The sequence below is a fragment of the Streptomyces sp. SID3343 genome, assembly GCF_009865215.1.
In the GTDB taxonomy this organism is placed as follows: Bacteria; Actinomycetota; Actinomycetes; order Streptomycetales; family Streptomycetaceae; genus Embleya.
This window is the reverse complement of the sequence record NZ_WWJX01000161.1, coordinates 57,672-115,342: the sequence shown is the minus strand read 5'-3', so window position 1 is coordinate 115,342 and position 57,671 is coordinate 57,672. Positions and strand designations below refer to the sequence as shown.

The 57,671-nt window shown below is 68.1% G+C and carries 43 protein-coding genes and 1 pseudogene (2 of these 44 cut by a window edge); 20 read left to right on the top strand and 24 right to left on the bottom strand.

Translation table 11 applies throughout. The features are described from left to right. The 4 genes and pseudogenes from GT354_RS05940 to GT354_RS05925 all read left to right on the top strand — a co-directional run. Nucleotides 1-342: pseudogene (locus GT354_RS05940) on the top strand (hypothetical protein) (its annotated part extends 273 nt beyond the left edge of the window); the annotation flags it as partial. A gap of 556 nt (nt 343-898) precedes the next feature. Next, nucleotides 899-1,789, top strand: coding sequence for a NaeI family type II restriction endonuclease (locus GT354_RS05935; RefSeq protein ID WP_161355114.1), 891 nt, complete (start codon nt 899-901; stop codon nt 1,787-1,789). Nucleotides 1,790-1,860: 71 nt separating this feature from the next. Continuing rightward, the gene (locus GT354_RS05930; RefSeq protein WP_161355113.1) at nt 1,861-2,637 is read left to right on the top strand and encodes a hypothetical protein; all 777 of its coding nucleotides are present in this window, start codon (nt 1,861-1,863) and stop codon (nt 2,635-2,637) included. Nucleotides 2,638-3,398: 761 nt separating this feature from the next. Then, nucleotides 3,399-5,360, top strand: coding sequence for an Lsr2 family protein (locus GT354_RS05925; protein ID WP_161355112.1), 1,962 nt, complete (start codon nt 3,399-3,401; stop codon nt 5,358-5,360). A 177-nt stretch (nt 5,361-5,537) separates the two neighbouring features. Here GT354_RS05925 and GT354_RS05920 read toward each other — a convergent pair whose 3' ends face one another. Beyond that, nucleotides 5,538-7,886, bottom strand: coding sequence for a tetratricopeptide repeat protein (locus tag GT354_RS05920; protein ID WP_161355111.1), 2,349 nt, complete (start codon nt 7,884-7,886; stop codon nt 5,538-5,540). 1,236 nt (nt 7,887-9,122) lie between these two features. Here GT354_RS05920 and GT354_RS05915 point away from each other — a divergent pair. Further along, entirely contained in the window at nt 9,123-10,106 is a 984-nt protein-coding gene (locus GT354_RS05915; protein WP_161355110.1) for a hypothetical protein, read from the top strand. 701 nt (nt 10,107-10,807) lie between these two features. Here the strand turns inward: GT354_RS05915 and GT354_RS05910 are convergent. After that, on the bottom strand, nt 10,808-11,803 hold the full coding sequence (locus GT354_RS05910) for an AraC family transcriptional regulator (RefSeq protein WP_237534409.1): 996 nt from the start codon (nt 11,801-11,803) through the stop codon (nt 10,808-10,810). 229 nt (nt 11,804-12,032) lie between these two features. Between GT354_RS05910 and GT354_RS05905 the strand changes: the two genes are divergently transcribed. The 4 genes from GT354_RS05905 (at nt 12,033) to GT354_RS05890 (ending at nt 17,366) form a co-directional block, all read left to right on the top strand. After that, nucleotides 12,033-12,254: a hypothetical protein gene (locus GT354_RS05905; protein ID WP_161355108.1), complete on the top strand. Its 222-nt coding sequence runs from the start codon at nt 12,033-12,035 to the stop codon at nt 12,252-12,254. A 13-nt stretch (nt 12,255-12,267) separates the two neighbouring features. Then, nucleotides 12,268-14,313: a hydantoinase/oxoprolinase family protein gene (locus GT354_RS05900; protein WP_161355107.1), complete on the top strand. Its 2,046-nt coding sequence runs from the start codon at nt 12,268-12,270 to the stop codon at nt 14,311-14,313. Between the two features lie 5 nt (nt 14,314-14,318). Then, entirely contained in the window at nt 14,319-16,268 is a 1,950-nt protein-coding gene (locus GT354_RS05895; protein WP_346011879.1) for a hydantoinase B/oxoprolinase family protein, read from the top strand. Nucleotides 16,269-16,340: 72 nt separating this feature from the next. Next, nucleotides 16,341-17,366, top strand: a complete 1,026-nt coding sequence (locus tag GT354_RS05890) for a zinc-binding dehydrogenase (RefSeq protein WP_161355105.1) — start codon at nt 16,341-16,343, stop codon at nt 17,364-17,366. Between the two features lie 265 nt (nt 17,367-17,631). Here the strand turns inward: GT354_RS05890 and GT354_RS05885 are convergent, their stop codons facing one another. Together GT354_RS05885 and GT354_RS05880 are read right to left on the bottom strand one after the other, a co-directional pair. Next, a complete protein-coding gene (locus GT354_RS05885) occupies nt 17,632-18,537 on the bottom strand; it encodes an alpha/beta hydrolase (RefSeq protein WP_161355104.1) in 906 nt (301 codons plus the stop codon). An 804-nt stretch (nt 18,538-19,341) separates the two neighbouring features. Next, complete coding sequence (locus GT354_RS05880; RefSeq protein ID WP_161355103.1) at nt 19,342-21,378, bottom strand: SpoIIE family protein phosphatase; 2,037 nt, start codon at nt 21,376-21,378, stop codon at nt 19,342-19,344. Nucleotides 21,379-21,796: 418 nt separating this feature from the next. On the opposite strand from GT354_RS05880, the gene GT354_RS05875 reads away from it, so the two are divergent. From GT354_RS05875 to GT354_RS05860, 4 genes are all read left to right on the top strand, one after another. Beyond that, nucleotides 21,797-23,401: a helix-turn-helix domain-containing protein gene (locus tag GT354_RS05875; protein WP_161355102.1), complete on the top strand. Its 1,605-nt coding sequence runs from the start codon at nt 21,797-21,799 to the stop codon at nt 23,399-23,401. A 397-nt stretch (nt 23,402-23,798) separates the two neighbouring features. Then, entirely contained in the window at nt 23,799-25,277 is a 1,479-nt protein-coding gene (locus GT354_RS05870; protein ID WP_161355101.1) for a condensation domain-containing protein, read from the top strand. Further along, nucleotides 25,277-26,743 carry a condensation domain-containing protein gene (locus tag GT354_RS05865; protein WP_237534419.1) on the top strand — a complete coding sequence of 489 codons (1,467 nt, stop codon included), beginning with the start codon at nt 25,277-25,279 and terminating at the stop codon, nt 26,741-26,743. Before GT354_RS05870 ends, GT354_RS05865 begins: the two co-directional genes overlap by 1 nt. Before the next feature lie 563 nt (nt 26,744-27,306). Then, the gene (locus tag GT354_RS05860) at nt 27,307-27,993 is read left to right on the top strand and encodes a GntR family transcriptional regulator (protein ID WP_237534408.1); all 687 of its coding nucleotides are present in this window, start codon (nt 27,307-27,309) and stop codon (nt 27,991-27,993) included. A 35-nt stretch (nt 27,994-28,028) separates the two neighbouring features. On the opposite strand, the gene GT354_RS56375 is transcribed toward GT354_RS05860, so the two are convergent. Together GT354_RS56375 and GT354_RS05850 are read right to left on the bottom strand one after the other, a co-directional pair. Continuing rightward, nucleotides 28,029-29,633 (bottom strand): helix-turn-helix domain-containing protein, encoded by a 1,605-nt coding sequence (locus tag GT354_RS56375; RefSeq protein WP_161355099.1) that lies wholly within the window; start codon nt 29,631-29,633, stop codon nt 28,029-28,031. Between the two features lie 236 nt (nt 29,634-29,869). Then, nucleotides 29,870-30,742: a helix-turn-helix domain-containing protein gene (locus GT354_RS05850; RefSeq protein WP_161355098.1), complete on the bottom strand. Its 873-nt coding sequence runs from the start codon at nt 30,740-30,742 to the stop codon at nt 29,870-29,872. 222 nt (nt 30,743-30,964) lie between these two features. Between GT354_RS05850 and GT354_RS05845 the strand changes: the two genes are divergently transcribed. The 3 genes from GT354_RS05845 to GT354_RS05835 all read left to right on the top strand — a co-directional run bounded on the left by GT354_RS05845 (nt 30,965) and on the right by GT354_RS05835 (nt 35,327). Further along, nucleotides 30,965-31,879, top strand: coding sequence for an alpha/beta hydrolase (locus tag GT354_RS05845; RefSeq protein WP_161355097.1), 915 nt, complete (start codon nt 30,965-30,967; stop codon nt 31,877-31,879). 525 nt (nt 31,880-32,404) lie between these two features. Then, complete coding sequence (locus tag GT354_RS05840) at nt 32,405-33,694, top strand: PKD domain-containing protein (protein WP_161355096.1); 1,290 nt, start codon at nt 32,405-32,407, stop codon at nt 33,692-33,694. Between the two features lie 280 nt (nt 33,695-33,974). Continuing rightward, the gene (locus GT354_RS05835; protein ID WP_161355095.1) at nt 33,975-35,327 is read left to right on the top strand and encodes an AMP-binding protein; all 1,353 of its coding nucleotides are present in this window, start codon (nt 33,975-33,977) and stop codon (nt 35,325-35,327) included. A 78-nt stretch (nt 35,328-35,405) separates the two neighbouring features. On the opposite strand, the gene GT354_RS05830 is transcribed toward GT354_RS05835, so the two are convergent. The 9 genes from GT354_RS05830 to GT354_RS05790 form a co-directional block, all read right to left on the bottom strand. Then, nucleotides 35,406-36,347 (bottom strand): LysR family transcriptional regulator, encoded by a 942-nt coding sequence (locus tag GT354_RS05830; RefSeq protein WP_161355094.1) that lies wholly within the window; start codon nt 36,345-36,347, stop codon nt 35,406-35,408. Beyond that, on the bottom strand, nt 36,320-37,501 hold the full coding sequence (locus GT354_RS05825; protein ID WP_237534407.1) for a CoA transferase: 1,182 nt from the start codon (nt 37,499-37,501) through the stop codon (nt 36,320-36,322). The genes GT354_RS05830 and GT354_RS05825 overlap by 28 nt, the downstream gene beginning before the upstream one ends. Nucleotides 37,502-37,518: 17 nt before the next feature. After that, nucleotides 37,519-38,721 (bottom strand): CoA transferase, encoded by a 1,203-nt coding sequence (locus GT354_RS05820; protein ID WP_161355092.1) that lies wholly within the window; start codon nt 38,719-38,721, stop codon nt 37,519-37,521. A 1-nt stretch (nt 38,722) separates the two neighbouring features. Further along, nucleotides 38,723-39,154 (bottom strand): OB-fold domain-containing protein, encoded by a 432-nt coding sequence (locus tag GT354_RS05815; protein ID WP_161355091.1) that lies wholly within the window; start codon nt 39,152-39,154, stop codon nt 38,723-38,725. 20 nt (nt 39,155-39,174) lie between these two features. Further along, a complete protein-coding gene (locus GT354_RS05810) occupies nt 39,175-40,386 on the bottom strand; it encodes a thiolase family protein (protein ID WP_161355090.1) in 1,212 nt (403 codons plus the stop codon). 10 nt (nt 40,387-40,396) lie between these two features. Then, on the bottom strand, nt 40,397-40,906 hold the full coding sequence (locus GT354_RS05805) for a MaoC/PaaZ C-terminal domain-containing protein (RefSeq protein WP_161355089.1): 510 nt from the start codon (nt 40,904-40,906) through the stop codon (nt 40,397-40,399). A gap of 31 nt (nt 40,907-40,937) precedes the next feature. Further along, a complete protein-coding gene (locus GT354_RS05800) occupies nt 40,938-42,095 on the bottom strand; it encodes an acyl-CoA dehydrogenase family protein (protein ID WP_161355088.1) in 1,158 nt (385 codons plus the stop codon). A 169-nt stretch (nt 42,096-42,264) separates the two neighbouring features. Then, nucleotides 42,265-43,422 carry a CaiB/BaiF CoA-transferase family protein gene (locus GT354_RS05795; RefSeq protein ID WP_161355087.1) on the bottom strand — a complete coding sequence of 386 codons (1,158 nt, stop codon included), beginning with the start codon at nt 43,420-43,422 and terminating at the stop codon, nt 42,265-42,267. 206 nt (nt 43,423-43,628) lie between these two features. Further along, nucleotides 43,629-44,435, bottom strand: coding sequence for an SDR family oxidoreductase (locus GT354_RS05790; RefSeq protein ID WP_161355086.1), 807 nt, complete (start codon nt 44,433-44,435; stop codon nt 43,629-43,631). 263 nt (nt 44,436-44,698) lie between these two features. Between GT354_RS05790 and GT354_RS05785 the strand changes: the two genes are divergently transcribed. Then, nucleotides 44,699-45,040, top strand: a complete 342-nt coding sequence (locus tag GT354_RS05785; protein WP_202511543.1) for a DUF4286 family protein — start codon at nt 44,699-44,701, stop codon at nt 45,038-45,040. A 151-nt stretch (nt 45,041-45,191) separates the two neighbouring features. On the opposite strand, the gene GT354_RS05780 is transcribed toward GT354_RS05785, so the two are convergent. Beyond that, nucleotides 45,192-45,485 (bottom strand): antibiotic biosynthesis monooxygenase family protein, encoded by a 294-nt coding sequence (locus GT354_RS05780; RefSeq protein WP_161355085.1) that lies wholly within the window; start codon nt 45,483-45,485, stop codon nt 45,192-45,194. Nucleotides 45,486-45,775: 290 nt separating this feature from the next. Here GT354_RS05780 and GT354_RS05775 point away from each other — a divergent pair, with 290 nt between their 5' ends. Beyond that, nucleotides 45,776-46,699 (top strand): alpha/beta hydrolase, encoded by a 924-nt coding sequence (locus tag GT354_RS05775; protein ID WP_161355084.1) that lies wholly within the window; start codon nt 45,776-45,778, stop codon nt 46,697-46,699. Between the two features lie 106 nt (nt 46,700-46,805). Here GT354_RS05775 and GT354_RS05770 read toward each other — a convergent pair whose 3' ends face one another. Next, on the bottom strand, nt 46,806-47,792 hold the full coding sequence (locus GT354_RS05770) for a zinc-binding dehydrogenase (protein ID WP_161355083.1): 987 nt from the start codon (nt 47,790-47,792) through the stop codon (nt 46,806-46,808). A gap of 237 nt (nt 47,793-48,029) precedes the next feature. Here GT354_RS05770 and GT354_RS05765 point away from each other — a divergent pair, with 237 nt between their 5' ends. After that, complete coding sequence (locus GT354_RS05765) at nt 48,030-49,553, top strand: MFS transporter (protein WP_161355082.1); 1,524 nt, start codon at nt 48,030-48,032, stop codon at nt 49,551-49,553. Between the two features lie 29 nt (nt 49,554-49,582). Beyond that, a complete protein-coding gene (locus tag GT354_RS05760; RefSeq protein ID WP_161355081.1) occupies nt 49,583-50,224 on the top strand; it encodes a TetR/AcrR family transcriptional regulator in 642 nt (213 codons plus the stop codon). Nucleotides 50,225-50,352: 128 nt separating this feature from the next. Here GT354_RS05760 and GT354_RS05755 read toward each other — a convergent pair whose 3' ends face one another. The 7 genes from GT354_RS05755 to GT354_RS05725 all read right to left on the bottom strand — a co-directional run. Further along, the gene (locus GT354_RS05755) at nt 50,353-50,652 is read right to left on the bottom strand and encodes a DUF6342 family protein (protein ID WP_161355080.1); all 300 of its coding nucleotides are present in this window, start codon (nt 50,650-50,652) and stop codon (nt 50,353-50,355) included. Nucleotides 50,653-50,952: 300 nt separating this feature from the next. Then, complete coding sequence (locus GT354_RS05750; RefSeq protein ID WP_161355079.1) at nt 50,953-52,440, bottom strand: aldehyde dehydrogenase family protein; 1,488 nt, start codon at nt 52,438-52,440, stop codon at nt 50,953-50,955. Between the two features lie 74 nt (nt 52,441-52,514). Further along, nucleotides 52,515-53,912 carry an MmgE/PrpD family protein gene (locus tag GT354_RS55675; RefSeq protein ID WP_161355078.1) on the bottom strand — a complete coding sequence of 466 codons (1,398 nt, stop codon included), beginning with the start codon at nt 53,910-53,912 and terminating at the stop codon, nt 52,515-52,517. Nucleotides 53,913-54,352: 440 nt separating this feature from the next. Next, nucleotides 54,353-55,123, bottom strand: coding sequence for a 3-oxoacyl-ACP reductase FabG (gene fabG / locus GT354_RS05740; RefSeq protein WP_161355077.1), 771 nt, complete (start codon nt 55,121-55,123; stop codon nt 54,353-54,355). A gap of 60 nt (nt 55,124-55,183) precedes the next feature. Next, a complete protein-coding gene (locus GT354_RS05735; RefSeq protein WP_161355076.1) occupies nt 55,184-55,639 on the bottom strand; it encodes a MaoC family dehydratase in 456 nt (151 codons plus the stop codon). Between the two features lie 58 nt (nt 55,640-55,697). Further along, complete coding sequence (locus GT354_RS05730; RefSeq protein ID WP_161355075.1) at nt 55,698-56,894, bottom strand: acetyl-CoA C-acetyltransferase; 1,197 nt, start codon at nt 56,892-56,894, stop codon at nt 55,698-55,700. 85 nt (nt 56,895-56,979) lie between these two features. Further along, nucleotides 56,980-57,671: the 3' end of an aldehyde dehydrogenase gene (locus tag GT354_RS05725; RefSeq protein WP_161355074.1), read on the bottom strand. Its footprint extends 778 nt past the window's final position; 692 of the gene's 1,470 nt are visible here — the last part of the coding sequence; its start codon lies beyond the right edge, outside the window; its stop codon occupies nt 56,980-56,982.

Sequence of the window (57,671 nt, the reverse complement as noted above, 5' to 3'; positions counted from 1 at the left end):
CACCGTGTGCACGTCTACATCCCGCGCGTCGGATACGTGGGGGTCGGCGAAGTCGCGGGCGAGGTGGCCCCGTTCGTCGAAGCCAGGGTCGAGGTGGCCGGACACAGCGTGCGTCTGGCCGAGCAGCCGCTCGTCGGCACGTACCGCCATGCCGGCGACGAGACCGACCCCGATCTGGCGGAGTACGTCCTGCCCATCCGCTGGCTGAGCACCGTCGACCGCGCCCACGCGGTGCGCGAGCGGGGTATTTTCGCGAGCCAGCACCCGATGTGCAAGCTCTACAACACGGCCACACTCGAATTACTCCAGCGGGCGTTCCCGGCGGATAGAACCGCTGCCTGACCGCAGGCCCTCGTTGAGGGCCTGGCACGCCCGCCATCCTGCGGCTGTTCCTGAACCGGTTCCGGATCGCCGCCGCCCCCGAGGCCGCTCTCGTGGACTCTTTGGTGTCGTGCGTCTACCGATCCGAGCCTCCACAACGGCTTCAGGGTGGACTCGCGCGCCGAACCCGGCGCATGAGCTCCGCCACAGCGCGTCGTACGACTCTCCGACTCAGACTTCATCCGCGATGCCAAAGACGTCCTCGATCACCTGCTCCAGCCTCGTTGGGAGTGGCAACCGCATCACGCCGCATCCAGGATCACCGGCGACGTCGGCGAGCCTTCTGACGAAGTCCGCTGATTTCACCGCGTTCAAGACCTCGCACACGTCTCCGGACGACCACCCACCCGACCGAAGTGGCCCAAAACCATGTGTTCAGTGATGATCAGCCGAAGTCCTCTTCATACCGGCAAACCATGGCGCCCTCGGACAACGGCTCCTAGCGTTGGAACGTGTTCCCAGCGACGCGAACCATCGGCGAACCACCGTCCTCGGCCGACGAACACGCAGACACGTCATGACGCCCGCGGACCCGGCGGATCCGGTGCACGCGACGGCGGCCTGGTTTCGCCGACACGACCCGCGGCACATTCGATTCGGCCAAGCCCTACGCCGGTCCCTCGACGAGGTACTGGACGGCCAACGCACCGGCCGCTACGACGTGGCCACGCTGGACAAGGCCGAGAAGACCTACCTCGCCGCCAAGGTCGGCATCGTCTGCCGCGCCGCATACGGCTTCCCTGCGGGAACGACCCACTACGCCGTCGCCGAACGCCACGTCCACCCACGCTTCTCGTTCACCGGCGCCTGGACCCTTCCACGTGAAGCACTCGGCCACCTGGGCCTGTTGCTCACCGCAGACGACGAACACTCACGCTTCTCCGTCGGCCTTCTCCACATCACCGAGGACGCGGTCCTACCCGGGGCACCGGAGCGCAAGTACCGCTTGTCCCCGACCGGCCGCCGCGCGATCCACTGGCTCGTACGCTCCGGCGACCTACCGGAGAACTTCCTCCTGCATCTGCCACCCCACACCCGCGAACTGATCCTGGCCGATCGCGTCTCTGGCCAAAAACGCATCAACGAACTCTTCCGGCACGTCCGCGACCGCGTCGTCCCGCGCGAACCGATGGCCACCGTCGCCCACCAGACCGACCCGGCGAAACGCGTCCGCGACGCCCGCCGACACCTCCGCGAAGAAGGCATCATCATCCTGGGCCACCAACGCGAGCACCCGGGCATCGCCCGCGAACTCCAACTCCCCGTACCCACCAAAGGATCCTGGATCGCGACCCGCGTCGTACCGGCCCGCACCGACGACACACGCCCCGCCACCACCATCGCGGGCACCTCCTATGTGCGCGCCCGACCGACTGACACCCCACAACCCGGCCCGGTGGACTACTGACCCAGGCAACGCGGCTTTTCGCACCAATCTCGTGTTCACTCGGTTAGACTGCACACGAGGCTGGAGCCGATGTGACCGAGCCTTACGGAATCACCCCCGACTGGGCCTCGATCGGCCTCGACCCCGCCACGCTGCCCGACCACGTCGGATGGAAACTGACCCGGCCGTCGGGACGTGGATTCAGTGACGACCCACACGACTACTACGCAGCCTGGCGACGTGGAACTCTGCTCCCGGTTCTCGCGGACGAAGAGCCCGTGGCGCGACGCAAGCCCTACTGGGCGGGAAACCACGTGTGGGCCCACGACAAGCCCGCAAAGGTCGCCCCCGAGGTCCCTTACTCCTTCTGGCTGTTCTCGGCGGAGGGAACCCCCGCCAACGACCGTGCGGGCAACCATGTCTGGAACTACCGCGTACTCCGCCACGTACCCGCGCACTGGTACCTCGGACCGCTGGGCCGGACAGTCGCAGCTCTACTGGAGCGACTGCGCACCGCTTCCAGGGACGATGTCGCCGCCATGGAGACCATGTACGAACGCGCCTGGCCGGCAAATGGATTCGACCCGGCATGGTCCGAAGGGCGGCGACTCGCAACAGACCTCGGAATGGATTCCTACACCCGGCTGATCCGCATCGCCGATGCGACATTCGTCTCGCGCGCGCGGACCTTCGGCATTCGCACACCGGAGGGAAACGATGCCTGCAAGACGGCCGGGTTCGCGGCTGCGGGTCTCGCCCTCACACCCGTGGATCCCGACCTTGCGACCAGGCTGCTTCGTCCCATGAAGCTGGCCCTGGGCAACATCTCCACATGGCCCGTACCAGGATGGGCCAGCGACGTTTCCTAAGCAACGCGGTTTTGCGCCGCATCCTCCACATTCCGTGACGGGTCGTTCGGCGAACGAGAGTACTTACTAGTCAGATTGGTCAGCAACTTCGACCGTGACGCTGGCCTGGGATTCTTGGGTACCTCAGTCAGAGAGGTCAACCGTTCGATGCACTTCTCGGCACATGTTGTTGCGCTGCGGGCACGATCGGCGAATCCGAGGATCATCCTGGTGCAGCGATCCCTGTTTCCGTAGTGGTACGCAGGTGGGCAACCAGTACGTCTCAGCCGAGGAGCGGGAAGCCGACCGGCCTCCCCCGACGCGACCAGGCAGGTACTCGTAAGGGTGCCGACATGAGGCAAACGCCGCTATATGCACGCTACTTGAGGTCATCATGGGCACTACGCAATTACATCGCGCCACATGTTCGACCACCTCAAGCAGGAGCCGCGTCCATGCCACATGCAACCGCGCCGGACAGCGGGGGCTTTCCCACGTCTCTCCCATGGCTCGCGCGAGCCGGAACTGTCCCTCACATTCCAGGCCACTTCTCCGAACTCGTTGACAACCTCAAAGCCCTGCTGAGGGATATCGACGCCGATCCCCTCCTCGATAGAACGTTCATCTGGCCGGGAGGCTCCCCCGCCGTCGCGTTACGTCAGGTACTCCACTCACTGGGGCCCTGCGGCCTGTTCACCCGAAAGGGCCGTCCGCCGCGTGTCCTTCTCACATCTGAGGCCAAACGCGTTCTCGGTGACGGCGGCGCCACCCACCTCATCGCTGTGTTCCACGCTCATATCCGCTTCTTCGGTGAGATGCTGGAGTCGATCGGCGAAGGCTTGACATGCGGGGAATTGAATCGCATTGCCAACGACACGTACGGGTTAGGCTGGAAGACCCTTGTTCAGATCCGTCGCCGAGTGAATTGGATGCATGGCGCTGGCATGGTCGAATCCTGGACGAACGGCAAGATCGTCCTGACAGAGGACGGTAGGGCGCTAATTCCCCAGTTGGCCCTCGTCCGAAGAAGTGACCTCGAGGCGCAGAGACTGGCTGTTCACCTCCCTGCGGAACTTTCAGTGCCTACCCGTCGGCTTGCCGAGCGCCTCAGCGAAGTCACCGAGAACGAGCTACAGGGACGCAAGCGAGTACTGGGGTACATCGCGGGCGGAGCAACCATGATGGCCTTCAGCCGCAACATCGACGCTGCGGCTTCCGGTCTGTCCCGAAGCGAGTTCATCCGGCTTTCCGCTGAGACCTTCGACGTCAACATGTCGTCTGCCGAGCAGTCGCTCAATACTCTCCAGGGCCTCGGCCTCCTGGCTCAGGTGGGGCCGGACCAGTTCGCAACGACCGATCTTGCCGCAGAGTGGCTCCAGTCCGGAGAAGCTGCAGACCTCGTCCGCTGCTTGCACCTCAGCCTGGCCTTGCTCGGTGAAACCCTGGACACCCTGGAATCAGAAGTCGACTCAGGGACATTGACCAGGATCCTGGCCGAGAAGTACCTCAGACCGACTCTCACTCGAAAGGACGTGACAGCGCGCGTCGCGCTCTTGGTGGAAACCGGGCTCGCCGAGCGCATCGGGAAAGTGGCGCGCAGCACCGCACTGGGCAGGGCCCTTGCCCGCTCTTTGCCTCTTCAGAAGCACCACGATGCACACCGGGATCGCGCTCCGGATGAAGCGGACAACACCACGGCAGAGTTCGGCCGATGCCCTCGCCGGCCCGAGCAATTGGCGGCCGAGGTGGTGAGTTCGTCTACAGACAGCGCGAACTACCAGCGGTTCGAGCATGCGCTGGCAGAAGCATTCCGTTATCTCGCGATGGACACCGAGGTGCACAGCGGCCCGGCCAAGACAGACCTGGTCGTCACCCTGTGGCTGTCTCCGACGAAACGGCGGCGCATCGCGGTGGAGGCCAAGACGGACGGTGCGGGTCTGGTCACGGACCAGGATGTGCGATTTATGCGGTTGAACGAACATCGCATGCGTCACCACGCCGACCACACCGTGCTCATCGGCCCCGGATTCGACACCCGGGTGTTCAAGGAGGCCAACAGGGACGATGTGGCGGTGCTGACGGCAGAACAACTCGCCGCGGCGATCGTGCGTCACGCCGAGACCCCTCTCTACCCTCACGAACTTGCCGCTCTGCTGCTCGCAGGCCAAGCCGATGCGCTTGCGCACACCTGGCGCGAGACGAAGCGGCGGACCGAAGCCCTGTCACTCGTGACCAATGCCATGTGGAAGAGCGCGAATGACCCTGTCGACATCGAATTCGGTGCCGGCGCGTTGGACGTTCGGGATATCTGGCGTGAAACAAAAGCATCATTGGAGACGCCTCTCGACAAGACGGAGATCGAAGAGGTGCTGGCCTTCCTCAGCAGTCCATGTCTCGCAGGCGTGGTGAAACAGAGCGGCATCCACGCAATCTCGGCGCCACCGAAGCTGATCGCTGCGCGCCTCCGGTCTCTGGCTTCGGCGATCGAAGCGAAGGCGGTCGATACAGATGCGCGCTCGGCCACCTCGACGCGAGCGATGGCGGCATCCGCCGTTCCGTCGCATAACGGACCCGCGAAGATCAAACCGCCTCCGAATGACGCCGAGCCGGCGCAGGTGCGTGCCTGGGCGAAAGCCGAGGGGCGACCGGTGAACACCCGAGGTCGTCTGCCTGGATCGCTGATCAGGGAGTACAGGCTCGCGCACGGAGGCCTCCAAGCCGACCCCTCGTGTCCTGCGACATGACCATTCCCAACCGCTGGACCTACGACGACACGCCGCTCAAGGCGATATGACGTCAAATGCTCGATGCGGTGCCGCACCACCCGTGTTCTCGAAAGGGCTTCTCCCCATGTAGGTGGAGTTCACCCGGACCGACCGCAGACAAGGATGTGCCGGGTGAAAACGTGGCGGCTGGGAGCGTCATCCGGGAAGGCCGCGGATCCATGTGAGGACCGTGAGGGACTGTTCGAAGTGGTTCTGGAAGCCGCCGGGGTTCTCGTGGGCCAACTGCCGGAACAGATCCACGGCCTCGGTCATCAAGCGCAGCGCCTCGTCGGGTCGGGCTGCGCCCGCCAGGGCAGTCGCATGATTGTTCAATGCCCGGGCAAGCAAGGGTAGATGCGTCTGCGGAGCCTCCTGTACGAGCACCCGACACACGTCCACCGCTGCGGAAGCGGTAGTCCCGGCATCCTCCCAATGCCCCAGTTCCGTCAGCAGGCCGGCGAGGTTGGTCATCGAGCGGGCGAAGTCGGGCAGGTACGCGCGGGGTAGCGCGGACGCCAGAGAATGATGGCGGTCCACGGCCTCGAGCATGGGTACCAAGGCATCGCCCGGTCGGTCCGCCGCCGAGTAGCAGCGCGCAAGGGTGTCCAGGGCTTCGGCGTAGTCGGGGAGATAGGTGTCCGGCAGGACATCCGACATGGCCTGGAGGAGGCCCACAGCTTCCTCGGCGGGCTCCAGCGCGTCGTGCGGGTGGGCAGAGCGTGCGTACCTGTTCGCCAAGCCGATCAGGGATCTCACGAATCCGGGGAGAAATCTCTCCGGGTCGGTGGCGACCAAGCCCCTGCGGATGCCCACCGCCTCCTGGCTCGCCGCCAGAGCCTCTTCTCCCTTCCCCAACGCCGCCAAGCGAGAGGCGGAATTGCTCAGTGCCAGGGCGAGGACGGGCAGGTGGACGTCAGGTGCATCCTTCAATCGGGCTCGCAGGATATGTACTGCGTCCTGAACCGCGTCCAGCGCGGCTTCCCGTTGCCCGGTCCCCGCCAGGCTCGTCGACAGATTGATCAGAGCCCCGGCGAAATCGCACATGTGGACACCAGGATCTTGCGTCGCCAGGTGAACCCACAGTCGTACAGCTTCCTGCGCTGCTGTCAACGCATCGTCATGCAGGCCGACATTGGTCAGTCGGACTCCCAGGGTGGTGCGGATCGTTGCCCGCTCGACAGGGTCGGCTGATGCTGCGGCGGTGTGCTCGGCAACACGAATGGCGACCCCAACCCCTGCGAGGCCGAACTCGACGCTCGGTTCCGGATACAGCTCGCGTTCGACGAGTCGCAGGACATCGATCGGCACGTCCGGGAACTCCAGCAGGGACAACAGCCCGGCCCCACCTGCCAGCCTTGCCAGCTCCGGACGCGTGCGCAGGAGCGGATACAGCTCTGTCGCAGCGAGGTGCGGCCATCGCTTCGCCGCCTCGATGAAGACGATGAGTGCGGAGCGCATCCACGCAGGGGAGCTCGTCGGATCGACTTCATCAGCCTGCTTCAACAACCCGGCCAGCAGTCCGGAGGCCCAGGCGGCTTCGCTTCCGGCACCCGGACAGGTCAGCCCGATGAAGTCTTCGGCCAGTCGGTCCGGAGACAGCGGTTCCAGGACGTTTCCCGATGTCGACGGATAGCAGTAGCGATGGTCGTCCAGGACTTGAGCCGCGCCTTCGGCCGTTGATGCGATGCCGGCCAGTTCCAGCACCTGGACGCCTGTCGGGTACGGGACCGCTTGCGTGAGTACCGATGTGAACACGACCCGCGCCATCGTCTCGGCGCTGATGAACGGTTTCGCTGCTGTGCCCTGTGCCTGCTGGATCCGGTCCCAATGCTCTCGTTCTCGCCGAAGTAGGTATTTCGACACGCGGAGCGGCTCGCCGGGGGCGTCAACACCGTGGACCATCGCGTCGACCGCAGCCAGAGCCGCCATGTGGATGGTGAGCACGAGCGCGTAGGCGTCGTCAGTCTGCAGGCCGTGGGGTGCTGTGATCGCGTCGTCTGCGCCGAGGATCTCGGCGAATCGGTCGCACGCAGCGTCGAACACGCTCTGCCTGTCGCTTTGCCGGGTACCCAGCGGCCGCAGCAGCACGGTTTCAGCGTCCAGGTCGAACAGATCGTCCAGACGGGCTGTCACTCGGTCCCACCACCCTCCGGCGGTCCGAGACAACAACAGCAACCGTACGGGTACCCCAGCGCTCAGCATCGTGTCGCCGAGCAGGGTGAACAGGTCGCCGACCGGCCATCGTTCGGCGTAGTCGACGATCGCAAGAACGCCATTCTTCCCCGTAACCGCGGCCGGGTTACTGCCTTGCTCCGCGGAATCGTCGCTGCGGTGGCGGACTTCGAGGACCGCCCAACCGTCCTCGGCAGCTTCCAGAGCAATCTGGGCGGCAAGCCGCGTCTTACCTTCTCCGCCTGGTGCGTGCAGGAGTCGAACAGCAAGCCCAGGTAGGCGAGTGTCGTCTCTCCAGTATCGGAAGTCGGCCAGTTCCTCGTGGCGTCCCATGAAGTCGACGACCTGACGACTCGTCCGCAACAGTCGACTCGGTTGCTGCCGGGCCCGATCGCGTGAGATCGGAGCGCGTCCGTCTAAGGGAAACCAGGCTGCTTTGTAAGGAGGTTCCGCCCCGGAGACATGCAGATCGTGGCCTGCTTGGAAGATCTGCGCAAAGCCGTGGGCGACCGCGTCCTGGCGGACGGCACCGTCACTCCTCATGATCCCCACCCACCTGAACGATGCGAGAGTTCCCGACTGCCCGTGCGGTCATCGAGGACGGCGGAGCATGCCGGACGGGGCCATCGGATGGCAACGCGGGGGTGGCTCGGCGTCGACGGCTCCCACGTACCTGCTGGATCTGCGCCGAATCGGCAGCCTCGGCGTCCATCACCGTCCCGGTTTCAGGCACAGTCCTACGGGCCTGTACGACTCCGAACACTGTCAGGGCAAGCCCCAGGAGACCAGTGAATACCCCGATCACGCTGCCGACCTTGTCTGCTTCGTCCAGGCCGATGTCGAGAAGGAACCACCCGAGGCCGCCCAAAGCCAAGCCCGCAGTAGCCAAACCAACCCACAGGCGAATCTGTCCCCCAGTAGTCATAGACCAATAGTGGGGCACAGAGCATGACGGCGATGGTGGTACCGAACGCGTCCGAACTCCCGTAGGCGCCCTGATCACCCGCGATCTCGCCGCAGCGCCACAGAACCTACCGGTACATCCTCAACGCGGGATGTCGCGGGACTCAGCGAGCACGGCGCCGAGTGCCTTCACAGAAGCCGCCGCCCACGAAATCCAGAACCACGAGCCTAAGAAGTACCCACTGATGCTCGGTGTGGTGAACGCGCCGTACGAGGTGGCGGTCTGGTGAAAGTGGCCCAGGACGACCTCGCCCGTGTCGTAGCACTCGATCGAGTGCAGGGCCCGGCTGTCTGGTACGGGGTGGCGTCGAGCCCCGGATGATCTCGAACGCGCCGTGGCTGTACGCAGACCGTTCAAAAAATGGGCCCACGATAAGTCGCGGCTCCTGCCGTGCCCACCGCACCGCAGACCATGTCGTATTCCGACCGTCCACTGGCCATGTCCGTATCCGCTAGCTTGCCCGATCACTGAAGGTGAGGGGCCACCCTAAGACAGCGATCACTGCAGCCTGGTTGGGGCAGGCTTGTCGCGTGACCTATTTCGTACACGTCGACGTCGTCCCTCCGGGCGGGTTTCCGTCCCTGGACCCCCTACAGCGAGCGGGCGTGGCTCGCCTGCTCGCCGATCCTTTGGAGCACTTGGAGGGTATCGACGGCCCGGACGATGTGAGCATCGACCTCGACGACTTCCGGGTCGCCTCGCATCCCGACGGCGCATTGGTGCTTCTCGTTCTGGATGCCCCCGCCCTGGAGTTCGCCGAGAGTGCCGCTCGTGAAGTGGTCAAGGGGATTTTCGAAGGCACAGAGGAGTTCGAGGACTGGGCCATCGCCTCCTGCGAGGTCAAGCTGCACGACGAACTCGCCCAGGCGAGCCTCGCAGCGGCCGACGGGCTCGACGCACCACCTGCGGATCCAGCGGAGCGTGCCCGGCTACACCGTCAGCCCGAACCGGACACGGACTTGGCTGGCCTGACGAAAGAGGAGGTGGAGACTCGCTGTACGCAACTGCGGAAACTCGCACCGCAGCTGGGGTCTTTCACTGCAGCTCACTTCGGCCACGGCAGGCTGGACACAGTCCCCCTCGCGACTGCCGAGCTGGCCGCAGGCGCCCTCGTCAACGCCATCGACGTACTCACCGACGAGCTTTTCGGCGACCTCATCAGCCTTGCGGAAGACGAGACAGCCGACAGCGTCGAGGATTCCGACGCCGTCTTCTTCGTCCTGGAGGAGCTGCCGCCCGCCTTCACCGAGCAGTACACCCAATTGTTCGTCCGCCGGTTCATCATCGCCGCAGCAACGATCGTTCAACGGCTCACCTCAACCGCGTGGCAGCTCCCGGCGACCACGGCCGAGGCGCTCGCCCTCCACTTGCTCCTTCAGGAGGCAGTACCGATCCTCGACGTCTACGGTCTGTACGACGACGACGTCGAAAGCGCCTACGCCGCGTTCAGGGAGACGATCCTGGGAGACCTCGACCCCGAGTGGCTCTACGACGAGGACCCGTTCGACGAACCGGACTCGGTCGGCGACTGGTTCACGCCGTCGGGAACGGACATTCATCGAGTCCACCTCTACACCGTCACGGACTGACGACTTCGACCTGACGAACTCGTGCATCCTGTGGACCAGTTGTGGACCACACGGCATGCACGAAACGGCACGATATACTGGAAATCGAACGTCGTATTGAGCAGCAAAGTGCCCCCGACCTGCGGAAATGCCCCATCTCCTTGACTGGGGGTCAAGGGTCGCAGGTTCAAATTCTGTCGTCCCGACGGTGTCGAGAGGCGCTGACCATGGGCAGAAGCCCAGGTCAGCGCCTTTTGTTGGTTTAGACCATTGTGCAGGCTCCGACGGTCTCGGCTGGGAGGCCGCGTGCCATGGAGCCGACGTTTCAGCAGTGTGGCGGCGAATGGGAAGTTCTGACGGTCGAGGCACGCCACGATCCGCTCCGGATCCTCCGTCCAGGCTTCGTGGTCGACGATCCTCGGTATCGGTGTCGTGCGGGGTGGCCGGCCGAGCGGGTCTTGGCCGAGGAACTGGTCGAAGGGGGCCTGTGCGGGGGCGCCGGCGCGGGCGAGGGCCGACCGAAGCGCTCACCCACTCGCAGCAGCAACGACTCCGACTCGCTGTCTCACAAACCTGTTTCGACGTCCGCCTTTGTCACCATGACCGTTCGACGCGAACCGATCGGACGAGTCACGAACAACAGCGGACCTGACGGGCCGTCAGTCGAACGGGCTCTGAAACAGCCCGCTGACCAGCACCGCTGGAGAAGTGCAATTGGATTCCTAGGCTCGCGTCCTGGCCGCATGAGACGTTTCGGACGGGAGGACCCCGAACCTGCTCCGGTACTGCTGTGCGAACCGCCCCGGGTGGAAGAAGCCCCAGCGTGCCGCGATGTCGGTGACCGATCCGGGTGTTCCCGAGCTGAACTCGAGATGGACCCGGTCCAGTCGGGTCGCGCGGACGTAGGCGCGTGGTGACATCCCCGCCACGTCTTGGAATCCGGCCTGCAGCGTCCGCTCGCTGATCCCGGCCAGGGAGGCGAGGTCCGCCGTGCTCAACTCCCGGCCCGGGTGGTCGTCGATGTAGTCCATGACTTCGCGGATCTTCGAGCGCCGGGTGGGTGCGGGCTTGCCGTGCAGGAGTTCGCTGATCTGGCTGGGGACGGCCAACAACAGTTGGGTCATCAGCGCCGATTCGAGTTCGTGCCGCACGGCGGGCGTCGCCGCCAGACCGCCCGGCCGGGTCAGCTCGGCGTACAGGAAGCTCACCGTGGCCTTCAGGCTCTGTCCCGGCGAGGCGGTGAGGTCGAACTTCAGGGTGAACCGGATGCTGCCGTCGACGGGGTGTCCGGTCAGTTTTGCGACATGGGCTTCGAGCAGGTCCCGGGGGATCTTGATGGCGTACTGGACGCCGTCCGGGCTCCACCACATGGTCACCGGGTCGGTGGGGATCATGGCGACGCCGCTCTGTCCGGCCCGGGAGGCGCGGGTCGAGCCGCTCTGCCGCACGGTGCTGCTGCCGGAGATGGGGAGGTTGACGTGATAGACGGACTCCATCGGGGGGCCGACGATGGTGACATCGGTGCCGTATCCCAGCCGTGCCAACGTCAGCCGGCCCGAGGGCGGCAAGTCGAGACGACACTCCAGGGCACTCGGGTCGCCGACCGACATCCGGTGCTCGGCGAACGTCTTCGTGACCTGTGCGCGGGCGGTGTCGAGGTCGGTGGTGCGAAAGCGCATCGGGCGCGGCGTCTGCGCCGTGCGGGCATCGGTACTCATGCTCCCTCGCAGTTCCGCGCCGATGGTCCCGACGCCAGGCGGCATGACAGAAAATACAATATTTGAGGCTCGTCTTCGGGGGAAGGGCTCGGCCGCCGAAACGCGGCGTGCGGTTTGTGGATGTCCGTCTGCGGCCTGCGGATGGTGACGCAGCTCACCTGCCACCTAGCGTCGGCCCCGGCGCACAGCACCTGTGTCGTCCCATGCGTCGAACGAGGAGTTGTGCGACATGAGCGAGGACTCACGCACCACGAACAAGCCGCTCTTCCTCGAGCGGAGTCCGATCCAGGGCACCTGTCCCCGCTGCGGCGCCGAAGAGTTGCGCAGCTATCCCGTCAATTCCGAGGGGGGCTGGTTCGACGTCGTCAAGTGCCAGGGCTGCCTGCTGTCGGTCAGCCGTGAGCGCGGACCGCGCCTCGGCTCGATCCGGCTCCTCTCCGACCTGCTGTAGCGAAGGACCGACGATGATTGCAGTGGACGTAGGAGGCACCTTCACCGACGTGGTCGCCCTTCGGGACGGGGTCGTCCACACGGCGAAGGTGTCCACCGACTACACGGACGTGACGAAGCCGGTGCTGGAGGGCGCGGCGGCGCTGGGGGTGGAGGGCTCCCGGGTCTTCAACCACGCCAGTACCCACGGGCTCAACGCGGTGATCACCCGCCGGCTGCCGAAGATCGGCTTCCTGGCCACCGAGGGACACCGGGACATCCTCGACATGGGCCGCGTTTGGCGCCCGGCCGAGGCGATGCTGGATCCGCACTGGCGGCGCAGCTTCGGCGACGCCGCACGCCCGCTGGTGCCGCGCTACCTGCGTCGCGGTATCCGCGAGCGGATCACTGCCGATGGGAGCGTGCTGTTCGCCCTGGACGAGGCACAGGCCCGGGCGGAACTGGAGGTCCTGCGCGGCTGCGGGGTCGTCGGCGTGGCGATCTGCCTGATCAACGCCTACGTCGACCGGACCCACGAGGAGCGGCTGCGCGAGCTGGTGCGCGAGGTGCTCGGTGACGTGCCGTGCTCCATCTCCAGCGAGGTCTCCCCGCTCGCCAAGGAGTACACCCGCGCCTCGACGACGGTGGTCGACGCACTGATGAAGCTGATCTACGCCGACTACACGGCCACCCTCGAGAAGGGCCTCGCGGACCTCGGCTTCACCGGGCAGCTCAACTTCGCCGACTGCGCCGCCACCCTGGTGCCGTCCAACCGGGCCATGGAACAGCCGTTCCGGATCGTGTTCTCCGGTCCGGCCGCGGGCACGGTCGCGAGTGCCCACTTCGGCTCCCTCATCGGCGAACCGGACCTGCTCTGCGCCGACGTCGGGGGCACGTCCTGCGACATCAGCGTCGTCGCCGGGGGCAAGCCGTACGTGGACACGACCTTCGAGCTCGAGCACGACCTGGTCGTCAACGCGCTCGCCATCGAGGTCACCGCCATCGGCGCCGGTGGCGGCAGCCTCGTGACCATCGGGCAGTCCGGAGAGATCCGGGTGGGGCCGGGCAGTGCCGGTTCCACGCCCGGACCGGCCTGCTACGGCCGCGGCGGGACTGGGCCGACGACCACCGACACCTGTCTGATGATCGGCATCATCGATCCGGACACCTTCGCCGGCGGGAACCTGAGTCTCGACGTCGAGCGGGCTCGCGCGGCCTTCGAGAACCTGCGGACGGAGTTCACCCTCGCGCAGCGCGTCCGCTACGCCTACGAGATGGCGGTGCACAACATCGCCGAGGGCGTCTTCAACGTGGCGATCAAGAACGGCGTCGACCCACGCGACTACACCCTGATGGCCTACGGCGCGGCGGGCCCGATGCTGCTGCCGGCCGTCATGGACGCCGTGCACTGCAAGCAGGTCGTCGTCCCCCCGAATCCCGGATTGTTCTCGGCTCTGGGACTGCTGTCGGCCGACCAGGTATTCACCGCGAGCCGCAGCGCCTACACCGTTCTCACCCCCGAGGCGGCACCGCGCATCGACGTGCTGTTCACGGAGATGGAGAGCCGGTTGCGCGAACGCATCGGCTTCGACGCGACCGTGACGTTCGAGCGCAGCTACGACGGCCATCTGGTGGGCCAGAGTTGGGAGACCCCGTTCGTGCCGGTCCCGGGCGGTGCCGTCGACGCCGACGCCGTCGACGCGATGATCGCCTCGTTCCACGACACGTACCAGGAGCGCTCCGGCAACCGCTTCGACACGATGCCCGTCGAGGGCGTCACCTTCCGGGTTCGCGCCGTACTGGACACGGAGAAGGTCGAGTTCCCCGAGCTTGCGCGCCGCGGTGCGGACGAGCCGCTCACCCCGGCCCGGTTCGTCCGGCTGCGCTACCTCGGCGACCTGGACGCGATCGACGACGACACCGGTCGGGCGGCGGCCGTCTACGACCGGGCCGCGCTGCGCGCCGGTGACGAGATCGAGGGCCCGGTCATCGTCGACGAGGGCCTGTCGACCACCCATGTCGGTGAAGGCCAACGCCTTGTCGTCGGCCGCCACGGCGAACTCGTCGTCCGGAGGAAGTGAGCTGCGTGAGTACTCTCGACATCCCCGCGACCGCGCCGACGCGTATTCGGGACCTGACCGACGAAGCCTTCGAAGCGGCGTACGGCTGCGGCCGATTCACCGCGTCCGTCATCGTGAACCGATTGAAGTACGCGGTCGGCCACATGAGCACCGCGTTCCTGCGGGAGGCGTTCTCGCCGATCATCCGGGACTGGTACGACTTCGCCTGCACGGTCAGCGGACCCCCGGAGCAGGACTACCGGATGGCCGTGGTCGGCAACAGCCTCACCCCGTTCCTGGGCACCATGCCGGACGCCGTGCGCAACACCGTCGAGGAGTTCGGGCCGGACAACCTCGCCCCGGGCGACGTGTTGATCTGCAACGACCCGTACCGCGGCGGCACCCACGTCAACGACGTGCTGTTCACCAGGCCCGTCTTCGTCGACGGCCGGATCGTGTCCTTCGTGAGCATGCGAGCCCACCAGCTCGACATGGGCGGCACCGTGCCCGGTGGCTTCTCGGCCACGAAGGCGAACGTATACGAGAACGGCCTGGTGATCCCGCCCGTCCTGCTGTGGGCGAAGGACGAGCCGGTGCGCTCGACCTTCAGCCTGATCTTCGACAACACCCGCTGGGGCGCGATTCTGTTGCCCGACTTCAAGAGCGTCCACCAGCAACTGCGGCTCGGCGAGCGGCTCGTGCGGGAGAACATCGAACGCTACGGACCCGAGGCCCACCTCGGCGCACTCGCCTACGCCTGCGACACTTCGGCGGAGCTGACGCGCGAGGCGATCGGGCGCATCCCTGACGGCGACTACACCGGGTCCGCGAGGATCGACGCGGACGGACTGGACGACACGGTCGACTACACCGTGCACGTCACCCTGCGCAAGCGCGGCCACGACATCGAGGCCGATCTGTCGGGAACGTCGGCGCAGGCCCGGACCTGCATCAACTGCGGTATCTCCGACGCGAAGACCGCTCTGGGCGTCGCCTTGACGATGCTCCTCGATCCGGCGATTCCGTTCACGTCCGGTACCTGGCGCCATCTCGACCTGGTGGCGCCCCCGGGGACCCTGCTGACGGCGTTGCCTCCGGACGGTGCGCCCATGATGTTCTGGGAGGCCTCCGGAGCCCTGATCGCCGCGATCTTCGACGCGCTCAACCCGGTACTCGGCGAGAACGCCGTGGGTGGGGACTACGGCTCCACCAACACCCACAACGCGAACGGCGTGCGGCGGGACGGCACTTCCTGGACGAGTGCCACCCAGTGCGGCGGCGAGCACGGGCCGTGGGGAGCCACCAAGGCGGGTGACGGCGACAGTTACACCGTCCTGTACAACCTGAACAACCTGGACCCCGCGACCGAGACCATCGAGCACGATTCCCCTGTGGTCGTGCTCCGCAAGGAGCACGCGATCGACACCGGCGGGCCCGGCACCCACCGCGGCGGCGCCGCCAATGTGAAGGACACCCTCTGGTTGACCGACGCCGACCACCACCTGTCGCCCTTCCGTACCAGGGAGCCGAGCGGTGTCGGTGCGGGTGGGGGCCGGTCGGGACCGACCGGAGCCATGTGGATCTTTCCGCCGCGGGAAGGGACCAACGGTCCCACGAGCCTGGTCGCAACCACTCCGGGCGTCTGTGTCGACAGCATTCCGGTGGCCGGCGTGCTCGATCCGGACACCAAGGCCCTTGACCCCGTACACGGCACCTACCACTACTTCGCTCGCGAGAAGACATGGCGGACGCGGGCCGGCGCGGTACTGCGCTGCCTGACCAACGGGGGCGGAGGCTGGGGGGCGCCCTTCGCCCGCGACCCCGAGAAGGTCCTCGCCGATGTGCGGGACGAGTACGTGAGCATCGAGGGCGCTGCCCGCGACTACGGCGTCGTCGTGACCGGAGATCCGCATTTCGCCCCCGAGGGCCTGCGCATCGACGACGACGCGACGAAGGCCCTCCGCGCACGCCGCTGACCACCCGCCCGACCCTCGGCGCGCGGCGTCCGTCGGCGTACGCGTGGCCGCCCACCAAGCGAAGGAGCACGCATGAAGGCGATCGTTTTTCCCGGTGACCGGACAGCCGTCCTCAAGGAGTTCCCGGACCCTGTCCCCGGCCCGGGTGAGGTCGTGCTGCGGATGCGCGCCTCAGGGATGTGTGGCAGTGACCTCCACTTCTACCGGGGGTCCGTCGGCTTCGCCGCCGGCGGCGGCACCATCCAGGGCCACGAGCCGTGCGGCGAAGTCCACGCGGTGGGCCCCGGCGTCACCGAGGCCATGGCCAAAGTGGGGCAGCGGGTCATGGTCCATCACTACTGGGGCTGCCAGACGTGTCGCAGGTGCCGCTCCGGATGGCCGCAGATGTGCGAGACGGCACCGGCCAAAACCATGAGCGCGACCGCGCACGGTGGGCACGCACCGTACGCACTGGTACCGGCGCACACACTGCTGCCGCTTCCCGACGAGCTGAGCTTCAAGGCGGGCGCCGCGGTCGGCTGTGGGACCGGAACCGCCTGGGGTGGCATCAAGCGCCTCGGCGAGATCGCCGACACGACCGTGGTGGTGTTCGGGCAGGGCCCGGTCGGCTTGTCCGCAACGATGTTCGCGGCGGCCATGGGTGCCAGGGTGATCGCGGTGGACATCGATGCGTCGCGCTTGCGGCGCGCCCGGGACTTCGGCGCGCACGAGGTTCTCGACCCGGCCGAGGTCGACCTCGCGGAGGCCGTCGGCGATCTGACGCGTGGCCGGGGCGCGGACGTCGTTCTCGAAACCTCCGGCCGAGCCGGACAGGACGCACTGGACGTCCTGGGCACGTTCGGCCGTGCCTGTTTCCTCGGGCTTCCGGGAGAGGTGCGGTTCTCCGCGGAGCAGCACTACAAGAAGCAGTGGACGCTGATGACGTCGTGGACCATGTCAACGATCCAACAGGCACGGTGTGCGGACTTCATCGTCGCCCACCACCTCCCCGTCGACGACCTCTACACCCATTCCTGGACGCTGGACCAGGCGGCCGAGGCTTACACGTGGTTCGACGAACAGTCCGACGGCAAGGGCGTGTTCGAGTTCGCGGAGTGATCCGCGCCGTGACTGGTCGCCCACGGGCACGAAGAGGGGGCGAGTGGCCTCTCGGCGTCGGCGATGCCCCGATGGGGCATCGCCGACGCCAGGGACGGCCGCCCTGCTCACGCAGGGCGGCAGCCGCGATCGTGTCCGGATCGCACGCCAGGCCGTCGACCGCGGGTGCCAGGCAGGGCGTGGCCCGCGCCCGTCTCGCCATATCCAGCGGCCTGCCATCCGCCCGTGGCATCGACCTCGAACCACCGTCGTCCCGAGGAGACCCTCAGGAGCGGCTGCCCCGGTCGGCGGCCTCGATCAGCCTGGTCACGGTGGCCGGGTGGCTGACCATTGCCGCGTGCGAAGAGTTGATCTCGGTCACGTGCGCATGGACGCGAGCCGCCATGAAACGCTGGAGGTCGGGAGCGATGGCCCGGTCCTGCTTGGCCACCAGATACCAGGACGGGATCGTGTGCCAGGCCGCTTCGGCAGTGACCCCGGCATTTGCGCCGGCGTCGATCGGCCGCTGCTCGACAGCCATCCGAGCGGCGGTCTTCGCCGGGACGTCCGCTGCGAATGCGGCCCGAAACTTCGCGGGGTCGAGGTAGATGTCCACACCGGAAGTGCCACCCGGAAGGGCGTACGGGACCGGCTGCGCGGGCAGCGGCGGCGCCGGATGGGCGACCGGTCGGGCAAGCAGGCCGGTGACGTCCTCGCCGGAATCCGGAGCGAAGGCGGCCACGTAAACCAGAGCCTTCACCTGCTTGTTGCCGATCGCGGCATTGGTGATGACCGCACCGCCGTACGAGTGCCCGACCAGCACCACGGGGCCCGGGATGGTGTTGAGGAAGCTGTGGATGTACGCGCTGTCGGAGGCCAGTCCGCGCAGCGGATTGGCGAGCGCGCGGACGGGATAGCCGTCGTGGATCAGCCGGGTGACGACGTCGTCCCAACCGGAAGCGTCCGCGAACGCGCCGTGCACCAGCACGACCGTCGGCTTGGGGCCGTTGTGGGTCGTGGCCGAGGCCGGGTGGGTGCCTGTGGACGTCGCCGCCCGGCCGGTATCCGCGCCGTGTGCGGTGATCGGGATCGTGGTGAGGGCCAGTGCCGACAGTGCAACGCCCGCGGTGCGCCACGAGGATCGGCGCTTGCAAGGTTGCGTGGTGGTCGAAGGTGCGGTGGTCCGAGTCATCCGGGTGCCCTTGCGCAATCGTGAAGGTGAGGCGATTGCCTCGCCGACGAGTCTCGAAGTCCACGAGCAAGGTCGTGTACTTCGAACGAAGTAGTTCTGCCGTCTCCGTCCACCGACGCAGCTCTGCCATCGACGCCGTTCCGCCATCGACCGAAGTACGTTCGCCGTCTACATCGTTCGAAGTACATGATCGCAGCACAGGTGAACGAGAATCGGGTCATGGTCGAGGCGCGGGACAATCGAGACGGGCTCGCGGCGCCCCTGTGGATCCGCCGTCCCGAGATGCTGCACCTCATCGCCTATTCGGTGGCCGCACTGGTATTCGCCGGTCAGCTCGTGGCAGTGATATCGAGGGGGTCGGATCGGCCGACGGCCCTGTCCGTACTACTCGCCGGTGGTGGTGTCGCCTTCTCGTGGTGGAGGCCGTGGGCGGGACTGGTCGTGACGAGCGGGGCTTCCTTCGCCGTCACAGCGATAGGCCAAGACCCGCTCTCGGTGTGGATGATGGCGGTACTCGTGCTGTTCTCGGTCACCTTCAGGGGAAAGCAGCCCCTGGTCGGGACCGGGATCGTGGCGGCGTTCTTCCTGGGGGCCTTCACGACGGTAGGAGGATTTCGTGGCGGCGCGATCGTGGGAGCCGCCGCCACGTTCTCGGCCATCGCGGGAGGTGCGACCGGGGTCGCGCTCCGCATCCATCGAGACCGCTGGTGGATGCTGGAGGAACGAGCCGAAAGCGCCATCGCCACCCGCGAGATCGAGGCCACCCGACGAGTGACCGAAGAACGACTCCGCATCGCCAGAGATCTACACGACGTCATCGGCCACCAGGTCGACGAGAAACAGGCCCCGTCCGCCCTCGTCTGTCCAGTGGGCGCGACGCAGACGGGGCTGGGTGTTGCTGGGGTCGGTGATCTCGCAGACCAACGCGGCGTCCCGGATGAGCCGCAGACGGATGGGGCCCCCGGCGTAGCGGACCGCGTTGGTGAGCAGTTCGCTGACGATCAGCTCGGTGGTGAAGGTCAGCTCGTCCAGCCCCCAGGCGGTGAGCTGCTCGGTGACGGCCTGCCGGGCCGTGGCCACGGCCATCGGGTCGGCCGCGAATTCCCAGTCCGCGATGTCGTCGGCCGTGATCGCCCGGGTTCGGGCCAGTAGGAGGGCGGTGTCGTCGCGGGGTGGGGCGTCGCCGAGGCGCGACAGGAGCGCGCGGCCCACGTCGTCCAGAGGCCGGTCGGCGCCGCACAGGTCTGCCAGATTCTCCGTCAGCCACCGCAGCCCGGCTTCGGTGTCACCGTCCTCCCGATCGATCAGGCCGTCCGTGTAGAGGGCGAGGACGCTGCCGGGTTCCAGGTCGACGACGGCCATCTCGAACGGAACGCCGCCCACGCCCAGCGGCGGCCCGGGGACGACGTCGATCACCTCCGTGGTGCCGTCGGGCCGCAGCAAGACGGGCGGCGGGTGCCCGGCACTGGCCAGTGCGCAGCGTCGGCTGACGGGGTTGTAGACGACATACAGGCAGGTGGCACCGACGGGACTTCCAGGATCGGCTTCTCTGGTGAGTTGCCGTACCCGGTCGTCGAGGTGGGTGAGGAGTTCGACGGGGTCGAGTTCCAGGTCGGCGAGGGTGCGGACGGCGGTGCGCAGCCGGCCCATGGTTGCGGTGGCGTACAGCCCGTTGCCGGCCACGTCACCGACGACCAGGGCGACTCGAAAGGAGGGCAGGGGGACCACGTCGTACCAATCGCCGCTGATCTCGGTGTCACCCCCGGCCGGCAGGTAGAGACCGGCTGCCTCCACCGCCGGGGTGTCGGCCGTGGGCCGGGGAAGCAGGCGTTGCTGCAGCGCCTGCACGGAGCGGCGCTCCCGGGTGAAGCGACGGGCGTTGTCCACGCCGAGTGCGGCCAGCGAGGCGATCTCCGTCAGCAGTTCCGCGTCCCTGTCGTCGTACGGGTCCTGTTGGTCGGTACGCCAGACCGTGATGTTCCCCAGCACCAGTCCGCGCGCGAAGAGGGGAGCCCAGATTCCCGAATGCCCGTGCTCGGGTACGAACAGCCGGACCAGTGGCTCGTCGTTCCCGAGGACCTCGGCCACCGTCTCCGGATCCAGGACTACTGCCCGGCCTTCCTGAATGGCCCGCAGCGTGGCCGAGGACGGCACCGGCGGGGCCTGCCGACCGAGCTGGAGCAGTGCGGCGGGCCACGGGTCGTCGGTGGCGGAGGCCACCGCTGCCCGATGCACGTGCAGTTCTCCTCCGCCGGCGAGCTTGGGGGGCTCGTCGCCGCCGGGTACGGCGTCGGCGAGATCCACCCAGGCCAGGTCCCCGAAGGCGGGCACGAGAACGTCCACCAGGTCCCGAACGACACTCGTCACGTCCAGAGAGCCGCCGATCCCGGTGGCGATCCGGTGCAGCAGGGCCAGCTCCCGGCGGATCCGCTGCCGGCCGAGGGTGTCGAGGTGGATGGCCACGACGCCCGCCGGGTCTCCCTGGGCGCCGCCCGTCCGCTTCCAGTGGGTCGCCCGCCCGGTGGGTACAAGGAGCACAAGGCGTTCGGCGGATGGCTGCAGACGCACCACACGGTAGGTGACGTCGATCGAATCACCGGACCGGTGGCGGAGCGGCGCCCGGCCGGCCGTCGGTGAGCGGATGGCATCGGTCGCAGCCGCACGACCCTCGGCGAACAGGTCTTTCAGCGGTCGGCCGCACACCTCTTGGGCGATCCAGCCCAGTAGCTCTTCCGCTTCCTGGGACCAGCGCACCACGGAACCGTCCGCGTCCGTCACGGCGATCGCGACGTCGGCGGAAGCATCCGTTCCTGCTGCGGCTCCGGCAGTCGACCCGCCCATTTCCCTCCTCATGAGAGGACGTCCCCATGCCCCGGATACTACGTTTGTCGCGTTTGAGTGTCCTGCCGACACCCGGCGATGCGGCGGCCTTCGGGGCCCTCGTTCTTCGAGTCGGACTCTTGAACTTTTTTATATGATGCGGAATCTTCGCCCACGGGGTGAGCGGTGAGCTTACCTTCCCGACCGAGCGCAAGGTACCCGGGAGCCGCCTTCCGCAGGCCGGACGCGCCGGGGCGTTCACCCCTCGCATGCGGGGCACTATCACACCCCCTCCGATGATGCATGGTATATTTTATTTCCCAGTCGTTAACGCTTTGTGAACTCCGCCCAGACAAGCTCCGGGGTGCACCGCCCCGCCCCAGAGCCTGACGTCCCGAGCCGGCGCACGCCGCCGGGACCGGCAACCGGAGGAGCCGACATGAAGGATGTCTCGTTAGGCAAGCCCGGGCAGGAGCGGCCCGCGATCGAATCGTCATGGACCCGATCGCGCCTGCACGGTGTGCGCAAGGACGCGGTGCCCTGCCTCGTTCGAGGTCCGGTCGATACGGAGGGCAGTCTGTCCCGCGCGGCGGGGCGGGTGCTGGAACGGGCGCAGCAGGAGGTCGAGGGGTTTTCGGCTGCGTTCTTGCTCGCCGACGCAAGGGCGTTCGTCCTCGACATGCGCTGCACCGACCGGTCGGTTGACGACGCGATGACGAATCTCGGTCTGGCACCGGGCGTCCGAGTCGAAGAGGAGAAAATCGGCACCAACGGGCTGGGCACCTCGCTGCAGACCGGCCGAAGCGTGTTCATACGCGGACCCGAACACTTCTTGAACGTGTTTGATCCCTTCTCCTGTTTCGGGCATCCGATCGTCCATCCGGTGACCCACCGGCTCGAAGGCGCCGTGAACCTCGCTTGTGCCTGGGGAGAAGAGCACCCGCTGCTGCCGTCCCTGATCCGGCATCTGGTCCAGGACATCGAAGACCGGCTCCTGCTGGATTCGCCGCTCGCCCAGCGGCGGTTGCTGGCCGCGTTCCAGGCGGCGACGCGGACCCGGGGACGGGCGGTCGTGGTGCTTGGTCCGGGACTCGTCCTGGCCAACCCGTCCGCGTTGGACCTGCTGGAGCCCGCCGATCACCCAGCCGTCCAGGCTTGCGCCGACCCTCCGGGGCCGGCCCGTGAGCGCATCCGTCAACTGACCCTGGTCTCCGGTCGGTCGGTCCGGCTCAGGTGCGTGCCGATCGAGGACACCGACGGCGTACTCATCGATATCGTCCCGGACCGAGACGCGCGCCGCGGCAGGACCCATACGGACGTGACCGCCCAGTGGCCGCTGGTCGTCATCGGCGAGCCCGGCAGCGGCCGGACCACCGAGGCACGCCGTGCCGCCGGGCCGGGCGCCACCACTGTCGACTCGACGGCCGCCGCTCGACGAGGCGAAGCCCTTTGGGGTGCGGCCCTGGGAGCGTTGCTGAAGACGGACGGGCCGGCGGTCATCGTGGAGAACATCGAGTTCCTGTCCGAACCGCTGACGATGCTGCTGGCCAAGGCGCTTCCCGGCGCCTTGCGCAAGGTCGTCCTGACCTCGACTCCCGGTGAGCATCTCCAAGGTGTGCACGCACTGCTGGTGGCCATGTGCGCCGAGCGCCGGGAACTGGTGCCGCTGCGGCGTCGTAGACACGAAATCCCGCAACTGGCACAGCAGATGCTGGCCCAGGTTTCGGGCTCCGGACGCGTCCGCCTGGCTTCCGAGACATTGCGCGTGCTGGCCGCGCAGTCCTGGCCCGGCAATCTGACCGAGCTACGCAAGGCGGTCGACGGCCTCGCTCGGCTCCGTTCGGCCGGGGACATCCTCCCCTCGGACCTGCCCGCCTCACACCGTGACAGGTCCTCCTCCGCTTCACCGTTCCGTCAAGCGGAGCGCGAAGTCATCATCGCCACGATCGACTCCGTGAACGGGAACAAGCGAGAGGCGGCGCGCGCGCTGGGTGTGAGCCGCTCCACCCTCTACAACCGCATGCGGGCACTGCACATCCACTGACTCCGAATACGACTGTCGCTCGTCCGGTGAGGCAGCGGCTGTGCCCTCTCGCTCGGCTCGGAACAGGTCACCCCGGAATTCTCAGGTGCAACCGACAGCATGCTGCGCCCGAATTCGAGACAGTTGTATCCGAATAGTTTTTCGCCGCATTTGTCGATCTGACGCGGCACGCCGACGGATCGGCGCATCGGTCCCGCCCACCTGCCAAAAGGTCGGCGGGCGATACCACCTGTTCCACTACGCAGCCGTTTTTTCGGGCTACCGGCACGCTGCGAAATGAGTGTCCAATTTCTTGGACCTTTGCGCACCGAATTCTTCCCTACCGTGAAGGCGTCGGACATCACCCTCCCCGTATCACGTCCCCCATCAGGCATCGCCTGGGTAGCGAGGCAGGCCCGTGAAGTTCATCGACATCTGGGACCTCGAAATACCGGCCGGGCAGTTGACGGTATGGCGCCCGACGGCCGGTCCCCCCGACACCCGCGACTGGATACCCGACGCGCGGCCCGCGTCGTATCTCCAGGAAGGGCATCTCAGTGATGCTCTGAACTCCGCCTCGAGCGGCCGCGGTCCCTCCTGGCTGGCCACGACGTTCGAATTGCCCGGCCCGCTCGACGAGTACGCCCTGGGCAAAGCGCTGGGCGATTGGATCAACCGGCACGAAGTGCTGCGCAGCCGACTGGAGCCGTACGCCGACGGCGACTCTCTCGGGATGTATCGCACCACCCTGCGGCCGGGCGCGGTCGGCCTCGTCCGCACGGAGCACGGCCACCTCGGCGATCCGCGCGAACTGTCCACTCGCATCGAGGAGATCCTGGACGAGAACACCGACCCCCTGATCTGGCCGTCCTTCGCGTTCCTCACCGTGCGACACCCCGATTCCACCACCGTCTGCGTCGGCTTGGACCACCACAACGTCGACGGTTACGCGATCCTGCTGATCGCCCAGGAACTACGGGAGTTGTACGGCGCGGTGCTCGACGACCGCCCCGCCCGCCTCTCCGAGGTGGGCAGCTATCTGGACTTCACCGGCCCCGAGCGCCGAGATGCCGCCGGGCTGCACAGCGAACACGAAGCCGTCCGGCACTGGCGGGACTTCGTGGCCGAGGGGGGCGGCAAGCTGCCCGAGTTCGTCGTTCCGGTCGCCGATCCGCGGCAACCGGCGTCGGTCGCCCAGGCGGGCGGTCTGAAGTGGTTGCTCGACTCCGACGACGCGCGTGCTTTCGAGCTCGTTTGCAGACAGCGGGGCGGCGATTTCTTCTCCGGTGTCCTCGCCTGCTTCGCCCTGTCCGCCCGGAGCCTGTCGGGCCGGGACGGCTTTCGCACCATGGTGCCCTTCCACACCCGCAACGAGCGGCAGTTCCACCGGTCCTTGGGCTGGTACGTGGGAATCGCGCCGGTCAGTGTCGCCGTTCGCGGTGGAGACGACTTCGAGCAGGTGATGAAGGAGGCCGGAGAGGCCCTGCGGCGTGCCCGCCCGCTGGCCTGCGCACCGCTTGCTCGACTGGCCGAACTGTTCGGGCTGCCGCTCGAACCCCGGTTCATGGTCTCGTACATGGACATCCGGTCCCTGCCCGGCGCCGGCCGGTGGACCGAGTGGAAGGCCACCGCGCTGCGCAGTCGTCGGATCCACCCGCACGAGGTCTACCTGTGGATCGTGCGTACTCGTGAGGGCGTCTACCTCAGCCACCGCTTCCCCGACTCCGAACCCGGCCGAGCCAACGTGCCCTCCTACGTCTCCGACATCGGCCGCCTGGTGCGGCAGGTCGTCGCCGGTGAGAACCTGCCGTCCGCCGCTCCGCACTCCTCTTGTCCGCCGCGATCACACCCGGTCTGTGTCCGCGACACCAAAGGAAAGGAACCCACGCCGTGTTGATGACCTTCCTGTCCGACTACGTGCCCCGGGTCGGCGAGCTGGTCGAGTTCCGGATTCCCGACCACGTCGTCGAGAAGGCGAAGCACGCACCGGTACACCCCGTGCCGCCGTCCCCGGTACAGGAGAATCACCTCGCGCGCTATCTGGCCAATCTCCAGGCCGGCCGTCCCCAGTCCCCGTGGTTGGGGCTCGCCTTCGACCTGCCGGGGCGAATCGACACCGCCGCCCTGGCCGGCGCCCTGAGGAAGTGGACGCTGCGCCACGAGACGATGCTCACGTGGTTCTCGGCCGAGCCGAACGAGGCCACCGAGGGTGGCGCCGGCACGACCCTCACTCGGCACATGGTCACTCCCGAGTACGTGGACGTACAGCCTGTGCCACGCGGCGCCTTCACCTCCGAGGACGCCGTCCGGGAGCATCTGCGCGAGCAGTTCCACGGCGGCACCAGTCCGATGTGCTGGCCGCCGTTCACCGCCGCCGCCGTACTCGGCGAGGATTCCTCCACCGTCTACTTCGCCATCGACCACGCGCACAGCGACGCCTACTCCATGCTTCTCGTCTTCGACGAACTGCGCGCCCTGTACCAGGCCGAACAGGAGGGGACCGAGGCCGTCCTGCCCGAGGTCGGCAGCTACCTCGACGCCGGCGTTCTGGAGCACGAGCGGGCCGCCGCCCTCCAGGCCGATTCTCCCGGGGTGCAAAGCTGGGTCGGCTTTCTCCTCTCCGGCCCGATGCCGTCCTTCCCGCTCGCACTGGGGCTGTCGCCGGGAGAGACGCGTGCCAGTCTCTCCTTCGAACTCGACTTGCTCACCGCTGCCGAGGCCGACGCCTTCGCCAAGGCGTGCAGGCCGCACGGCGCCGGTTTCTCCGCCGGCCTGCTGGCTGCTCTGGGGGTCGTGCACCGCGACCTCGGGGGTCGCAGCGTCTACCGCGGCCTGTCCGTCGTACACACCCGCAACGAGGTGCGCTGGCTCGCCGCCCAGGGATGGTTCATCAACCTGGTCCCGGTCGCTTTTCCGCTGACCGAGGACGGGGCGGACAGCCGACCTCTTTCCCTGGTCGAACTCCTGGGTGCCGCGGGCGCCGGATTCCGCAGTGCCTGCAAGCTGGCCTCGGTCTCTCCCCTCCGGGTGGCCGAACTCGCCGGTTTCCCCCTGCAGTCCGACGACTCCGCGGTACTCCCGATCGTCTCCTACATCGACGGGAGGCACGCCCGGGGGTCCCGTGACTGGGAGGGGGCCAACTGCAACGGGCTCTACGACTCCAGCCCGAGCAGCGAGGTCATGATGTGGGTGAACCGCCGCTGGGACAGCACCTACATGCGGGTCACCTACCCCGACACACCCGAGGCCCGGGTCAATGTGCCACGCCTGTTCGATCGGTTCCAGTACGTGGTCCGGCGGATCGCGCAGGGCGATGACGAATACACCTGCGGCCCGACAGTGCCTGCTTCTGCCGGTTGTTGACAGGCCTGCGGAGACAGCCCCAGCCAGTCGAATATTTTATCTACTGCGGGTCCGTCGGAGTCGTGAATCACGACGCCCGACGGGCCCGCACGCCATGCCCGCTCCGGGCGACACCGAGGCACGATCCGAACCGGCGTCTGCCGGAGCGCACCCGGTTCGCCTCCGAACTCGCCGGGATCACTGCGGAGTTCCTTCCCGTCCGGACGGGGGCGCCGGACGACGGCCGGGCGGGATGTAGCCGTCTACGTGATCGGAAACTTCCCCGGCCGACCACAGACCCCGCCACGAGCCGATCCGCCGGCTGCCGTCTTCGACCTCCTGCAGATCCCCGAATCGGCCGACACTCCTTCGTTCCCGGAAGGCAGAACCACCTCATGACGGGCAGCACCACCACCGACGACAGCTCATCGAGGGCCTGCCGGAACGCACCCCGGGCGCTCGGCACGCGCTTGTTCCGGGAGTGGCCGGGCCGCGTGGCTGCGCACGGGGTCGCAAGGAACTCGTCAGGCTATATGATGCACTCTGTTTCGGACCGCCGACCGGCGATGGCGAACGAGGAGCCCATGGCGCGTGACCGCAACAACTCCCAGCGGCAGCAACTCTCCGAGGAGGTGGCGACCTACGTCCGCGAGATGATCATCTCCGGCGAGGTCAGGCCCGGCGAGTTCCTGCGCCTGGAACCCATCGCGGAAGCCGTCGGCGTCAGCAACACCCCGGTACGCGAGGGTCTTCTCTCCCTCAGCAGCGAAGGTTTCATCGAACTGGTCCCTCGCCGCGGCTTCATCGTGATCCCCTTCTCCCGGCAGGACGTCCACGACCTGTTCTGGGTCCAGGCCCAACTCGGCGGCGAACTCGCCGCCCGCGCGGCCCGGAAGATCACCGGCGAACAACTCGACGAACTCGAAGCCATCGTCAAACAACAGGAGGAGGCCATCGAGGCCGACGACGAGGAAGGCATGCTCGAACACGGCCACGCCTTCCACCGTCACATCAACCTCGCCGCCGATTCCCACCGCCTCGCCCTCCTTCTGCGCTCCGCCGTCAAGCAACTGCCCAACCGTTTCTACATCTCCATCGAAGGCAGAGCCGCCGCCGCCCGCGAGGAGCACCCCCTCATCGTCGAAGCACTTCGCCGGCGCAGGCACGGCATGGCACGCTCGCTCGTGGAACAACACACCCTGCAAAGCGCCGACCATCTCATCGAGACCCTTGAGGCACGCGGACTCTGGCAGGACCGCACCGACTCCTGAACCACGCCGGCCGAACCGGCCCCGCTCCCCCGACGTCAGTACACCCGCAAGGCACGCATCCGGTTGTAGAGCGTGGACCTGCTCACCCCCAAAGCGCGTGCCGCCTGGAGTCGGTTGCCGCCGGCCGCCTTGATGGCGGCGACGATGACCTCGCGCTCGGCCTGCAGAAGCGGCGACGTCGGAACCGGCACGCCGCAGTGCGAAGCGGGCAGGTCCGAGGGGACGATGTCGCCCACCGAACGTCTTTCGGCGACGAACCGAACCACCCGCCGCAGTTCGGCAAGGTTACCGGGCCACGGCTGAGCGGCCAGTACCCGCAGGCTGTCGCCGGTCATCCGAGCCCGCTCGGGGCCCACCTCGTCGGTCAGCATGTTCTGCGCCAACCGGGGAATGTCGTGCCTGCGCCGGCGCAGAGGGAGCAGGTCGCGCCGCGCGCCGCAGAGCGCTGCCAGTGGTGCGTGCACACCGTCGAGATGTTCGCCGGGTGTCGAGGTCAGCACGGTCTTTCGCCGCGTGGCGCGCATCCACTCAACCGTCGGCGTCGTCATCCGCTCGCTCATGAGCTGGATGTTCTCGATGATCAACGGGCACGCGCCGCCGGCCGGCAGGGCCGCCATGCCTTTGGTCCACTCTTGTTCGCCCTGGCACACGGCGTCGGCGGCGTCGAGTACGAACGCATCGGGTCCGGCTGCCCGCCGAGCCTCGGTGGTACGGCCGCTGCCGAGCTCACCGACGATCAACAGCGGTCGACCGACGGCAAGGTCGGCACCGTCCGTGCCTCGACGGCCCGACCGTTTCACAACGATGTCGACCAGTGCCCCGTCGGCGCCGTCGACGGGCGCACACCTCAGCCGGACCGTTCGGCCGCAGACCAGCGTCAGATGACGATCGACCTCGCGGTCGGAGCGCATCCCCTCCACGCACGCCTGGACGGCCACGTGGTCCGCAGGACTCAGCAACTCCAGTGCGGCCGGAGTCGCCAGAACGACGCCCCGACCCACCCCCATGACCGGCCGCCGGGAAGAGCGGGCAGCCGTCCGGAACGCTGCCAGCAGCCGGCGCTGGGTCCGGGTCGCGTCCAACCGAAGCCGGTCCTCGATGTCACGGACGATGCGCCGAACCAGGGCTGCGAACAGGGGGTGCTCCTCGCCCAAGGGGGCTCCGACATTGACGACCCCCTCGATCCGACGGGTGATCGGATGGATGATCGGATGTCCGTAGCAGGCGAACTCACAAAAGGTCGTCATGAAGTGATCGGTGCCACGGACCAGCAGGCCTTGGCCGGTCTCCAGCGGAGTGCCGACCGCGTTGGTCCCCACCTGCTCCTCGCCGAGCCGAACGCCCGGCACGATCCCGAACGCGGTCAGCGCTGTGCCGAACGTCGCGTCTGCGCAGCGGATGTCGATGATGCGCGCCTCGCGGTCGGCCAGCACCAGGACACACCGGGCGTCGGCGAGTTCCGCCTGCCCCCGGTCCAGCACCGGGCGAGCCGCACGAACCAGAATTCCGTCACCGGCCACCGGCCCCTGGTCGAGGGCCGGAGCGCCGTGCCGGTGGAGGCCGTTCAGGCGCGACCGGCTCCACGAGGACTCGATCTCCGGCCGTACCTTCCCGGCACCATCCTGAGAAGAGCCGTACACGCAAGGCCACCTCTGCTCGCCACGGACATCGCTCTCGCACCCACGCGGATCTGCCCGTGGTGCGAGCCGGACCATTCGATCCACCTGCGTCCGGCGTTGGGAAGGCCGGGACGTGTGGGTGTCCAAATATCCGGACACCGTCGAGCCGGCAGGTCGCCGGGCCTGTGGTTCGTTCGGGCTCGGGTGACCCTCGGGCTCGGGTGACCGGTGAGTGACTGCCCTGCGAGGTCGGCCGATCAGCCGCCGGTGTCCGCCGACGCGGTGGATTCGTCGGTGGCGGCCCACGAGGAGAGGATGCGCAGACCGTCGTGGGAGGGGCTGCCGGGTTCGGTGGTCCACGTGACGAGTTGCTGGTCGGGGTCGGTGGCGCAGGTGAGGGTGTCCCAATCGAGGGTGAGATCGCCGGCGACGGGATGGTGGTACACCTTGGTGCCCATGCCCCGGGCAGCGACATGGTGGGCGCCCCACCAGCGGCGGAAGTCGGCGTCCTGCACGGACAGTTCGCCGACGAGAGCGGCCAGTCGCAGGTCGTGCGGGTCGCGGGCCGCCTCCATCCGCAGTTGGGCCACACACGCGTGGGCGACGTTCTTCCAGTCCGGATACAGCGCCCGGAAAGCGGGGTCCATGAACACCAGCCGCACCATGTTGCGCTGCTTCTCCGGGACCTTGCCGAAGTCGGTGATCAGCGCGGCGGCCATCGAGTTCCAGGCGAGGACGTCCATCCGGCGGCCCAGAACCATGGCGGGGGTGCCGGCCAGGTCGTCCAGCAGCCGGCGCAACCGGGGCTGGACCTTCTGCGCGGACACCCGGCGCGGCCGAGGCTCGTCCTTGCCCGCGAGCCCGTACACGTATTCGCGTTCGTCGTCGTCCAGACGCAGGACCTCGGTGAGGCTCTCCAGCACCGACTGGGACGCCTGCCGCCGGCCCTGCTCCAGTCTCGTGTAGTAGTCGGTGCTGATGGAGGCGAGCAGGGCCACCTCCTCCCGGCGCAGGCCCTTGACCCTGCGCCTGCCCCCGGTCTGCGGCAGTCCGACCATGGCGGGGGTGAGCTCCATGCGGCGGGCCTTGAGGAAAGCGCCCAGCTCATCGCGGTGCGCGCTGCTGCTCATGGGACAAGTCTCGCAGCAAACGCCACGACTGTGAGGGGGCCGGTTCGGTCCCAGGACACCCGTGTCGGGGGTTGGAAGTCGCCCATTTCGCCGGCGTGCGACGCGTGGAAACCTTTGTCAGGTGGCAACGCGGGGGCGTACGGAGAGGTTCTTCCTCACCGGACGTCCCCGGATCACGGCCACGCAGGCCACTGCACCTCGGAACCAAGGAACGCCAAGCACATGAAGGCGAACGTAACCTTTCCCAGCGCCGGACTCTCGCTCGCCGGCCTTCTGTTCACCCCGGACAGCCACACCGGCACCCCCCTGCCGGCCGTGGTCGTCTCCCACCCCGGTGGCGGTGTGAAGGAGCAGACCGCGAGCCTCTACGCCGAGCGCCTGGCCCGCGAGGGTTTCGCGGCGCTGGTCTTCGACGCCGCTTACCAGGGCGGCAGCGAGGGCACTCCCCGCGGCCTGGAGAACCCCTTCCAGCGGGCCGAGGACGTGCGCGCCGCCGTCACCTACCTGACTACTCGTGACGACATCGATCCGGTCCGCATCGGCGCTCTCGGGATCTGCGCGTCCGGTGGGTACGTCCCCTTCGCCGCGCAGACCGACCACCGCATCAGGGCCGTGGCCGCGGTCAGCGCCGTCGACGTCAGCAGCCTGCTGGTCGACGGTCTCGGCCGCACCCAGGGCCCCGAAGTCCTGCAGGCCCTGCTCGAGCAGGCCGGCGCCGCGCGGACCGCGGAGGCCAAGGGCGAGAAGCCTGCCGTGCTGAACTGGGCCCCGGAGAGCCCCGAGGGCCTGGAGGAGGCACCCACCCTGTACCGGGAGGCGCAGGACTACTACCGCACCCCGCGCGGCGGGCACTGCAACTCCACCAACGAATGGCCGCTGCGCAGCATCGACCACATCGCCCAGTTCGACCCGTACGCGAGGATCGAGCTGATCGCCCCGCGCCCGCTGCTGATGATCGTCGGTTCCGAGGCGGACACCGCCTACTTCAGCCGTGAGGCCGTGGAGAAGGCGAACGAACCGAAGGAGCTGTTCGTCGTGGACGGGGGTACTCACGTCTCGTTGTACGACAGGGACGAACACGTCACCCCCGCCGTCGCCAAGCTCACCGACTTCTTCGGGCAGCACCTGGCAGGCTGACACCGACCCGGCCTGACGTGGCACACCGACGCCGGCCTCCGGAACCCGCTCGTGGTCCCGGAGGCCGGCGTCGTCGCGTTCGGTACCCCTCGCCCGCGCCGGACTCGACGTGCGATTCGGGCGGGGTCCGGTGCCGCGGCGCGCGCCCGGCTGTCCAGAAATCCGGACACTTGTCGATGGCGGGCTCGGATAGACAAGGGGGCACCTCGTCGCGAGGTCCACTGCACACGGCAGCACCGACCGAACGCGATGCACGGTGGAGCCCCGACCGAATACAGCTCGGCCGTGGGCGTTTATCCGACTTTGAAAAAAGAGGAGAACCGTATGACCAGGTTCCCGATGGCTCGCTCAAGGCGTATCGCACTTTCGGTGTCCTTCATGGTCGCGCTGGTCGGTTCCGGATCGGTTGCCGCGTCCACTTCCGCCACCGGAGCTCAGCCGGCTGCCGGCTCGAGTTCGTCCGCGACTTCGCAAAGACACCTTTACGTTGGCGGTTTCGCTTCGCCGGCGATTGCCGGCGCCTCCGTGACCAGAGACGGCGCGATGCGGCTGGTCTCCGATTCCCCGTTCGCGTCCGGTCCGTCCTCGTTGGGTATGGCCATCACTCCGGACGGCCGGACGCTTTACTCGGTGAGCGCGGGGCTGCAACTCAGTTCGCTCGCACTGCTCCCCGGGACCATAACCGGCTATCACGTGGAGCCCGGCGGCCGGCTTACCGAGATCGCCCAGACCACCGCCCCGGGCCCCGTGATCGGCGCCGCGATCACCCCGGATGGTGCCCGCCTGTTCGTGACGATCGCCACGGGCGAGACGGGCCAGGTGCTGTCCTATGCGATCTCGCCGTCGGGGACGTTGACGCCGACGGGTGCACCGCCTGCCCAGGTCCCCAGTGCGATCAGCCAGGTGGTGATCAGCCCGGACGCGCGCCACCTGTTCGTGAGCAACTTCCTTACGGGCAACATGTCCAGCTTCGCGATCGCGCCCGACGCGGGCCTCACCCCCGTCGGCGCACCCGTCCCGACCGGGATATCGCCGGCCATTCCGTCCGTCTCGGCCGACGGCCGCTACCTGTACGTCGGCAACGAGGGCAGCGGCGACGTCTCGGGCTACACCATCGGGGACAACGGGGCGCTCACTCCCGTTGCCGGTTCCCCCTACCCGAGCGGTGGCACGCCGCACGGTCCGATCTTCACGTCGGACTCCGGCCGCATCTATGTCGCCAACGCGTCGGGCAACTCGATCTCCGGTTGGCAGATCGGCCCCGACGGCCGGCTGAGCGCGCTCCCCGGTTCGCCGTACGCGGTCCCGGACGGCGTCGCCCGGGTCATTCTCAGTGCCGACGGGAAGGTCATGTACGCGATGACCGGCGCGCCGCGGCAGTCGGGCAAGGTGACCGGTTATGCGGTCAAGGCCGACGGTAGCCTGACCCCGACCAGGTCCCCGTCCATCAGCACCGGCCTGTACTGGCACGACGGTTCGAACGCGTTCCTCACGCCGAACCAGGGCCCGACCGCGGCGCTCCGCGTCGACGGCGAGGGCCTCGGACTCACCCGGATCTTCTCGGCCGTGAAATCCGCCGACTCGGACGGACGGGTCACCGGCTACACGTGGGACTTCGGGGACGGCTCGACCCAGACCACCACGACGCCGTTCGTCACGCACCGCTACGCAGCCGCGGGCGAGCGGACCGTGAGCGTGACCGTGACGGACGACGAGGGTTGTTCGACCTCGCTGATCTACAACGGCACGATGGTCGAGTGCCGCGGCAGTGCGCAGGCCCGCGCAACGCAGGAGATCGCGGTGGGCCGTTACTGACCGGCCCTGAACGGTGGAGCCCCGCGCACATCGGGTGACACCGAGACGCAAAGGATCGAGTGACGGGGGCGGGTTCGCGGCGGTCGCCGTGCGGACCCGCCCCTCTTCGAGGCGAGTTGCCCTCCCCTGGGACAGCTCTGGTTCGAGCCAAAAATGAGATATATGATGTAGAACTCTTGAGTCTCGCGCAGTCGCGCGAGCAGACCTCGTGGACGGCTCACAGGCGTCGCGATGGCGCGGCAGCCCGGCTTCCGACACGCCAGGAATAGAGGGAGGCGTCATGTCAGTTGCTCCGTTCTCCGAGAAGTACTGGAGCCCGATCGAGACTGTCTCGGCTGTGCAGGCGCGGGCAGTCCAGGACGAGCGGCTGAGGGAGCAGATCACGCATCTCGCGGCACACAGCACCTTCTACCGTGAGAAGTTCGCGCGACACGACGTCGACGTCACGAAGATCAGGACGGTCGACGACCTGGCCGCTCTTCCGTTCACCGAAAAGCAGGAGCTCCGCGACAGTCTGGCCGCGGTGCCACCGCTGGGCGCCCATGTCGCCGTCGACCATGCCGACGTCGTGCAGATCCAGGCATCGTCCGGCACCACCGGAAATCCCTCCTACGTGGCGCTGACCGCCGACGACATCGTCACCTGGTGCGAACTCGGGGCCCGGGCCCTCTACGCGAACGGGTTCCGGCCCGGCGACCGGCTGTTGCACGCGTTCGGCATGAGCAAGGGGTTCGTCGGCGGATTGCCCATCGTGCAGATCCTGCGGTACATGGGCATCGTCGACATCCCCATCGGTGCGGAGGCCGGTGCGGAACGGCTGCTTCGCGTGCAGGCGGACCAGCGCCCGAACGCCCTGATCGGTACCCCGTACTTCCTCGCCCACCTCGCCGAACAGGCGCCGAGGATCGTCGGGCGACCCGCCCGTGAACTCGGTGTCCGCACCATCAGCGTCGGCGGTGAACCGGGCGGCGGCCTGCCTGCCGTGCGGGACAGGCTCGAATCGCTGTGGGGCGCGACGTCGCGGGAGATGCTCGGGGGGACGGACATCGCCTGCACGTACTGGGGCGAGTGCGAGGCGGGTGAAGGCATGCATTTCCTGTCACCGGACCTGATGATCGCCGAACTGATCGACCCCGAGACCGGCGAGCAGGTCGCGCCGGTCGAGGGCGCGCAGGGCGAACTCGTCTACACCGCTCTGCGTCGCCGGGCTTCGCCCCTGCTGCGTTTTCGCACCAGGGACCACGTCGTCGTCACCGGGACGGATTGTTCGTGCGGCCGGACCGGTTTCAAGGTCCGGTGCATCGGCCGCACGGACGACATGCTGATCGTGCGCGGAATCAATCTGTTCCCCTCGGCGATCAAGCAGTTGGTCACCGAGTCGACGCCGGCCGCAACGGGAGAGATGCGTATCCGCGCCGAGTTCGAGGGCCACTCGACCCAGCAACCGCTTCTCCTGGTGGTGGAGCACGCCGCGGGATTGGGCCCGGAGCAACAGAACGACCTGCGCGCCACGATCGAGCAGCGGATCCGCTCCGCCCTCAATGTGAAGACGGTCGTCCAACTCGTTCCCGACGGGACACTGAAGCGTCCGGACCACGTCAAGGTCTCACTGGTCGAGCGCGTCTCGCCCTAGCCGGCAGCACGAGTCGACACGCGTTGCCGCCGAAGGCCGTCGGAAGGGATCCCGGATCCTTCCGACGGCCTTCGGCGCTCAGGAAGGACTCGTACTCCCGCGGTCGTCGGCCGGGTGGTCGAGCAACCGGTTGACGAACGCGCGCGCGGCCGGGCTCACGGTGCGCCCCCGCGCGGTGGCGATGTGGATCTTTCGCACCGCCCATGGCTCGGCGAGTTCGACCATGGCCACGCCGGACAGCGTCTCCCGGGTGACCAGGCATTCGGGCTGCACGGTCACCCCCAACCCCGCCTGAACCAGGCTGATCGCCACGCTTGCGCTTCGCACCGTGTATTCCGGTTCGAACTCCCTGTCCAGGCGCCTGGCCGCGGCACGGAAGGCACCGAGCATCGAGCCGACCGCGATCAGGTTCTCCGGCAGCAGATCCTCGAACGTCACACCGGACCGTTCGCTCAGCCAGTGGTCCCGCCGCACCACGGCCACCAGGCGGTCTCGTCGGTAGGGCGTGACGTCGACACCTTCGAGATCGAGTTCGTATGCCGCCGCGAACACCCCGATGTCCGCCTGCCCGTGCGCGACCTGCCGCACGATCTCGGCGTTCTCGACGTCGTGCACCGCGAGGTGGACCAGCGGATATTCGCGGCTGTATTCACCGAGTTCGCGCGCGAGGAACGGGACCAGTATGGTGCGCGCCGACGCGATGGTCAGCTCGCCTCGCACGCCCTCGGTGAAGGAGGCGATCTCGGCGTGCAGGTCTTCGAGGCCGTCGAAGATCCGGCGGACGTAGCGCGCCAGGACGGCTCCGGCAGGAGTCGGGACAACCCCCTTCGGTCCGCGTTCGAGAAGCTGGATGCCGGCGATGTCTTCCAGGATCTGGATGCGTTTGGTCGCTGTCGACGCGGCGATGTTCTCCCGGATCGCGGCCCGGCCGATCTGCTGCTCTTCGATCGCGGAGAGAAAGAGTCGCAGAGTGAACAGGTCGACCTGGCGAATCAGGTGCAGTCGATGGAACGTGCCCATGTCGCCACTCTCGTCTTCGTGGGCACTGCGTCGATCCCGTCGTTGTCCGCGCCGATGCCACGCGCCTCGGGCAGGGGCGGCGGGCGCTTGCCGTCGAACGACAAAGGCAGGCCCACCACCGCGAGGTCGTCGTGCGACGCCTTGCCGATGATGCCCAGCGCGCGCGTCTGCTCGTGGTCGACGACCTCCGCCGTGGTCTGGATCGGCGCCACCGGGATTCCGGCGGCCCGCAGGCGGTCCTGCCAGTACGCGCGCGACTGTTGTGCCAGCCGCTCGCCGATCAGCCGGTCGATGTCGCGCCGGTTTCGCAGCCGCCCCGCGTTGCCGGCGAATCTGTCGTCCGTGGCCCATTCCGGGTGGCCGAGCGTCTCGCACAGGCGACCGAACAGGGTGTCGTTCGCACAGCTGACGATCAGGTCGCCGTCGGCGGTGGCGTACGCACGATGCGGCACGATGAAGGCCACACCCGATCCGTGGCGCCCGCCGGGTTCGCCGTCGGCGCTGTGGTTGGCGATGCCGACGGACATCCACGCGATGGCCGTCTCCAGGAGCGACGCGTGCACCGTCGCGCCGCAATGTTTGGTGCCACGCCGGTGCAGGGCGGCCAGGATGCCGATGGCGGCCCACATCCCGGACCCGAAGTCGACGATGGAGACCCCCGCGCGTACGGGAGATCCGTCCTCCTCGCCGGTGATGCTCATGATGCCGGAGAATGCCTGCATCAGCGGGTCGTAGCCGGGCAGCGTATTGAGCGGTCCCTCGTGGCCGAACGCGCCGATTTCGCAGCAGATCAACTCTGGCTTGGTCACGCGCAGACTGTCGGCGTCAAGGCCGTACGCGGCACTGGCGCCCGGCCGGAGGTTGTGCACGAACACGTCGGCGCGTTCGGCGATCAGCCGGTGCAGGGTGCTCAGTTGGGCCGAATCCTTGATGTCGATGCTGATGCACCGTTTGCCTCGGTTGAGAGCGTGGAAGGCCGCTCCGCTCCCCTTCCAGGTGCTCGGTCCCCAGCCGCGCGAGGAATCGCCCGACGGACGTTCCACCTTCCACACCTCGGCGCCGAGCTCGGCCAGGATCTTGCCGGTGAACGGAGCCGACGCGCTGTCGCTCAGCTCCACCACCACCACGCCCGACAGGAGCAGGTCACGCGGCATCGTGTCCCCTTCTTCCTTCATGTGCCCGCGACCGCACGCGCGGCTGCCGAGTTCAGCAGGTCCTCGATCTCGCTTTCGTCCAGGCCGTACTCCGCGAGGAGTTGTGCCGAGTGCTCACCAAGGCGCGGCGCCGGGTGGCGCAACTCCGGACTGCTCTCGCTCCACCGCTGCGGGATGCCGAGCATCCGCAGCAGGCCCTCGCTCGGATGCTCCTGTACGACGAAGAACCCGACTTCCGTCATGTGCGGGTCGTCGAGCAGCGTCTGTGGCGTGTTCACCTCGATGATCGGGACGTCTGCCTCGGTCAGCAGTGCGATCCACTCGGCCGTCGTCCTGGTCGGGAAGGTTTCGGCCAGGAACTCGTTGACGAGTGCGATGTTGTCGGTACGGTCGCCGACGGTGGCGAAACGCGGGTCGTCCGCCAGGTCCGGGTGCCCGGTCAGCTCGCAGAACCGCCGCCAGTGCCGGTCCGTGTAGACGTTGGTCCCCACGTGGCCGTCTCGGGTGCGGTAAGGGCGACGGTCCGGGTTCATCATCCGTGCGTATCCCCAGTCCCCGATCGGGGGGACGAAGGTGTGCCCGTACAGGTGGTCGCCGAGGACGAAGTGGGCGAACGTCTCGAACATCGGCACCTGGACCTCCTGGCCCCGGCCGGTGCGCTCGCGCCGGTACAACGCCATCGAGACGGCGGAGCCGGCGGCCATGCCGACCACACGGTCCGCGACGGCGGTGGCCACATAGTCGGGCGGGCCGACCTTGCGGCTTTGCAGGACGGGCATCCCCACCGCGGCCTGGATCAGGTCGTCGTACGCGGGGCGGTCCGCGTAGGGCCCGTCCTGCCCGAAGCCGAAGACGCCGCAGTAGATGATCCTCGGGTTGATGTCGCGGGCTTCCTCGTACGAAAGCCCCAGCCCGGCCATGGACTTGGGGCGCAGGCTGTGCAGGATCACGTCGGCGGAGGCGATCATCTTCTTCAGCGCGGTGTTGCCGGCCTCGCTCTTGAGGTCGAGGACGAGGCTGCGCTTGTTGCGGTTGAGATGCAGGAAGATCGCACTCATCCCGGGATTTCGACACGGCCCTATCCCTCGGGTCGTGTCGCCTTGGGGCGACTCGATCTTCGCGACGTCGGCGCCCATGTCCGCGAGCGACAGCGTCGCGTACGGTCCCATGAAGTTCGAGGACAGGTCCAGGATCCGCACACCGTGGAGGGGTCCGGGCATCTCATGCCTCCGGGTCGGTCGTGGTCGGTGCGAACACGGGCAGTTTCTGCTCGCCTCGCCGGACGAAGCGGACCGAGACCTCGGTGCCGATCCGGATGGTGTCCGGTTCGCCTTCGATCTGGGTGAACAGGTAGTAGTCCTCGTGCAGGTGCACGAAGCCGACCGTGTACGGGGTGATCGAGGCCCAGGCCGGGGTCGGGCCGCGCATGATCGTGCTGTACGAGTAGACCGTGCCGCGCCCGGCGGACCGCACCCACGTGAGCGCGGCCGACTCGCAGTGGGGACAGAAGGAGTGGGCCGGCCACACGGCCTGTGCACAGTCGGCGCAGCGCTGGAACGTCAGCCACTCGTTCGCCAGCGCCGCCCAGTACGGCTCCGCGGCGGGCAGGCGATACGGCTGGGGCCAGTCGTTCGTTGCTTTCGTCTCGCTCATCCGGTGCTCCCCATCGTCTCTCACGTCGAGGAGGACAGCAGCATCACGCTGCCCGCCGCCAGCATGCCGCCGGCGCCCTGCACCAGCACCGTCCGCGGCCGGCGCGTCGGTGCCAATCCCAGGGGCCGGCCGCGCAATTGACGGACCGCTTCGACCAAACTGTCCATGTTGCAGGAGATTCCGGGCTGACCGAACGACAGCCAGCCGCCGTTCGTGTCGGTCGGGAGATCGCCGTCGATGCCGGTGCGTCCGTCGCGGTAGACGTCGATGCCGTGCCCCTTCTTCGCGAACCCCAGGTCCTCCATGACGATGGGGCCCATGTGGGCGAAGTTGACCGAGATCTGCATCATGTCGATGTCGGACGGGCCGAGCCCGGATCCGGTGTACGCCTGGCGGGCGGCCTCGGCCGTCGCGGTGTGCGTCAGATTGGGGTGGTTCCCCAGACCCGGGAACCGACACGAACGCATGTTCATGCGGTCGCCCAGGTATTCGTGGGTCGTGGCCGAGCCGTAGCCGAGGACGTACACCGGATCGCGGGCGTGCCGCGCCTTCTCCGGGGAGGTGACGATCAGCGCGCCACCGGTGCCCCCACCCCAGGTGGAGCACATCCACCGGCGCAGAGGCGTGGCGACGTAGGGCGAGGCCATTACCGTGGCGCGGTCGATCTCCCCGTGCTTGCGCTTCGCCGCGTGGGGGTGGTGGGCTCCCCAGCGCTGGTTGGCCACGGCGACGTCCGCGAGGTCCTTCTCGGTGAGGCCGAATTCGTGGAAGTAGCGGTGGGCGGCCTGGGCGTAGAGCGCGGGGATGGTGGGCCCGTACGGAACCTCGTACTGCGGATCGGCGTCGGCTTCGGCTCCCATTGCCACCGCGTCGACGAACAACTGGGTCGCGTCGCTCTGCAGACACAGCACGTATTCGGCCGCGCCGGCCGCGATCATCTGCGAGGCGACGGCGATCGTCGCGGTCAATCCGGCGCCGTGCATGGTGAGTTCGCTGGTGAGCGTCACCGGCATCTGCATGTGCGAGATGAAGATGTTGCTCCATTGGGACCGTTTGTCCGCCCACGGAGAGCGTCCGGTGAACACCGCGTCGACCTGTTCCTTGCGGATTCCGGCGTCGGCGAGTGCGTGCTGGGTCGCCTCCGCGGCGAGCCGCAGTGGGTCCTTGCGGTCGTCGAGCGAGGCGTAGGCGTCGCCCATGCCGATGACGGCGGCCACGGGTGCGGTTGGCATCGGAGCGACCTCAGGCCTTCTCGCGCGGCTTCTCGGTGGGAATGGACCCGGCGAGCAGGGCCTCGAGGTCCGCCCGCCGACGGAGCATGAGCAGGCTCCACTCGGACTTCTGGCACACGTGGCCATGCTGGTTGAGCGCCTTCATCAAGAGGGTGACGACGCCGTACTTGTCGTCCTTCTCCTTCTTGCCGACGACCTCCGCGGTCACGTAGATCGTGTCGTTGATGTGCACCGGCGTGAGGTAACGCAGGTTGTCGATGCCGTAGTTGGCCTGGATCGGGGGGCCGAAGGTGATCAGGCCGGTCATGATCGAGTACGTCAGCGAGCCTTGGACCAGGCGTTCACCGAAACGGGTTTGCGCCGCGTAGTGGACGTTCGAGTGGATCTCGATCCAGTTGCCGGTCAGCGCGCAGTAGTTGACGACGTCGGCCTCGGTGATCGTTCGGCCACCCGAGCGGAAGATGCGGCCGGCCTCGATTTCGTCGAACGGCATGTCGATGCGGTTGTCGATCGTGGTCATCGTGGGTCTCCTCGGCAGGGTTTCGGGCCGCTCAGGCGCGGGTGGGCAGACGCATGGACTTGGCGATGACGGTGCGCTGGATCTGTGATGTACCGCCGCCGATGGTGGACTGGACGCTCTCTCGCAGATAGCGCTCCATGTCGGCCTCGGGGAGGTTGGCGTAGCCACCGAGGATCTGCATGCCGTCGAGCGCGCAGGACTTCAGCGTCTCCGAGCCGAAGAGCTTGGCCATCGAGGTTTCGCATGCGGCGGGCAGACCCTGGGCCTTCATTCGGGCGGCGCGGTAGCAGAGCAGCCGGGCGGCGTCGACCTGGGTCTGAGACTCGGCGAGCATGTGCTTGATCACCTGGAACTCGTAGATCGGCTTGCCGAACTGGATGCGCTCCTGCGCGTAGCGGTTGGCGGTGTGGACGGCCTGCTGCGCGTTTCCGGTGTACGCCGCGGCGACCGCGCAGCGTTCGAGTTCGAGGTGGTCGGTGATGATTTTCCAGCCTTGGCCGACCTCGCCGAGCAGGGCCGCCGCCGGAACGCGAACCTCGTCCAGGAAGATCTCGGTGGTACCGGTGGCGTGGCGCGACAGCGTCGGCAGCTTGCGGATCTCGACGCCCGGTGTGTCGTTGGGGATCAGCAGCACGGACAGGCCGCCGTGCTTGTCCTGGGCGTCGGTGCGCACCAGCATGGCGATGATCGTGTCCTCGGCGGCCGCGCCGCTGCACCACAGCTTCTGGCCGCTGACGATCCAGTCGCCGTTCTCGTCACGGCGGGCCCGCGTCTTGGTGTTCGAGGCGTCCGAACCGGCATCGGGCTCGGAGATGGAGACCGAGAAGCGGATCTTGCCCTCGATGAACGGCTTGACGTATGTGGCCTTCTGTGTGGCCGAACCGAATTTGATGATGTTCATCGCCGTGAAGGTCGGCACGAGCACCGAGCAGGCGAAGTCGAAGCCGAATTTTCCGAGCCCCTCGGCCATCAGCGAATAGTCGAAGATGTCACCGCCCGAACCACCCTCGTCCTCGGGGATCATGATGCCGAGCCATCCCTGCGCGGCGATCTTCGCATACGCCTCGTACGGGTATCGACGCTCCGAGTCGCACGCGCGGACGTATTCGACGGTGACTTCCTTGTCCATGAAGTCGTTGACGGTCTTCAGCCAGTCGGCCTGGGCTTCGTCCAGGAAATTCGAGGTCATTTCTTCATCGCTCCAAAGTATTGCGGTCCGGGGAAGTTCGAGTAGCTCGCACATGAGGGCCCGGATGCCGATCATCCGAGTGGAAAATTTCGAGGCAACGATTCGCGAGCGTCGAATCGCTCGGACGAAAGGCGGACGAAAAGGAGGTGACCGCGCCGCGAGGACCGCCTCAGGCGATCGCGCCCGCCGTGCGCAGCGCGGCCAGGTCGGCGGTCGTGAAGCCCCAGTCGGTGAGGACGTCCTCGGTGTCCTCGCCGGGACGCGTGGGCGGCCCCTGGATCGCCCCGGGGGTCCGGCTGAAGCGCGGCGCGGGCGCCGGCTGGACGATTCCCTCGATCTCGACGAAGGTTTTCCGCTCGCGCAGATGCGGGTGGCGCGGTGCCTCGTCCATCGACAGGACGGGGGCGATGCAGACGTCTTGGCCCGCGGCCGACTCGCTCCACTCGTCCCGGGTGCGCGTACGGATCGCCGCGGCCAGCGTGGCGCGCATCTGCGGCCATCGGGACCGGTCGTGTTGATCCGGCACGTCGTCCTCGGCCAGCCCGAGAAATCGCAGGGTGTTGCGCCAGAATCGGGCCTCGTTGGAGCCGACGCTGAGCCAGCGGCCGTCCGCGGTCTCGTACACGTCGTACCAGGGGGCGCCGGAATCGAGGCGGTTCGTGCCGCGCTCGTCGCTCCAATAGCCGGCGGCGCGCAGTCCGTAGAAGAGGGTCATCAAAGACGCCGAACCGTCCACCATGGCCGCGTCGATCACCTGACCCAGCCCCGAACTCCGCGACTCCAGGAGTGCCGCCAGCACCCCGACGGCCAAGTAGAGGGAGCCTCCGCCGAAGTCGCCCGCGAGGTTGAGCGGGATGGTCGGGGGGCCGCCCGCGGCACCGATGGAGTGCAGGACTCCGGTGAGCGATACGTAGTTGACGTCGTGGCCGGGGTCCTGGGCAAGCGGCCCGTCCTGCCCGTAGCCGGTCATCCGTCCGTACACGAGCGCCCGGTTCACCGCGTGGCAGTCCTTGGGTCCCAGGCCCAGTTTCTCGGCGACCCCGGGGCGAAATCCCTCCACCAGGACGTCGGCTGCGCGCACGAGTTCCAGGACCGCGTCGACGGCCTCTTTCTTCTTCAGGTCCAGGCCCGCGCTTCGCCTGCCGCGGTTGAGCAGGTGGAAACGGGAATCGACCGGCGCCCCGCCGTCGTATCCTGCGGGGCGGTCGATTCGAATGATGTCCGCACCCAGGTCGGAAAGGAGCATGCAGCAGAACGGAACCGGCCCGACGCCTCCCAGCTCCACTATTCGGACGCCTGCGAGCGGACCTCGTGCCTCAGGTTTCATCGGGTACCTCCGGTACAGTCATCGGAGCGTATCCCCGGGCCTGTTCATCAGCCAATACCCGATCGATTGCAAAGTTTCGAAGTGCCGATTCGAAGAATTCGCATCGACCGGGCGAAGGCGGACGGAAAGAAGGGGCGGCACGCGGGAAGTCCCGTATGCCGCCCCTTCGAATTCCGAGGGCCTCGCTGTCGGAGATCGTCTCCCGGTCAGACCGCGCAGCCGCGCAGCGTCTGGCCGCCGTCGACGACGATCTGGGTGCCGGTCAGATAGGAGGCGAGGTCGGAGGAGAGGAAGAGCACGACACGGGCGATGTCGTCCGGCACCGCGATCCGCCCCTTGGGGATCCTCTTCTCGAGTTCGACGATCGCGTCCTCGTCCAGGAACGGCGCGAGGCCCGGCGTACGCACCCCGCCGGGGCAGACGGTGTTGACCGCGATTCCGTGCGGCGCGAGCTCCAGGGCCATCGTCTTGACCAGACCGGCGACACCGTGCTTCGACGCGCCGTAGTGCGCCAGTCCCAACACCGACGGGTTCACCGCCTCGACGGAGTTCACCGTGACGATCCGCCCGCCGCGCCCCTGCTCGATCATCTGCCGGGCGGCGGCCTGCGAACAGAGCATGACGCCGAGGAGGTTGACCGCCAACGTGCGCTGCGCGAGTTCGAGGCTCGTGTCCAGGAACATCGACCCTTGGTAGATCCCGGCGTTGTTCACCAGGATGTCGAGGGCCCCGAAGGCGTCGACGGCGGCACGGACCATGGCGTCCGCGTCCTCGGGCTTGCCGACGTCCGCGACGACCGTGCGGATGCGGGACGCGTCGTCGAACTCCGCCACGGCCTTGCCGAGGGCGCCCTCGTCGATGTCCGCGATGACGAGGTTCGCACCGGCTTCGTGCAGGCGGCGGACGATGCCCAGGCCGATACCCATGGCGCCGCCGGTGACCACGGCGGTCTGGCCGCTCAGGTCCATCAGCGCACCGATGGAGACCGACTCGGAAGAAAGGATTTCACTCATGGACTACTCATATCATGCACAAAATATTCTGCATACCCATGGCTTGCGATTCCTTCTCGTGGCAGGATCACGGTCCGCAGGCAACCGACGTCACCGCGTCGGCTTCGCTCGGATCGTGCGCCCCGATGTACGGCGCGCCGTCGACTCCACGAGAGAAACGTCCCGATCCGCAGGTCTTCCCCTCCCGAAACCCACGAAGTTCCGCCTGCCCGCGTCACTGTGCGCATGTCCGCGTTCGGGGGGAGTCATCACAAGGAGGAATCGTGCCGAGATACACCTATGTCGTGCTGACCAACCCGGTCGAGGGGAAGGAAAGCGAGTTCAACGACTGGTACACGAACACCCATGTGCACGACGCGCTCGAAGTCCCGGGGTTCGTCTCCGCCCAACGGTTCGCCCTGACCCCCAAGCAGCGCGTCGAGGCGCCTTTCCCGTGGGGTTATCTCGCCGTCTACGAACTCGAGACCGACGACCTGCAGCAGTCGATCGACGCACTCGCCGCGCGCTACAACACGCCGGACATGATGATCAGTGAAGCCCTCCACCCGGAACGACTGGGCCTGATCTTCCAACCGATGGGGCCGCGGCTCGAAGCGAACGCCTGAGCCGCAGCGAACGAGTCGGCACCCGGCGCGGCAGGCGGCCACGAGCCGTCACCGCACCGGGTACCTCGTCACTTCCGAGAACTCAAGCGGGGTCCGGGCCGTGACGGCCCGGACCCCGCTGTCGGCGGCTCGACCCGCGACGGCTTAGCGATCAGACGCCGAGCACGTCGTAGAACCTGAAGTCGATCTCGCCCTCGATCATCTCGACCAACTCCTGAACGACACCCGTCTCGGTACGCCACGCGAGATAGCGTTCGAAGTTTTCGCGGGCCGACCACTTCTCCATGAAGACGACCTTGGTCGGGACGTCCTGGTCACGGACGACCTCCACACTGATGTTGCCCTCGAAACTGCGCGTGGCGGGGAGTCGATCGACGAACCACTTGCGCAGGTCGTCGAGACGGCCCTCCTTGGCGGTCAGCTCGAAGATCACGTGGCATGCCATGGGCGGTTCTCCCTGTTCGGTGGTGGGCGTGGTCGATCGGTGGTGCGGCCCACGCAATGTAGGAGGAACCCCCGCCGAGAAGTGTCCGAGAACCTGCACACCCGTACGTCGCCCGCGGCTCCCGCCCGAACCAGGGCCGATTCTGTCCCTGACTACCGCACTCGATCAGGGGAAGAAGATCTCATACGAAATACAGGCAAGACGGGGCAAGTCCCCCGGGCCGCCGAAGACGGCCCGGGCCGGGCGCCCGGCCGTTGCCCTCGGCGACACATACGGCAAGGAGCACAGTCATGGAATCCGTGCGCTTCAAGAACCGCACCTGGGACGTCGCGGGCGTTCTGCGGCGGCCGAAGGACTTCGACGCGGCGAAGAAGTACCCCGCCGTCATCTGTGCCCACCCGATCAGCAGTTGCAAGGAACAGACCGCCGGCAACATCTACGCCGCACGGCTGACCGAGCAGGGGTACGTCACCCTCGCCTTCGACGCCTCGTACCAGGGAGAGAGCGGCGGTGAACCTCGATACCTGGAGGACCCGGCCGCGCGCGTGGAGGATTTCCGCTGCGCCGTGGACTATCTGGTGACGCTCGACTACGTGGACGAGAACCGCATCGGCGTCCTGGGTGTCTGCGGCGGCGGAGGCTACGCCGCCAACGCCACGATGACGGAGCACCGGATCAAGGCGCTGGTCACCGTGGTCGGGGCCAACTACGGGCGACTGGCGCGGGAAGGCGATCTGACCGCCGGCGCGGCCGTCGGGATGCTCGAAGCCGTCGGCAGGCAACGCACGGCCGAGGCGCGCGGCGCCCAGGCCGCCATCACGACCTACATCCCCAACTCCCAGGAGGAGCGGGAGTCGGCCGGCGTCACCGACGTCGACATCGTCCAGGCCATCGACTACTACAAGACGCCCCGCGGAGCGAACCCGAACTCGCCGAACAAGTTGCGCATGTCCGGCCTGGCGCCGGCCGTCGGATGGGACGCCTACCATCTGGCCGAGGTGCTGTTGACGCAGCCGCTCCAGGTCATCGTGGGCGACGTACCGGGCAGCTTCGGTTCCTACCGGGACGGGTTCGAGCTTTTCGACCGGGCACGCTCCGAGAAGAAGGACATCCTGGTCATCGAGGGCGCGAGCCACTACGACCTCTACGACCAACCCTTCGCGGTCGACCAGGCGTTCGAGAAGATCACGCCGTTCTTCAAGGAGAACCTGTAACACGGCTCGGGTCCCGCGCCGGTACGCCCGTCCTTGAGCGGGCGCCGGCACGGGACCTACGGGCGGGCCGAACCCCTGCCCCGGCCGCAGTGGAGCCTGGAACTCGTCAGGGCACGGTGAGGACGATCTTCCCGAGCGCCCGGTGCGAGCGCAGCCGCCGCATGGCTTCGGTCGCGCCGTCGAATCCGTACGTACTGTCGATCAGCGCCCGCACCCGGCCGTCCAACAGGGCGGGAGTCAGTGCGTCCGCGGCGCCGGAGAGGACTGCGCCGAGTTCGGCCGGCCGGGAGAAGCCGAAGGACACCCCGCGTACCCGCAGGTGCCGGTAGGACAGCGCGTCCAAGTCGATGGTGGCCGCGGCCCGGTCCAGGCGGCCGATGTTGACCACGCTCCCGTCGACGCGGGTGGCCGGCAGACATGCGGCGAAGGTCTGGCCTCCGACGTGGTCGAGGACCAGGTCGACACCCTCGCCGCCGGTGATCCCCAGGACGGCATCGGTGAGGTCCGCTTCCGCGGTGGCCACGACCTCGTCCGCTCCGACGTCCCGGAGCAGGGCTCCCCGGGCAGCGCTGCGGGTCGTGGCGATGATCGTGGAGGCGCCGAGGGCTCTGGCGACCTGGACGCCGATCAGCCCGACACTCGACGTGGCGCCGGTGATCAGGACCGCCTGACCCGACTCGAAGCCCCCGCGCGTCAGGGCCCCGTGCTCGGTCAGCAGCCCCGTGGGCAGCGCGCACGCCTGCTCGTACCCGAGGCCCTCGGGGACGGGGACGACGTGCCGATGGTCGACCGGGACGTACTGGGCGAAGCTGCCCGGCGTGGTGCCCATCACCCTCGTTCCGACCTCCGGACCGGTCACCCCCTCCCCCAGGGCCGCGACCTCGCCGGCGAACTCGTACCCCGCGAGGTAGGGCGCGCCCGTACCGCCGGCCGTCGGATCGGCGGTCGCCAGTACCGACGCGTCCGCGTGGTTGAGGGCGACCGCTCGGGCCCGCACCAGCACCCGGCCGGGGCCGGGCTCGGGAACGGGGACCTCGCGCAGCTCCCATTCGGGGCCGGCGCCGCCGTACAGCGCGGCCATGATCTCGGGCATGCGTACTCCTTCGCTACGGGGAAGTCGGCGGGGCGGGCGAGTGCCGACGGGCGCACCGTCACACCATGCCGTCGCCCGTGACCACCTTCCGTTCCGGACGCCGATTTCGCCCGACGCCGAGCCGGTGGCGGGCAGGGGTGCCGCCGATGTGACGAACGGCTGTTTATTTTTCATATAATATGTCATGGACCAATGACATGGATCGCTGACATCCGTCCATCGAAAGGAAGCCGCAGCATGGCCAAGCCCCCCTGGGACGCCCCGCAGGACGACGGGCGCCGGAACGAGCCCCGTCGGCCACGGGCCCTGCTGCCTGCCCTGATGTTCACGTCCTTGACCGTCTCCGTCATCAGCACGCTCGGGGCACCGATGGTCCCCACCATCGCGCGCGAGCAGCACGTGTCGCTCAGCGCCGCCCAGTGGGTGCTGACCGCGACCCTGTTGGCCGGGGCCATCGCGGGCCCGGTCCTCGGCCGGCTCGGCGACGGGCCGCACCGACGCACGGCCATCCAGGTGTCCCTGGCGGGCGTGCTCGTCGGAAGCGTCCTGGCAGCGACCGCCCCGGCACTTCCGCTGCTGCTCGCGGGACGTGCCCTGCAGGGCATGGGTATGGGCCTGCTGCCTCTGGCGATCGCCGTCGCCCGCGACCATCTACCCGCGGAGCGCATGCGCTCCGGAATCGCGTCGCTGTCGATCACCACGTCCGTAGGCGCGGGAATCGGCTATCCCCTGACCGGCGTCATCGCCCAACGCCTGGACTACCGCGCGGGTTTCTGGTTCGCGGCGCTGCTGAGCGCCGCCGCCCTGGTGGTGGTGCGATGGGTCGTACCCGAGGGTTCCTCGAGCCCACAACGCCCGCTCGATCTCGTCGGGGCCGCCCTGCTTTGCTCGGGACTGGCACTCTTTCTCCTGGCCGTGGGCCAAGGCGTGGCCTGGGGGCTGCGCTCGGGGGCCACCCTGGGGTGTCTCGGCGTCGGCGCGGCGCTGCTGCTCCTGTGGACGATGCAGGCCCGCCGCACCCCCCATCCCCTGGTCGACGTGCGGCTGATGCGCAACCGCGCGGTCCTGGCGGCCAACGTGACGGCGTTGCTCACCGGCATCGGCATGTTCGGCGTCCTGTCCCTGGTCAATCTCTACACGCAGGTCCCCGCCGAGACCGGATACGGCTTCGACTTCTCTCTCACCGTCACCGGGCTCGTCCTGCTGCCGATGTCCCTGGGCAGCCTGGCGGCGAACCGTCTCGCCTCCGCCCTGGTCTCCCGGTTCGGGCCCTACCGGGTGCTCCCCCTGGGTTCCCTCGTGGTCTCCCTGGACCTCGTCGTGCTCGCTCTGTGGCGGGACCACGTGGCGGTCCTCGTGCTGGGTACCTTCCTGCTGGGGGCCGGTGTGGGGGCGGCGTACGCGGTCATGCCGCTGCTCATCGTCCGCCACGTCCCGGCCTCGGAAACCGGTAGCGCCACCAGCTTCAACCAGGTCCTGCGCACGGTCGGAGGCTCCGTCGGCAGCGCCGCGATCTCGGCCATCATGCTCGCCTTCACCCCGGCCGGCGGCCACGTTCCCCGAGACACCGGTTACACCACCGCGCTCCTCGTCACCGCGGCGGCGACCTTCCTCGGCGTCATCGCCGCCGTCGCCCTCCCGCCACGCCGCTCCACAGCCCCGGCGGGCGCGTCCGCCGTGGTGACTCGGGGCCACGCCGCAAAGGCGCGGCCGGTTGACGCCGCCGCGTCGGATACGGTCCGCCGCGGTTCCGGGCGCTGAACACGAACCGAGCCGGGAAGGGGCCGATGATGGAGTCGCCCAGAGAACACTCGCGCGGCAAAAGGCGCGACGCCGACGCCACGCGGGCCGCGCTGCTCGACGCCGCCCGCGCACTGTTCGGCCGGCACGGATACGAGGCGGTGACGCTCCGGGACATCGGCGAGCGGGCCGGGGCCGACGGCTCCCTCGTCGCCCGGTACTTCGGCAACAAGGCCGCGCTGTACCGGTCGGCGGTCGCCGAGGACGGCCGCGAGGCGGCCGCGTCCCCCGGAGGGCTCGACCTCGGGGTCTACACGGTCGACGCGCTGCGCCGGGCCGACCTGCGGGGGGCGCCGGGTCCACTCGTCCAGGCCCTCCTTTCCCAGGGCAGCACTCCGGAGGTACGCGCCTCCGCGGCCGAAGAGATGCGCACCCACCTGGTGTTGCCACTCGCCACCCGCCTGGCGGCCGAGGGCGCGGCGGATCCCGAGGCCGGGGCCGAGGCCCTGGTCGCCTGCCTGGTAGGGGTCATCGCCCTGCGGACGAGCGGTCTCTTCGCCGGCCTGTCGGGGGCGAGCCGCGAGACGGTCGGCCTGATGCTCGACGCCGCCGCGCAGGCGTGGCCCGCCGCGGCGACGGCACAGGCGGAGGGCGGGGGCGCCTCGGTTGTCGAGACCGGCCAGGGCGAGTGACGGCCCGCCGCCGCGTCGTGTTCGACGGCCCCGGGTCGCCGGACGGGTCGATCGTCGGCGGACCGGGTGACGTCGTCACCCGGTCGCCCCCCACGCTTCGGCTCTGCGGCCCGACTTGGTGGGTACTTCTAGAACCCGAGGTTCTTCTGGTCCGTGGTCAGCTTCCCGGCGATGCTCAGATTGCCTTGGGAATCGAGTACCGCGATGACCTTCTTCGTGCTGCCGTAGTGCGTGGTGAAGAAGACCTTGTCCGCCTCCTGCGAGGTGGAGAATTCCGAGTTCACCTGGATCTCGATGCAGTTCGGCGAGGTGATGGCCACGTCCTTCTTGGGCGACGTGGGGTAGGTCCGGTTCTGTACGAGCTTGACACGGCCGTGCGTGTCGCCTTCGTCCCAGTCTGTCGCGAGTCCGAGATCGATGTCGGGCATGTGGAATCCCCTCCGGTTCCGGCAGGCCGTTTCCCACCGCCCGGGCCCGCACGTCGCCGTGTGAAGCCCAGCGGAACGCGCCCGCGAACAGTGAAACGGTTGCGGGTATGCAACACCCGAACCGCGCGTCAGGAGCCTAGATCGTGTGATTACGCAGACGCACCCACTATCGGAAAGATGGCCGCTTCTGCTCGTACTGGCCTGATCCACGATCATGCCCCGGGTTGCCGGCCACCCGTGGCTGTGCTGGGGCTGACCCTGTGGCTCCGCGAACCACGACCATGATCCTTCGTCGACGCCCTAGTCGAGATTGATGTACACGGCCTTCGGATACAGGAAGCTCTCGACGTGCTCCTTGGCGCCCTTCCAGCCGTAGCCGCTCATCTTGGTGCCGCCGAATCCGACAGCCGGGTCGAGAACCCCGTAACAGTTGACCCAGATCGTCCCGGCCGTGATCCCCCGGGAGACCTTGTACGCGGTCGACAGATCGCGGGTCCACACGCCTCCCGCGAGGCCGTACGGCGTGTCGTTGGCGATGCGCAGTGCGTCGTCCATGTCGTCGAAGGGGATCACCGAGGCGACCGGACCGAAGATCTCCTCCTGAGCGATGGTCATGTCGTTCGTCGCGTCGGCGAAGATCGTCGGTTCGACGAAGTAGCCTCCGGCGAGGTCACCGCCGAGGCGGTTGCCGCCGCCGGCCAGTCGGGCCTCGCCGCCACCCACGTCGATGTAGTGCATGACTCTTTCGAGCTGGCGCTGCGAGACCAAGGGGCCGAGCTGGGTGTGCGGGTCGAGGCCGTCCCCCACCCGAATCGTCTTGGTGAACTCCCGCATGCGCTCGACGAACTCGTCGTGCACGGACCGCTGTACGAGGATCCGAGTCCCGGCGACGCATACCTGGCCGCTGTTGGTGTAGACGCCCATGGCGGCGCCGGGCACGGCCTTGTCGAGGTCGGCGTCGGCGAAGACGATGTCGGGCGACTTGCCACCGAGTTCGAGCTGCAGACGCTTGAGGTTGCCGGCCGATGCCTTGACGATCGCCCGCGCCGTGCCGACGGAGCCGGTGAACGCCAGGCGGTCGACGTCCTTGTGCTCCGCCAGGGCCTGGCCCGCGTCGGTGCCGTACCCGGTCACGACGTTGACGACGCCGTCGGGTACACCGGCCTCGGTCAGCAGCTCGGCGACGCGCAGCACCGAAAGGGAGGCGTCCTCGGCCGGTTTGAGAACCGCGGTACAACCGGTGGCCAGCGCCGGACCGAAGATCCACCAGAGGCCGATCAACGGGCCGTTCCAGGGGATGATGCCGCCCACCACGCCGACCGGGGCCTGGTGCCGCAGGGTCAGGAAGTTGCCGGGAAGCGAGTTCGGCGGTGTCGCCGTGCCACCGGCGTCGCACTGCGAGGCGAAGAACTGCAGGACCTGCGAGGTCCACCCGGCGAGGCCCTTCGTCCTGGCCAGGGGCGCGCCCATGTCCAGCGTCTCGATCAGGGCGAGTTCGTCGAAGTGGTCGAGGACGACGTCGTGGATCTTCAGCAGGAGCATGCGGCGCTGATGCGGCGTCCAGCGGCTCCACTCGCCCTCGAAGGCACGCCTGGCGGCTGCGACCGCCCGGTCGATGTCGGACGCGTCGCCCTGGGCGATCGTGCCGAGCGTCCGGCCGGTCGCCGGATTGACCACGTCGATCTGCTTGCCGGAGGCGGCTTCGACCCATTTTCCGCCGATCAGGAGCTTCTTGGGACCCGTGACGAACTCCGGGAGCAGCGAGGTGGTCTCCGACGCAGCGAACATGTGCATTCCTCTTTCTGGTTCGTCGTATATGCGGGGGGTTCCGTGCGAAGAAGGCTCGGAAGGGCCGGCGGTTTTCAGACCACGAGGAGCTTGGCCATGGTCGCGGCGGGCATGTCCGGGTCCCCGCCGACGATGGCCCGGAGCAGTTCCTCGCTCTGTTCCGAGCCCATGCTCGCCACGGTCAGGTCGCGGAACTTGGCGTCGAGGTCGGCCTGCGACATCGGGTTCTCGGCGGTGCCGACGGGGCTGTCGACGAAGACGCTCTCGCTCGAACCGTCGCGGTAGGTGACGGTGATGTCCCCGACCCACTTGCCGGCGTACGCGGTGTCCAGCTCGGGCTTGGGCGTGATGCGGACCCGGTGCGCGAGCTCCGCGATCTCGCTGCCCTCGGACAGGTCGAGTTCGCCGTCCAGGTAGGCCCGGTGCGTGACGAAACCGTTGCCTCGGCCGAGGAGCGACAGGGCGAACTGGAACGGCAGGCTGTACTGCAGGTTCTCGATGCTCTCGGGTGTGTAGGCGTTGACGTTGCGGGTGCCGACGATGACGTTGCCGCCGGTCTGGATGCCCAGCTCGATGCTCTCGATGAGTTCGAGGCGGTCCGCGAGTTGCCGTGCGCCGTCGATGTAGGCGTGGTTGATGCCGCAGCAGCAGTAGGGCTTGATCCAGATCCGCGTGATCTGGAACGGAGCGTCCGGGGAGAACGCGGTGGCAGCGGCGGGCGCGTCGATCTCGCGCCCGACGAAGGTGGGGAAGAAGCCCTTCGATCCCGTGAGGTAGGCCAGGGGGCCGGTGACGCCCGCCTCGGCCATCTCGGCCGCGCGGATGCCGTTGCGCGTGCCGATGCCCGCGTGCACCCGCTTCACGGAACCGCCCGAGGAGGTGTACTCGGTGGTTCCCGCGCAGTGGCTCAGCGCGACGGCCAGGGCGTGGGTGGTGCGCTCGCGGTCGAAGCCGCGCATCTTGGCGACCACCGCGGCGGCGCCGAAACTCGACAGGACCGCATGCGGGTGGAATCCACGTTCCAGGAGTTGCGGCGCGGCGAGCACACCGATCCGGGTGTAGACCTCGTAGCCCACGATGATGCCGAGCAGCACTTCCCGCATCGTGGCGCCGATTTCCTCGCCCACCGCGAGGGCCGTGGAGACCACGCAGCTCCCGGGGTGGCTGGAGCTGGCGCGGTGGGCGTCGTCGTACTCGAAGCCGTGGCCGAAGGTCGCGTTGACGAACGCCGCGTCCGCGGCGCTCATCATGTCGCCGGTCAGGGCCACGTGGGACACGCCGGGTACCTGGCGGTTTCGGGTCAGTCCCAACACGGTCCGGCTCCACGGCAGGGTCGCGCAGCCGATCTGCACGGCCAACTGGTCCTGCATCAGGCGCCGCGCGCCCTGTACGGCCTCGGGCGGAAGGCAGTCGTAGTCCGACTCGACCACGAAACGAGCGACCTGTGCTTCGACTGGGGGGGTGATCTGCACGATGTGCGCCTCGTCTTCCGGGCGAAAGTAAACTCAAGAAGAAAGCTGAATATATTTTATGTTTCGTGACTTGGCCAGAGCACTCGCGAAGTGCGTGCGAAGACCACCCCCGTTCGGACCGGCGGCGCTCCGAAACGGTGCCCATGCCGCGCCGGACCCCCTGGCCCGGGGCAGACTCACACGCTTCGGGAGAGCGGGAACAGGGGCGGAAAAGAGCCCGGGACACGACAGGCCCCCTCATCGCCCGAACGTGCACGTCGTCCAGGTGGCGTGCGTCGAGGACGGCCGGGTCGTTTCGGCGGAGGAGTACATCGGCCCCGAGATGGACATCGCCGTCTGACACCTGCTGCGGGCCGAACACGACAGTCCCGGGCCGCCGACCACATCGGTCGGCGGCCCGGGACTGTTCTCGTTTACGGGTCCGGCGGGCGATACGACACTCAGCCTCGCGGTCCACCTGCCACATACAGGACCTGTCCGGTCACGAAACCGGCACCCTCGCTCGCGAAGAACGAAACCGCGTGGGCGATGTCGTCGGGCTCGCCCACCCGCGGAACGGGGGTGACGGCCGCGCGCTGCGCCTTGAACTCCTCGAAGGGCACGCCCAAACGCTCCGCGGTGGCGGCGGTCATCTCGGTGACGATGAAGCCGGGGGCAACCGCGTTCGCGGTGACGCCGAACTTGCCGAGCTCGATGGCCAGGGTCTTGGTGAAGCCTTGCAGACCCGCCTTGGCGGCGGAGTAGTTCGCCTGGCCGCGGTTGCCGAGCGCGGCGACGGACGACAAGTTGACCACCCGGCCCCAGCCGGCCTTGGTCATGTGTGCCTGAGCGGCCCGGGTCATCAGGAAGGCGCCGCGCAGATGCACGCCGATGACGGCGTCCCAGTCGGCCTCGTCCATCTTGAACAGCAGGTTGTCGCGCGTGACGCCGGCATTGTTCACCAGCACGGCGGGCGGGCCCAGTTCGGCGGCTACCCGCGCCACGGCCGACTCGACGCGGGCGGGGTCGACCACGTCCACGCCGACGGCCAGGGCGCGCCCGCCTGCCTTCTCGATGGCGGTGACGGTGGCGGCGCAGGCGGCCTCGTCGAGGTCGAGGACGGCGACGGCGAAACCGTCGCGGGCCAGACGCAGGGCGGTGGCGGCGCCGATGCCGCGGGCGGCACCGGTGACGACGGCGACGCGCCGGCCGGGGGTGGTGGGTTCGGACACGGTCGTACTCCTTGAGCGGGGGTGTCGGGAAAGGGAGCGCGAGTACGGCGGGCGGCGCGGTCAGCCGTAGAGGCGGGTGACCGTCTCCGCGACGCAGGCCGGCTTGTCCGCGCCGTCGATCTCGACGGTCACCCGGGCGACGATCTGGTGGCCGCCGGGCACCGCCTCGACCGAGACGAGGTCCACCGAAGCCCTGACCCTGGCGCCGACTCGCACCGGGTTCATCAGGCGAACCCTGTTCAGGCCGTAGTTGACGGCCATGGCCACGCCCTCGGTCCGGTAGACGTCCTTGACCAGGACGGGGATCAGGGACAGCGTCAGGAATCCGTGCGCGATCGGGGTACCGAAGGGACCGGAGGCGGCGCGCTCGGGATCGACATGGATCCACTGGTGGTCGCCGGTCGCCTCGGCGAAGAGGTCGATCCGGCGTTGGTCGACGGTGATCCAGTCGCCGGTGCCGACATGCGTGCCGACGGCCTCGGCGAGCGCGGCCGGGGAGGGGAAGACCTTGGTCATCGCGTGTCCTGTCGCAGTCCGGCGGTTTCGTGTTCGTGGCGATCGAACCGGGCGGTGCTCACGCCGCGGAGAAGAGGGCGGCCATGCCCTGGCCACCGCCGATGCACATGGTCTCCAGGGCGTACCGGCCGCCCCGGCGCCGCAGTTCGTGGAGCATGGTGGTCATGATGCGCACGCCGGTCGCGCCGATCGGGTGGCCGAGCGAGATGCCCGAGCCGTTGACGTTGAGGCGTTCGGTGTCGTGCCAGTTCCACTCGGCCAGGACTGCGAGCACCTGGACGGCGAACGCCTCGTTGATCTCGACGAGGTCGAGGTCGTCGAAGGACTTGCCGGTACGGGCGAACAACTTGGCCACCGCCGGTACCGGGCCGATGCCCATGACCGCCGGGTCGCAGCCGGCCGCCGCCCAGCCCTCGAGGTATCCGAGGGGCTCCAGGCCGAGTTCCTCCAACTTGTCCTCGGCGACCACGAGGCACGCGGCGGCGGCATCGTTTTGTTGGCTCGCGTTGCCCGCCGTCACGGTGCCGGCGGGCCGCAAGGTGCGGAGCCTGCCGAGGATCTCGACGGTGGAGTCCGCGCGCACGCCCTCGTCCCGGTCGACCAGGAGGGAGTCACCTCGCCGTTGCGGCACGTGGACCGGCACGATCTCGTCCTTGAAGCAACCGGAGTCCCAGGCCGCGGCGGCGCGCTGGTGGCTGGTCACGGCGAACGCGTCGGCGGCCTCGCGGGTGATGCCGTAGCGCTGCGCCAGGTTCTCCGCGGTCTCCACCATCCCGGAGATCTTCCCGAACCGGTGCTCGGGCTGGGAGCGTTCCCGGCCGCGATCGAGCCGGTCGTACATCTCGACGTTGCCCGAGCGCCGTCCCCACCGCATCGACGTGGTGTAGTGCTCGATGTTCGACATGCTCTCGACGCCGCCGGCCAGGACGACGTCGCAGGCTCCCGTCTGGACCATCATCGCGGCGGTGACCACGGCCTGGAGTCCGCTCCCGCACCGGCGGTCGGTCTGGAAGCCGGGCACCGAGAGCGGCAGGCCGGCGTGCAGCGCCGCCCAGCGGCCGATGCAGGGCGTCTCGGAGTTGGCGTAGGACTGGGCCATCGCGACGTCGTCGATCCGTGCGGGATCGATTCCGGTCCGCTCGACCACCGCCTTGACGACGGTGGCGGCGAGGTCCTCGACCGGGACCGCCTTCAGGGATCCCCCGAAGGTTCCGACGGGTGTCCGCACGGGGCTGACAATGGCTGCGCGCCGCATGGCTTCACGCCTCTCTCTCGATAAAACTTAAAATAAAATATCTGATCTCCATTTTTCGAGCAAGGCCGGCTGTCGACGCGGACGGTCAGGACAGGGCGTCGGCCAGCGCGGCCGGGAGCCCGTACGACTTGAGCTCCACATACGCGTCGAAGCCCTCCAAGCCGGCCTCGCGGCCGATGCCGCTGTCCTTGAAGCCGCCGATCGGAGCGTGGAAGCCCGCCCCGTGGCCGTTGAGTTCGACGGTGCCGGTGCGAATGCGGCGAGCGACGGCCAGCGCGTGCTCCGGGTCCGACGTGAACACCGAACCGTTGAGCCCGTAGTCGGAGTCGTTCGCGATGGCCACGGCCTCGTCTTCACTGTCGAAGCCGATGACCGACAGGACCGGGCCGAAGATCTCCTCCCGCGCGATTCGCATGGACGGCTCCACGTCGGTGAAGACCGTCGGCTCGACGAACCACCCACGATCGAGACCGGCGGGACGGCCGCCGCCCACCAAGACCTTGGCGCCCTCCTGGCGGCCGATACCGATGTAGCCCTCCACGCACTCGCGCTGGCGTGCGCTGACCACGGGGCCGACGTGCGTGGCCGCGTCCGCGGGGTCCCCGACGTTCAGTGAGCCCACCATCTCGACCATGCGGTCGAGCAGTTCGGCCTCGCGCGTCCGTGAGACGACGATCCGGGTCTTGTTGCTGCACGCCTGCCCGCTGTTACGCAGCGAGAGTGCCCGAATCGACTCCATCGCCACGTCCAGGTCGGCGTCGTCGAGGATGACGGCGG

What these genes read in the sequence shown, in the direction of transcription:
- GT354_RS05935 (WP_161355114.1), top strand. Translation starts at nt 899, where the DNA reads ATGACGCCCGCGGACCCGGCGGATCCGGTGCACGCGACGGCGGCCTGG.
- GT354_RS05920 (WP_161355111.1), bottom strand. Translation starts at nt 7,886, where the DNA reads ATGGGACGCCACGAGGAACTGGCCGACTTCCGATACTGGAGAGACGAC.
- GT354_RS05910 (WP_237534409.1), bottom strand. Translation starts at nt 11,803, where the DNA reads ATGAGTACCGATGCCCGCACGGCGCAGACGCCGCGCCCGATGCGCTTT.
- GT354_RS05905 (WP_161355108.1), top strand. Translation starts at nt 12,033, where the DNA reads ATGAGCGAGGACTCACGCACCACGAACAAGCCGCTCTTCCTCGAGCGG.
- GT354_RS05900 (WP_161355107.1), top strand. Translation starts at nt 12,268, where the DNA reads ATGATTGCAGTGGACGTAGGAGGCACCTTCACCGACGTGGTCGCCCTT.
- GT354_RS05890 (WP_161355105.1), top strand. Translation starts at nt 16,341, where the DNA reads ATGAAGGCGATCGTTTTTCCCGGTGACCGGACAGCCGTCCTCAAGGAG.
- GT354_RS05885 (WP_161355104.1), bottom strand. Translation starts at nt 18,537, where the DNA reads ATGACTCGGACCACCGCACCTTCGACCACCACGCAACCTTGCAAGCGC.
- GT354_RS05880 (WP_161355103.1), bottom strand. Translation starts at nt 21,378, where the DNA reads ATGGGCGGGTCGACTGCCGGAGCCGCAGCAGGAACGGATGCTTCCGCC.
- GT354_RS05875 (WP_161355102.1), top strand. Translation starts at nt 21,797, where the DNA reads ATGAAGGATGTCTCGTTAGGCAAGCCCGGGCAGGAGCGGCCCGCGATC.
- GT354_RS05865 (WP_237534419.1), top strand. Translation starts at nt 25,277, where the DNA reads ATGACCTTCCTGTCCGACTACGTGCCCCGGGTCGGCGAGCTGGTCGAG.
- GT354_RS05860 (WP_237534408.1), top strand. Translation starts at nt 27,307, where the DNA reads ATGGCGCGTGACCGCAACAACTCCCAGCGGCAGCAACTCTCCGAGGAG.
- GT354_RS05850 (WP_161355098.1), bottom strand. Translation starts at nt 30,742, where the DNA reads ATGAGCAGCAGCGCGCACCGCGATGAGCTGGGCGCTTTCCTCAAGGCC.
- GT354_RS05845 (WP_161355097.1), top strand. Translation starts at nt 30,965, where the DNA reads ATGAAGGCGAACGTAACCTTTCCCAGCGCCGGACTCTCGCTCGCCGGC.
- GT354_RS05835 (WP_161355095.1), top strand. Translation starts at nt 33,975, where the DNA reads ATGTCAGTTGCTCCGTTCTCCGAGAAGTACTGGAGCCCGATCGAGACT.
- GT354_RS05830 (WP_161355094.1), bottom strand. Translation starts at nt 36,347, where the DNA reads ATGGGCACGTTCCATCGACTGCACCTGATTCGCCAGGTCGACCTGTTC.
- GT354_RS05825 (WP_237534407.1), bottom strand. Translation starts at nt 37,501, where the DNA reads ATGCCGCGTGACCTGCTCCTGTCGGGCGTGGTGGTGGTGGAGCTGAGC.
- GT354_RS05820 (WP_161355092.1), bottom strand. Translation starts at nt 38,721, where the DNA reads ATGCCCGGACCCCTCCACGGTGTGCGGATCCTGGACCTGTCCTCGAAC.
- GT354_RS05815 (WP_161355091.1), bottom strand. Translation starts at nt 39,154, where the DNA reads ATGAGCGAGACGAAAGCAACGAACGACTGGCCCCAGCCGTATCGCCTG.
- GT354_RS05810 (WP_161355090.1), bottom strand. Translation starts at nt 40,386, where the DNA reads ATGCCAACCGCACCCGTGGCCGCCGTCATCGGCATGGGCGACGCCTAC.
- GT354_RS05805 (WP_161355089.1), bottom strand. Translation starts at nt 40,906, where the DNA reads ATGACCACGATCGACAACCGCATCGACATGCCGTTCGACGAAATCGAG.
- GT354_RS05800 (WP_161355088.1), bottom strand. Translation starts at nt 42,095, where the DNA reads ATGACCTCGAATTTCCTGGACGAAGCCCAGGCCGACTGGCTGAAGACC.
- GT354_RS05795 (WP_161355087.1), bottom strand. Translation starts at nt 43,422, where the DNA reads ATGAAACCTGAGGCACGAGGTCCGCTCGCAGGCGTCCGAATAGTGGAG.
- GT354_RS05790 (WP_161355086.1), bottom strand. Translation starts at nt 44,435, where the DNA reads ATGAGTGAAATCCTTTCTTCCGAGTCGGTCTCCATCGGTGCGCTGATG.
- GT354_RS05780 (WP_161355085.1), bottom strand. Translation starts at nt 45,485, where the DNA reads ATGGCATGCCACGTGATCTTCGAGCTGACCGCCAAGGAGGGCCGTCTC.
- GT354_RS05775 (WP_161355084.1), top strand. Translation starts at nt 45,776, where the DNA reads ATGGAATCCGTGCGCTTCAAGAACCGCACCTGGGACGTCGCGGGCGTT.
- GT354_RS05770 (WP_161355083.1), bottom strand. Translation starts at nt 47,792, where the DNA reads ATGCCCGAGATCATGGCCGCGCTGTACGGCGGCGCCGGCCCCGAATGG.
- GT354_RS05765 (WP_161355082.1), top strand. Translation starts at nt 48,030, where the DNA reads ATGGCCAAGCCCCCCTGGGACGCCCCGCAGGACGACGGGCGCCGGAAC.
- GT354_RS05760 (WP_161355081.1), top strand. Translation starts at nt 49,583, where the DNA reads ATGGAGTCGCCCAGAGAACACTCGCGCGGCAAAAGGCGCGACGCCGAC.
- GT354_RS05755 (WP_161355080.1), bottom strand. Translation starts at nt 50,652, where the DNA reads ATGCCCGACATCGATCTCGGACTCGCGACAGACTGGGACGAAGGCGAC.
- GT354_RS05750 (WP_161355079.1), bottom strand. Translation starts at nt 52,440, where the DNA reads ATGTTCGCTGCGTCGGAGACCACCTCGCTGCTCCCGGAGTTCGTCACG.
- GT354_RS05735 (WP_161355076.1), bottom strand. Translation starts at nt 55,639, where the DNA reads ATGACCAAGGTCTTCCCCTCCCCGGCCGCGCTCGCCGAGGCCGTCGGC.
- GT354_RS05730 (WP_161355075.1), bottom strand. Translation starts at nt 56,894, where the DNA reads ATGCGGCGCGCAGCCATTGTCAGCCCCGTGCGGACACCCGTCGGAACC.